The organism is Paraglaciecola sp. L1A13 (assembly GCF_009796745.1).
Classification (GTDB): Bacteria; Pseudomonadota; Gammaproteobacteria; order Enterobacterales; family Alteromonadaceae; genus Paraglaciecola.
Genome location: NZ_CP047024.1, coordinates 518,139 through 575,809, shown reverse-complemented (window position 1 = coordinate 575,809; position 57,671 = coordinate 518,139). Strand labels below are relative to the sequence as shown.

47 protein-coding genes and 1 pseudogene (2 of these 48 cut by a window edge) are annotated in these 57,671 nt (G+C 43.8%); 19 read left to right on the top strand and 29 right to left on the bottom strand.

Annotated elements, in window-relative coordinates; all coding sequences use genetic code 11:
- The 8 genes from GQR89_RS02380 to GQR89_RS02345 form a co-directional block, all read right to left on the bottom strand.
- On the bottom strand, positions 1–1,203 hold the 5' portion of the coding sequence (locus GQR89_RS02380) for an efflux transporter outer membrane subunit (protein WP_158768577.1). It extends 258 nt beyond the left edge of the window; only the first 1,203 of its 1,461 coding nucleotides appear in the window; it begins with the start codon at positions 1,201–1,203; the stop codon falls past the left edge of the window.
- A complete protein-coding gene (locus GQR89_RS02375) occupies positions 1,196–4,357 on the bottom strand; it encodes an efflux RND transporter permease subunit (protein WP_158768576.1) in 3,162 nt (1,053 codons plus the stop codon). Before GQR89_RS02375 ends, GQR89_RS02380 begins: the two co-directional genes overlap by 8 nt.
- Positions 4,358–4,360: 3 nt before the next feature.
- Positions 4,361–5,551, bottom strand: coding sequence for an efflux RND transporter periplasmic adaptor subunit (locus GQR89_RS02370; protein ID WP_158768575.1), 1,191 nt, complete (start codon positions 5,549–5,551; stop codon positions 4,361–4,363).
- A gap of 248 nt (positions 5,552–5,799) precedes the next feature.
- Positions 5,800–6,096 (bottom strand): DUF3325 domain-containing protein, encoded by a 297-nt coding sequence (locus GQR89_RS21685; protein ID WP_370461004.1) that lies wholly within the window; start codon positions 6,094–6,096, stop codon positions 5,800–5,802.
- Positions 6,093–7,631 carry a PepSY domain-containing protein gene (locus GQR89_RS02360; protein ID WP_158768573.1) on the bottom strand — a complete coding sequence of 513 codons (1,539 nt, stop codon included), beginning with the start codon at positions 7,629–7,631 and terminating at the stop codon, positions 6,093–6,095. Before GQR89_RS02360 ends, GQR89_RS21685 begins: the two co-directional genes overlap by 4 nt.
- On the bottom strand, positions 7,628–7,915 hold the full coding sequence (locus GQR89_RS02355) for a hypothetical protein (protein WP_233269057.1): 288 nt from the start codon (positions 7,913–7,915) through the stop codon (positions 7,628–7,630). Before GQR89_RS02355 ends, GQR89_RS02360 begins: the two co-directional genes overlap by 4 nt.
- A gap of 16 nt (positions 7,916–7,931) precedes the next feature.
- Entirely contained in the window at positions 7,932–10,355 is a 2,424-nt protein-coding gene (locus tag GQR89_RS02350; RefSeq protein WP_158768572.1) for a TonB-dependent siderophore receptor, read from the bottom strand.
- A gap of 516 nt (positions 10,356–10,871) precedes the next feature.
- Positions 10,872–12,008, bottom strand: coding sequence for an FAD-dependent oxidoreductase (locus GQR89_RS02345; RefSeq protein ID WP_158768571.1), 1,137 nt, complete (start codon positions 12,006–12,008; stop codon positions 10,872–10,874).
- Positions 12,009–12,295: 287 nt separating this feature from the next.
- Here GQR89_RS02345 and GQR89_RS02340 point away from each other — a divergent pair, with 287 nt between their 5' ends.
- A complete protein-coding gene (locus tag GQR89_RS02340; protein ID WP_158768570.1) occupies positions 12,296–13,360 on the top strand; it encodes an oxidoreductase in 1,065 nt (354 codons plus the stop codon).
- 179 nt (positions 13,361–13,539) lie between these two features.
- Here the strand turns inward: GQR89_RS02340 and GQR89_RS21430 are convergent, their stop codons facing one another.
- Together GQR89_RS21430 and GQR89_RS02330 are read right to left on the bottom strand one after the other, a co-directional pair.
- A complete protein-coding gene (locus tag GQR89_RS21430; protein WP_233269056.1) occupies positions 13,540–13,689 on the bottom strand; it encodes a family 16 glycosylhydrolase in 150 nt (49 codons plus the stop codon).
- 74 nt (positions 13,690–13,763) lie between these two features.
- On the bottom strand, positions 13,764–15,758 hold the full coding sequence (locus GQR89_RS02330; RefSeq protein WP_158768569.1) for a hypothetical protein: 1,995 nt from the start codon (positions 15,756–15,758) through the stop codon (positions 13,764–13,766).
- Positions 15,759–16,122: 364 nt separating this feature from the next.
- Here GQR89_RS02330 and GQR89_RS02325 point away from each other — a divergent pair, with 364 nt between their 5' ends.
- Genes GQR89_RS02325 through GQR89_RS02315 form a run of 3 tightly spaced genes read left to right on the top strand, consistent with a single transcriptional unit; the run spans position 16,123 to position 20,418 of the window.
- The gene (locus GQR89_RS02325) at positions 16,123–16,785 is read left to right on the top strand and encodes an ABC transporter ATP-binding protein (RefSeq protein ID WP_158768568.1); all 663 of its coding nucleotides are present in this window, start codon (positions 16,123–16,125) and stop codon (positions 16,783–16,785) included.
- A gap of 1 nt (position 16,786) precedes the next feature.
- A complete protein-coding gene (locus tag GQR89_RS02320) occupies positions 16,787–19,297 on the top strand; it encodes an FtsX-like permease family protein (RefSeq protein WP_158768567.1) in 2,511 nt (836 codons plus the stop codon).
- On the top strand, positions 19,285–20,418 hold the full coding sequence (locus GQR89_RS02315) for a lipocalin-like domain-containing protein (protein ID WP_158768566.1): 1,134 nt from the start codon (positions 19,285–19,287) through the stop codon (positions 20,416–20,418). Before GQR89_RS02320 ends, GQR89_RS02315 begins: the two co-directional genes overlap by 13 nt.
- 73 nt (positions 20,419–20,491) lie before the next feature.
- Here the strand turns inward: GQR89_RS02315 and GQR89_RS02310 are convergent, their stop codons facing one another.
- From GQR89_RS02310 to GQR89_RS02295, 4 genes are all read right to left on the bottom strand, one after another.
- Positions 20,492–22,135 (bottom strand): AMP-binding protein, encoded by a 1,644-nt coding sequence (locus GQR89_RS02310; protein ID WP_158768565.1) that lies wholly within the window; start codon positions 22,133–22,135, stop codon positions 20,492–20,494.
- A gap of 78 nt (positions 22,136–22,213) precedes the next feature.
- Positions 22,214–22,996, bottom strand: coding sequence for an enoyl-CoA hydratase/isomerase family protein (locus GQR89_RS02305; RefSeq protein ID WP_158768564.1), 783 nt, complete (start codon positions 22,994–22,996; stop codon positions 22,214–22,216).
- A 222-nt stretch (positions 22,997–23,218) separates the two neighbouring features.
- Positions 23,219–23,737 carry a winged helix DNA-binding protein gene (locus GQR89_RS02300; protein ID WP_233269143.1) on the bottom strand — a complete coding sequence of 173 codons (519 nt, stop codon included), beginning with the start codon at positions 23,735–23,737 and terminating at the stop codon, positions 23,219–23,221.
- A gap of 115 nt (positions 23,738–23,852) precedes the next feature.
- Entirely contained in the window at positions 23,853–27,602 is a 3,750-nt protein-coding gene (locus GQR89_RS02295; protein ID WP_158768562.1) for a hydantoinase B/oxoprolinase family protein, read from the bottom strand.
- Positions 27,603–27,805: 203 nt separating this feature from the next.
- Between GQR89_RS02295 and GQR89_RS02290 the strand changes: the two genes are divergently transcribed.
- Complete coding sequence (locus GQR89_RS02290; protein ID WP_158768561.1) at positions 27,806–29,032, top strand: Nramp family divalent metal transporter; 1,227 nt, start codon at positions 27,806–27,808, stop codon at positions 29,030–29,032.
- Between the two features lie 96 nt (positions 29,033–29,128).
- On the opposite strand, the gene GQR89_RS02285 is transcribed toward GQR89_RS02290, so the two are convergent.
- The gene (locus GQR89_RS02285) at positions 29,129–29,575 is read right to left on the bottom strand and encodes a DUF3010 family protein (protein WP_158768560.1); all 447 of its coding nucleotides are present in this window, start codon (positions 29,573–29,575) and stop codon (positions 29,129–29,131) included.
- A gap of 223 nt (positions 29,576–29,798) precedes the next feature.
- Positions 29,799–30,113: pseudogene (locus GQR89_RS02280) on the bottom strand (TonB-dependent receptor); the annotation flags it as partial.
- A 12-nt stretch (positions 30,114–30,125) separates the two neighbouring features.
- Between GQR89_RS02280 and GQR89_RS02275 the strand changes: the two are divergent.
- Positions 30,126–30,710 (top strand): hypothetical protein, encoded by a 585-nt coding sequence (locus GQR89_RS02275; protein WP_233269055.1) that lies wholly within the window; start codon positions 30,126–30,128, stop codon positions 30,708–30,710.
- A gap of 107 nt (positions 30,711–30,817) precedes the next feature.
- On the opposite strand, the gene GQR89_RS02270 is transcribed toward GQR89_RS02275, so the two are convergent.
- Positions 30,818–31,819 (bottom strand): LacI family DNA-binding transcriptional regulator, encoded by a 1,002-nt coding sequence (locus tag GQR89_RS02270; RefSeq protein WP_158768559.1) that lies wholly within the window; start codon positions 31,817–31,819, stop codon positions 30,818–30,820.
- Between the two features lie 217 nt (positions 31,820–32,036).
- Between GQR89_RS02270 and GQR89_RS02265 the strand changes: the two genes are divergently transcribed.
- The 5 genes from GQR89_RS02265 (at position 32,037) to GQR89_RS02245 (ending at position 35,124) form a co-directional block, all read left to right on the top strand.
- The gene (locus GQR89_RS02265) at positions 32,037–32,699 is read left to right on the top strand and encodes a glutathione S-transferase family protein (protein WP_158768558.1); all 663 of its coding nucleotides are present in this window, start codon (positions 32,037–32,039) and stop codon (positions 32,697–32,699) included.
- Between the two features lie 70 nt (positions 32,700–32,769).
- Positions 32,770–32,964, top strand: coding sequence for a CPXCG motif-containing cysteine-rich protein (locus tag GQR89_RS02260; protein ID WP_158772106.1), 195 nt, complete (start codon positions 32,770–32,772; stop codon positions 32,962–32,964).
- A 22-nt stretch (positions 32,965–32,986) separates the two neighbouring features.
- Positions 32,987–33,343, top strand: coding sequence for a hypothetical protein (locus GQR89_RS02255; RefSeq protein ID WP_158768557.1), 357 nt, complete (start codon positions 32,987–32,989; stop codon positions 33,341–33,343).
- Positions 33,312–34,322, top strand: coding sequence for a hypothetical protein (locus tag GQR89_RS02250; protein WP_158768556.1), 1,011 nt, complete (start codon positions 33,312–33,314; stop codon positions 34,320–34,322). Before GQR89_RS02255 ends, GQR89_RS02250 begins: the two co-directional genes overlap by 32 nt.
- 133 nt (positions 34,323–34,455) lie before the next feature.
- Positions 34,456–35,124 carry a hypothetical protein gene (locus GQR89_RS02245; RefSeq protein ID WP_158768555.1) on the top strand — a complete coding sequence of 223 codons (669 nt, stop codon included), beginning with the start codon at positions 34,456–34,458 and terminating at the stop codon, positions 35,122–35,124.
- Positions 35,125–35,182: 58 nt separating this feature from the next.
- Here GQR89_RS02245 and GQR89_RS02240 read toward each other — a convergent pair whose 3' ends face one another.
- Positions 35,183–36,580: a PhoH family protein gene (locus GQR89_RS02240; RefSeq protein WP_158768554.1), complete on the bottom strand. Its 1,398-nt coding sequence runs from the start codon at positions 36,578–36,580 to the stop codon at positions 35,183–35,185.
- Between the two features lie 350 nt (positions 36,581–36,930).
- On the opposite strand from GQR89_RS02240, the gene rapA reads away from it, so the two are divergent.
- The 3 genes from rapA (at position 36,931) to GQR89_RS21425 (ending at position 41,475) form a co-directional block, all read left to right on the top strand.
- Positions 36,931–39,762: an RNA polymerase-associated protein RapA gene (rapA, locus tag GQR89_RS02235; RefSeq protein ID WP_158768553.1), complete on the top strand. Its 2,832-nt coding sequence runs from the start codon at positions 36,931–36,933 to the stop codon at positions 39,760–39,762.
- A gap of 307 nt (positions 39,763–40,069) precedes the next feature.
- On the top strand, positions 40,070–40,987 hold the full coding sequence (locus GQR89_RS02230; RefSeq protein ID WP_158768552.1) for a DUF3530 family protein: 918 nt from the start codon (positions 40,070–40,072) through the stop codon (positions 40,985–40,987).
- 155 nt (positions 40,988–41,142) lie between these two features.
- Positions 41,143–41,475 (top strand): hypothetical protein, encoded by a 333-nt coding sequence (locus GQR89_RS21425; protein ID WP_233269054.1) that lies wholly within the window; start codon positions 41,143–41,145, stop codon positions 41,473–41,475.
- A gap of 29 nt (positions 41,476–41,504) precedes the next feature.
- On the opposite strand, the gene GQR89_RS02220 is transcribed toward GQR89_RS21425, so the two are convergent.
- The 3 genes from GQR89_RS02220 to GQR89_RS02210 are packed head-to-tail and all read right to left on the bottom strand — an operon-like array spanning position 41,505 to position 44,774.
- On the bottom strand, positions 41,505–42,749 hold the full coding sequence (locus GQR89_RS02220; protein ID WP_158768551.1) for an AmpG family muropeptide MFS transporter: 1,245 nt from the start codon (positions 42,747–42,749) through the stop codon (positions 41,505–41,507).
- A gap of 46 nt (positions 42,750–42,795) precedes the next feature.
- Entirely contained in the window at positions 42,796–43,746 is a 951-nt protein-coding gene (locus tag GQR89_RS02215; RefSeq protein ID WP_158768550.1) for a GGDEF domain-containing protein, read from the bottom strand.
- Between the two features lie 11 nt (positions 43,747–43,757).
- Positions 43,758–44,774 carry a response regulator gene (locus tag GQR89_RS02210; protein WP_158768549.1) on the bottom strand — a complete coding sequence of 339 codons (1,017 nt, stop codon included), beginning with the start codon at positions 44,772–44,774 and terminating at the stop codon, positions 43,758–43,760.
- 231 nt (positions 44,775–45,005) lie between these two features.
- Here GQR89_RS02210 and GQR89_RS02205 point away from each other — a divergent pair, with 231 nt between their 5' ends.
- Together GQR89_RS02205 and GQR89_RS02200 are read left to right on the top strand one after the other, a co-directional pair.
- Positions 45,006–45,857 (top strand): thymidylate synthase, encoded by an 852-nt coding sequence (locus GQR89_RS02205; protein WP_158768548.1) that lies wholly within the window; start codon positions 45,006–45,008, stop codon positions 45,855–45,857.
- A gap of 109 nt (positions 45,858–45,966) precedes the next feature.
- The gene (locus tag GQR89_RS02200; protein WP_158768547.1) at positions 45,967–46,845 is read left to right on the top strand and encodes a DMT family transporter; all 879 of its coding nucleotides are present in this window, start codon (positions 45,967–45,969) and stop codon (positions 46,843–46,845) included.
- A gap of 54 nt (positions 46,846–46,899) precedes the next feature.
- Here the strand turns inward: GQR89_RS02200 and GQR89_RS02195 are convergent, their stop codons facing one another.
- A complete protein-coding gene (locus tag GQR89_RS02195) occupies positions 46,900–48,192 on the bottom strand; it encodes an outer membrane protein transport protein (RefSeq protein WP_158768546.1) in 1,293 nt (430 codons plus the stop codon).
- Between the two features lie 264 nt (positions 48,193–48,456).
- Positions 48,457–49,089 (bottom strand): CPBP family intramembrane glutamic endopeptidase, encoded by a 633-nt coding sequence (locus GQR89_RS02190; protein WP_158768545.1) that lies wholly within the window; start codon positions 49,087–49,089, stop codon positions 48,457–48,459.
- A 274-nt stretch (positions 49,090–49,363) separates the two neighbouring features.
- Here GQR89_RS02190 and GQR89_RS02185 point away from each other — a divergent pair, with 274 nt between their 5' ends.
- Positions 49,364–49,834: a Dps family protein gene (locus GQR89_RS02185; RefSeq protein WP_158768544.1), complete on the top strand. Its 471-nt coding sequence runs from the start codon at positions 49,364–49,366 to the stop codon at positions 49,832–49,834.
- A gap of 62 nt (positions 49,835–49,896) precedes the next feature.
- On the opposite strand, the gene GQR89_RS02180 is transcribed toward GQR89_RS02185, so the two are convergent.
- The 5 genes from GQR89_RS02180 to rppH all read right to left on the bottom strand — a co-directional run bounded on the left by GQR89_RS02180 (position 49,897) and on the right by rppH (position 55,330).
- Positions 49,897–50,679: a RhlG family 3-oxoacyl-ACP reductase gene (locus GQR89_RS02180; protein WP_158768543.1), complete on the bottom strand. Its 783-nt coding sequence runs from the start codon at positions 50,677–50,679 to the stop codon at positions 49,897–49,899.
- A 163-nt stretch (positions 50,680–50,842) separates the two neighbouring features.
- Positions 50,843–51,682 carry a prolipoprotein diacylglyceryl transferase gene (gene lgt / locus GQR89_RS02175; protein WP_158768542.1) on the bottom strand — a complete coding sequence of 280 codons (840 nt, stop codon included), beginning with the start codon at positions 51,680–51,682 and terminating at the stop codon, positions 50,843–50,845.
- 9 nt (positions 51,683–51,691) lie between these two features.
- Positions 51,692–52,492, bottom strand: a complete 801-nt coding sequence (locus GQR89_RS02170; protein WP_158768541.1) for a sulfite exporter TauE/SafE family protein — start codon at positions 52,490–52,492, stop codon at positions 51,692–51,694.
- Positions 52,493–52,507: 15 nt separating this feature from the next.
- Positions 52,508–54,796 carry a phosphoenolpyruvate--protein phosphotransferase gene (ptsP, locus tag GQR89_RS02165; protein WP_158768540.1) on the bottom strand — a complete coding sequence of 763 codons (2,289 nt, stop codon included), beginning with the start codon at positions 54,794–54,796 and terminating at the stop codon, positions 52,508–52,510.
- A gap of 9 nt (positions 54,797–54,805) precedes the next feature.
- Positions 54,806–55,330 carry an RNA pyrophosphohydrolase gene (gene rppH, locus GQR89_RS02160; protein ID WP_158768539.1) on the bottom strand — a complete coding sequence of 175 codons (525 nt, stop codon included), beginning with the start codon at positions 55,328–55,330 and terminating at the stop codon, positions 54,806–54,808.
- Positions 55,331–55,389: 59 nt separating this feature from the next.
- Between rppH and GQR89_RS02155 the strand changes: the two genes are divergently transcribed.
- Together GQR89_RS02155 and mutH are read left to right on the top strand one after the other, a co-directional pair.
- Positions 55,390–56,031 (top strand): lysoplasmalogenase, encoded by a 642-nt coding sequence (locus GQR89_RS02155; RefSeq protein ID WP_158768538.1) that lies wholly within the window; start codon positions 55,390–55,392, stop codon positions 56,029–56,031.
- Positions 56,018–56,695: a DNA mismatch repair endonuclease MutH gene (gene mutH / locus GQR89_RS02150; protein ID WP_158768537.1), complete on the top strand. Its 678-nt coding sequence runs from the start codon at positions 56,018–56,020 to the stop codon at positions 56,693–56,695. Before GQR89_RS02155 ends, mutH begins: the two co-directional genes overlap by 14 nt.
- A gap of 100 nt (positions 56,696–56,795) precedes the next feature.
- Here the strand turns inward: mutH and GQR89_RS02145 are convergent, their stop codons facing one another.
- A protein-coding gene (locus tag GQR89_RS02145; RefSeq protein ID WP_158768536.1) for an aldehyde dehydrogenase family protein crosses the window boundary here: on the bottom strand, positions 56,796–57,671 show its 3' portion. It continues 555 nt past the right edge of the window; only the last 876 of its 1,431 coding nucleotides appear in the window; its start codon lies off the right edge, out of view; its stop codon occupies positions 56,796–56,798.

Below are 57,671 nucleotides of genomic sequence, written 5' to 3'. Positions count from 1 at the left end.
ATCTTGAATCGTCGCTCGGCGCGCTAAGGTATCAGCCACTTCTGAAAACGCGCTTTGAATGGCATATTCGTAAGCTGCAAGATACTTTTTTTGCTGCGCTTCGCTGTAGGCTAAATTCGCATCGTTTGCGCCACCATTGAATATGGGCAACGTAATATTAGGAGCTATCGTCCAAATTGAACTTGCACCACCAGTAAATATGTCAGACAAAACAGAGCTGGCTAAACCACCCGTGGCCGTTAATGACAATGTTGGAAAGAACGCGGCCCTAGCAGCGCCGATATTCGCATTAGCTGATTTCAAATTGTGTTCTGCAGACAGTACATCCGGGCGCTCTAGCAACACAGTTGAAGACAAGCCTGCTGGTACATCTGTGACCAGCGTTTCGCTTTTAGGTAATGCTTGGGCAAGCAAGCTATCATCAAATTGCTCACCTACTAATAGGCGCAAAGCGTTTTTGTCTTGGCTTACTTGGGTTGTGTAACTGGCAATATCAGAGCGTGCAGAATAATAAATGGTTTCTGCACTTGCCACATCAATTCTTGAGTCAACACCAAGCTCTAAGCGTTTATTTGTGATGTCCATGGTTTTGTGTGCATTGGCTGTCGTTTCTTCTGCCAAACTCAGTAAGTTACTATCCGCTGCTAACGTAAGCCACGCATTAGCGATTTCACCGATCAGAGTAATTTTTGCTGCTTTTGCGGTTTCTGCGCTAGCTAAATACGCTTCCATTTGCGCGTCGGTCAAACTGCGATTCTTACCAAATAAATCGATTTCATAGCCACTCAAACCCGCTTCGGCTTCGTAAGTTGTGCTGATATCGCCTGTTGATGACTTGGTACGCGTTCCACTTAATCCAGCATCAATTTGCGGGTATAAATCGGCTTTTTGGATGCGGTAAGTGGCTCTCGCCGATTCTACATCTGCTAAGGTTTCACGTAGGCTTCGGTTGCTATTAAGCGCCAACTCAATAATCTGCGCCAACCGCGGATCTTTGATAAAGTCTTTCCAGGGGACCTGCATCGCCTGCTCTGTTGATAGTCCCTGGGTCTGTGCATTTGGCTGGTCTTGCCATTCGTCAGGTACGGGTAAATCAGTGCGCGCATAATCAGGTGCTAAGGTACTACAACCCGCTAAGATTAACGCGCCAGCAATAGGCAGTAACCTAGCGCTGCGCATCATATTCATGCTTAGTTTAATCATGGGCATTCTCCCCCGCATTTGGCTCGTCGTCATATATTGGACGTCGTTTCGGGAAGAATCCGCGGATCAATACAAAAAACATAGGCACTAAGAATATTCCTAAAATCGTTGCGGTTAATGTACCACCAACAATACCTGTACCAATTGAAATACGGCTATTTGCGCCTGCACCAGATGATAATGCGAGCGGTAACGTACCAAACATAAATGCTAAGGACGTCATAATGATCGGACGTAAACGCAGTTTTGCTGCTTCCAGTGCAGAATTTATCAATGACGCGCCTTTCTGATAGGACGCCTCAGCAAACTCCACGATCAAGATCGCATTTTTCGATGCAAGACCAATCGTTGTTAGCAGCGCCACCTGAAAATAAATATCATTTTCTAGTCCGCGCATTGTGCTCGCGATTGCTGCTCCAACTAAGCCTAATGGAATGACCATAATAACTGAAAATGGGACTGACCAACTTTCATATAACGCAGCAAGTGCTAAGAACACCACCAGAATAGAGATCGCATAAAGGGTGCCTGATTGCCCGCTTGAAAGTTTCTCTTGGTAAGACAAGCCACTCCATGCATAACTTAACTTGCCTTGGCCTACTTCTTCGGTCAAGCGCTCCATTTCAGTCATGGCTTGGCCCGAACTAACACCGCTAGCCGAAGCACCTTGTATTGAGTAAGAGGCAATACCGTTAAAACGAGATAAGCTTTGCGGCGCACTCGACCAAGAAGATGAGCTAAACGCTGAGAATGGCGTCATAGTAGTTTCGCCATCTGCGTTTACCCCTCGCACATGCCACTGGCCTAAGTCCTCTGGTTTTGAACGATATTCGGCTTCGCTTTCCACATAAACTTTCTTTACTCGACCATTATCAATAAAATCATTCACATAACTCCCCGCCCAAGCCGACGTTAATGTCGACGATACATCCGACAGTGATAAACCAAGAGCCGTTGCCTTGCCATTATCAATATCAATTTTGAGTTGAGGCGTGTTACTCAGTGAACCTTCGCGAATACTGGTGAGCAATTCACTTTGGCGTGCTTTTGTTAGTAATTCATCTTTCAAACGGGTCAATTCTTCACGACTAGTCCCTGTTGCAGCCTGCAGTTCAAAAGAAAAACCGTTGCTTTGTCCTAACCCTCGGATAACCGGTTGCTGCATAGCAAAAATACTTGCATCACGAATAGTCGACAGATTTTTGTTCATTCGCCCTATTAGTGCGTCAGCGCTCTGGTCATCGTCGGTACGCTCATCCCACGGCTTTAACCCTACAAACCCCATGCCCGCATTTTGTCCGCTACCAGAAAAGTTAAAACCTGAAATAGAAAAGACTCGTACAACGTCTCTTGTTTCTTCGGTTAAAAGGTATGTCTCTACTTGCTCGGCGACGGCCCGAGTTCGTTTAATGGATGCGCCTTCAGGCAAGCTAACTTGGAACATAGTACTGCCCTGATCTTCTTGGGGTAAGAAGCCCGTTGGCATACGTACGATAAGTAAACCTAATATCGCAATAATAACGCCGTACACTATTATCCAGCGCACCTTACGCGTAATAACATGCTCTACATGCCCTGTATATGAGGTAGTGATACGGTCAAACATACGGTTAAATCCAGCAAAGAACCCTTTACCTTCTTTGTTGTGTTTGGTCTTAGTCAGTAAGCTTGCACATAACATCGGGCTAAGCGTTAACGCAACAATAACCGACAGCGTCATTGACGACACAATAGCCACAGAGAATTGTTTGTAGATAACTCCAGTCGATCCACCAAAAAACGCCATAGGTAAAAATACTGCGGATAACACCACCGCAATCCCTACCAGCGCACTGCTGATTTCTGACATGGACTCAATAGTTGCATCCCGGGGTGATAAGTTCTTCTCGCGCATTAAACGCTCGACATTTTCAACCACAACAATGGCATCGTCCACCAGCAAGCCAATGGACAACACAATACCGAACATGGTGAGCGTATTGATGGAAAACCCAAAGGCTGACAACACGCCAAATGTACCGAGCAATACAACGGGTACAGCAATGGCTGGAATTAGTGTCGCTCGCCAGTTTTGTAAAAACAGGAACATCACAATAACAACCAGCACCACCGCTTCGATGAGCGTTTGTACCACTTCGCTGATTGAAATTTTGATAAAATCAGTACTGTCACGAGGAAACGTAACTTTGTAGCCATCGGGTAAGTTTTTAGCAAGCTCGGCCACTTTTTCTTTTACCCGAGTTGCTGTGTCTAAGGCATTCGCCCCTGGCGACAGCATAACGGCAATACCCGATGCAGGATGGCCATTTAAACGCGGGATAGCATCGTAACTCGCACTGCCTATTTCAACTCGCGCAACATCACTCAAGCGCACGTTGGCGCCGCTTGCATCATACTTTACAATAATATTACGAAATTCATCAGGCGTAGACATCATTGACTGCGCTGTCACTGTGGCATTAAGTTCTTGGTCAGCCAAAGACGGCACGGCACCAATTTTACCTGCAGGTATTTGTATATTCTGTGCACTTAACGCGCTGGTAATATCAGACGGCATTAGCTCATAGGCAGCCAGTTTTGTCGGGTCTAGCCAGATACGCATGGCATACTCTGAACCAAACACCCGCGTGTCACCCACCCCATTAATTCGAGCAAGTTCATTTTCTATATTAGATGAAATGTAATCAGCGATATCAAAGGAAGAAACCAGATCCGTAGAATCGTAAATCGCGGTAACCAGTAAAAAGTCACTATTAGACTTTGTTACCGTTACCCCTTGAGTTTGTACGGACTCAGGGAAGCGCGAAGTGACCTGCTGTACTTTATTTTGTACTTGCACTTGAGCGTAATCAGGATCAGTACCTTGCTCGAACGTAATACTGACTGACGCTGAACCATCTGATGTGCTCGAAGAAGAAAAGTATAATAAGCCATCAAGGCCAGTTAACTGCTGTTCGAGTATTTGGGTAACGCTATTCTCAACCGTTTGCGCATCAGCACCTATATAACTGGTGTTAACACTGATAACGGGAGGAGCCACACTTGGGTACTGCGCTATCGGCAACGACATAATCGATGCAATACCGGTCAGCATGATAATGATCGAAATGACCCAAGCAAATACAGGACGATCGATAAAGAAACGGGCAAACATATATTACACCCCTCCTTGCATAGCGGAGGTGTCTTTTGCTTGCTCAGACAGGGTAACCATAGAGCCGTTAGTGTCCATTTGCACTTCAACAGGTTTAACCTCGCTGCCTGGACGTACCTTACCGCTACCTTCAACCAATAACTTATCATTAACCGCTAAGCCGCTCTCGAGTAGCCATTTATTGCCAACAGCATTAATGGTTTTTAAAGAGCGCCTTTCTACTTTGTTATCCTCGTTAATCACGTACGCGAACGCTTCGCCAGTCGCATCATGGTAAACCCCCTGCTGCGGAACAAGGATCGCATGTTCATCTACCGCTTCATTGACTTTGGTTCGTACAAACATGCCCGGCAGCAATATCCCGTCAGGATTTGGAAACTCAGCACGCAAAGTGACGGTACCTGTAGCTGCATCTACGGACACTTCTTGCATTTTTAACTGACCTTTAAGGTCGTATTCACTGCCATCCTCTAATGTAAGCGATACTGCAGTTGTGCCTTGTTTAACACCCTCTTTACTGATGAGCTGGCGCAGTTTCAGTAAATCTTTGCTGCTTTTAGTCATATCCACGTAAATAGGATCCAAGGTGCGAATGGTAGCCAAAGCCGTGGTTTGCTGAGCCGTAACCAGCGCGCCAGGCGTCACTGTGGAAATTCCAATATGACCAGATATCGGCGCAGTGACTTTAGTAAATTCAAGATTAATAGACGCGGTAGCTAGTGCAGCTTGGTACTTCTCAATATCTGCTTTGGCTTCAAGGTAAGTGGCATGAGCATCGTCAGCTTCCTGTTGCGATACCCCATCAAATTTTAGTAAGTTGGCATACCGTTCATTTTTTAATCTAGCCGTCTCAACGGAAGCCTTCGCACTGTTTAAGTTCGCTTTAGCTTCATTGTAAGCAGACTGGTAGGTCGCTGGATCAATTTGATACAACAATTGTCCTTGCTCAACGGTATTACCTTCTACAAACGAACGTTTTTGAATAATCCCGCCCACCTGAGGACGCACTTCCGCGCTAAGAGATGCAACGACGCGCCCCTGCATTTGAGTGTCAATATCGTGAGGAGCAGTGACGACAGTAATATACGAAACGGCTGCTACTGGCTTGGTTCGCGCTGGCGCGCTCTCTTGTTGACAGCCGCTTAGCAAAGTCACTGCCAGCAGCAACCCCCCAATGTAAATTGAAGATTTCATAACTACGTGTTCCTCGATAAGTAAATAGAAAAAAGTGAGTCTTAAACTATCTGTCCATTCACCCTATAGGTCGATGGAGGGGTATAAGCCTACAATTGAGCAAATATTAACAATACATAGGTTAAGAGAGGGTTAACCTACGCAAGATAAGAGGTTATAAATACCTAATAACGCCGGCAAGAACATCGCAAAAATGTAAGCAAATATATTCAACTGCGAAGAACAAAATGGGCAAAAACAGCGTCGTTTTATTTCAGTTTATTCACTCTAGAAAAACGGTGACTCAAATAGCAATGCATTAGCGCCACAAGGAGTATATTGAATGACAAACTAGCCAACCAATCAACAATTCCTATCGATACATTATTGGCTGTTAATAATAACATTACCAAAGAGCATATTAGGCTCCCCCAACCAATCACGGTAAAGAGAATTTTCATTTTTTTTCTAAGGGGTCGCTGACAGAACGGTTTATGGTGTTTATCCATTGCTAGGGACAAACACCATAACGAGATCAATTGGATACTAATACTCGTTATTATCACTTTTTCTGCCTACTGACAGGCGAACTTACCTGATAAGGAAGCAAAGCAAGCGGCTTTTTTTTCAACCAGAGTGCGGTCTGCATAAACACAAACCCACTTATCACAATAAAAATGTTAAAGCCTAAATACGTGACATTCAATTCGCGTAACGCGCCCACTAACCTTTGGCTGTCTTGCAGTAAATCGATCAACGGTATTAACAAGCAACCCACGCTAACAGCAAATAACTGTTCAACCCAAGCCTTTCTAGCGGAGCGCAGAAAGCTATGCGCTAAGCACAAACACCAGACCCACAGGAATACCTGTACTTCAAACGCGGCCCGATGTTCGATTGTTAATGGCAATAATCGATTGCCGATGAAAAAAGCGACGATAGCCAACGGCAACCCTGCTATAACAGCAATGTTAAGTCGCTCAACAATATAGTGGCCTAGGTGACGTTTTTTCACTTTATCTAGGCGTTTATTCAGCCAGATAATCGATCCAGTCGCGATGAGCGCACTGGACATCACACCCAATAAAAAGAGTAACCAACGTAAACCGGTACTAGCAAAATGTGCCTCGTGCAGACCAAAGAAAATTCTTCTTACACTTGCAGAAGTACTAACCGATGAGTAACCCGTCAAAGGCTTACCACTTTGTGCTGAGAAGACCAATCGCTCAGTTTGATATGACAAGGTATGCTCATTAACTCGCTGAACAATGATTCGACCATTTTCGTTATAAGGCTGTTCAAATGTTATGACTTCAATTTGCTTTTGACCCGGCCAAGACTCGTTCACCTGAGTTTGTACAGCTGAAAAGTCCATTAATGGTTGAGTGTCAGGTTTGGTTGTCACGATTTGACTTAGGCCAGGGCTGAGCGATCGACCGAGTTGTCTCTCTCCACCGGCGTAATACTCTGCGCTCCATGGCATATACATGATCACATATATCATAATGCCACTAGTACAAATCATCACACAAAAAGGGATAGTCACGACTCCTGCTAGCGCGTGAAAGTCCGTTAACGTTTTTAATAATTTACCTGTACGCACAGTGAAGAAGTCTCGAAAGAAACGCCTGTGGGTAAATATGCCACTAAATACCGCCACCAACATAAACATAGCAGCTATGCCCGCTATGTAGCGTCCTCCATATCCGCGCAATTGCAGTGTGTAGTGAAAAACTCGAAAGAAGTTACCGCCAGCGGTTTCGCGCGGAGTAATGATGGAGCCAACTTGCACGCCTAAATCAAGGTTATGTCTGTCACGCCCTTCACTCCACTGAACCGTCCATTTTTGCGTTCTACTATTGGGTAAATAGATGCGCCATCTATCTGCATTTGTACCCTTTTCGTGCAACACAGCCAATGACCGATTTATGGTATTTTTGCTTGAGGTAACCCTTTGAAGCTCCGGTTGCATCCACTGGGTCATTTCAGGATTAAAATAACTTAAGGTACCGGTTAAAAATATTGTAAACAACAACCAGCCTAGCACCAAACCAGAATAAGTATGTAGCCAAACCATCGATTTTCTAAAGTCAGGTTTCATCCCTCACCTAATCCGTAAATGATCACGCCACACACACTTAAAATGAAAAATAAATCACGCCATAGCAAGGCACTACTGCGTCGACAAAAGCTGATAATAATAATAGCAAAGTAGAGTACATAGCTAAGCATCGTACTCACCATTACTGCTTCATGCTTATCGCATGCATGACTTAGCACTAACAGTGGTACGCAAGCAAAACTAAATGCAATAGAAACAAGATAGCCACCACCAATGGCAGCTATCAAGCGAAGTGACACATCAATGCGATGTTTTATATACACAATAATAGCAAGTGCGCTAGAAGCTGTAAGATGCGGTTAATTTGGCATTCCGACTTTCGCCAGGCAAGCCACCTAAATATAAGGCCTTACTGTAGTAAGTTTCATCCGTAAGATTACGAAGATTAAGCTGGATATTCCAGTCCTCCCCCACATAACTTATTGCACCACCCAAGACGGCATAGGCGTCAACAATGGCATAGTTAATACCAAATGCGGAAGCCGCAATTGACCGTTCATCTTCATAGTTAACACCTATACTGAACTTAATTGGGTAAGAAAGGCCATTGAATTGATGACTATAACTCGTCCATAGACTGGCAAATTTCTGTGCTATACCTTTGGTTTGCTCTTCCACTTGGCTAAGCGCATGACTACCAGGGTTTGTCACCGCATCTTGATAGGTCGCATTGAAATTCATCGACCATTGCTCATTCAGCATAAGGTTTAGATCGAGCTCAACACCTTGGGTTTCATCACGCTCATCGTAATAATATTCAGCAACATCGATATTATAAAACGCGTCTTCTGGATCATCTTCGTAAAGTGGGTTTGAATAACGCAGATTAGTTCTGCTCGTTTTGAACCATACTAATGATGCAAGTAGCTCCTCATCAAAGGCGGTGAATCTTGCTCCTAAATCAAACGATTCAGATTCTGAATCGGGTCGTTCATCATCCCCAGTTAAACTACCCAACACGCTGTAAGCCATGCGGCCTTTGGACTGGTTCACAAAAGTGGCAAATTGATCTGAAACTTTATAGTTCAACCCCAAATTGTAAGTAAAGCCATTGTCATCTGCATCATACTCAGGATTACCATCACTGAATTGATTTTGATAGGTTTGCTTAATTCCACTGTAAGCACCACCGACGCGTGCCGTTAATGCATCTGTAACGTAAACAACCTCTTGCAGACTCAATCCCCACGCTTTGGCCGTCTTGTCATATTTACTTCGAAGCGACGGGTTATAATCATCAAACTCACCTGTAGGCCAGTTTGGTTGCCGAATATCTAGAATATATGGAACAGGATCACTGCGGGTATCATCAGCATCCCATATTGAATATTGGGTATAGGTCATATCGCGATATTCGTAATTTGCACTGATTAAATGCTCACCACGTAAACTTGCAACACGCCAAGTTTTAGATATATCTGCAAAATACTGCCATGTAGATTCCTCAGCAGAAATATTACGATACTCTTGGCGCCGAGCTGCGAAAGGGTAAAGCACATCATCGATAATTAAGGGCGCTCGAGGGTCTAGATTAATCACCCCATTGCGGTCGTGATAAATATAGTTATAGGCTGAAGTTTGACGAATATAGTCTGTAGTGTAATTACGATACTGAAATTGATGGGTTAAACGCCAATCGTTAGCAAAGTCCAGTTCTTGGCGGACTTTCAACCTAAGCTCTTCTCCTTCATTTGGTGTAGACAATGGTGAAATTAAACCAGTATCACCTAAGTCGATAGGTTGCCAACCGTCGGTAGCACTGAGTGAATCAGCGAGTGTTTGGCGCTGCTCATCAGTAAGCTGCAAACCACCATCAGCAACATCACCATTTATCAAATCGTCAGCCGTTATATTGCCGGGTGCCGTATCAATTAAACTCAAATCAATTAAGCGTACCGGATCACCAATCGAGTCAATCTGCACAGCATCATCAATGTAAGCGGCAGTAAAAAGGACTGAATTATCGGCAGAAAACTCATGACTCAATGATGCATACAATTCGCTACGCTCTGAACTTAAACCACGATAGCCATCGGATGTTTCGTAATTAGCGACCAAACGGTATGCAGTATCGTCATCCAAGCCACCGGTCGCATCAAACATAACGCCGTAGTTATCCCATTGCCCAACGATAAATCGCATTTCATAGGCTTCTTTTTGTTGAGGCTTTTTTTCAATTAAGTTAATCACACCACCAGCAGCGCCCATACCGTAAAGTCCAGTCGCCGGGCCTTTAAGCACCTCTATGCTTTCGATATTAGTCATAGTACGTGTTGGGTTATAACTATTCTCTAGATCTGCCCCCCCGTACATCCCATCGTAGGCATAATTTACGCCTAACCCGCGAATGGCTAGATTGTCGCCTACCCCGTAATTATTGCCATCTTGAGATAAGCCGCTGACATTTCGCAGCGCTTCTTGCAAAGTTGTACCCGCTTGCTCATTAATCAAAAGTTTATCGACCACCACGACTGCGGCAGGCGTCTGCATCAAACTCATATTAGATTTCGTTGCGGTACCAGAATCCATGATCAACTGATTATGCTTACCATAAACAGTAATTTTTTCTACATCGGCAACTGTCGTTGCGACTACCTCAGAAGAAGCACTATTATCATTCGCTAGGGTGGGTATAGAAGCGGTGGTCAAAATGGTGGCAAAAGCCGTTGATATTGGCCAATTGTGTGTGCTTTTGGGATGCATGGAGTGCCCTAATAAATTATTACAAATTCGAAGGGCGCGAATGATAATTAATATCATTTACATTATCAATACTTAGTTTCTAAAAACTGGCTTTTTAGTACAACTAGAGTATCAATGAAGGAATTTAAACATATCTGCACCTGCAACCTACGTCGAATATTCACCGAGTAGTTGCTGAGATCAAAGAGATGAACTTACGCTAAATGATCTTCTTCTACCAAAGCTTGGTAATACAGTGACGCTAGGTAAACCAGAGAAGATAAAGCTAGAAAAAATCCTAGCTTAGATTCGCAATAACCACAAAAATTGGTTGCGATAAGAGCAAAATAACCGTTGATGAAAAGTGCGTTAGGCCATTGATTATCAGCATGTTATCGCCTTTTACTGCACATACTTGTAGAGACAATGAGCTAGTCAGGAACCCCCATGCACGTATAATATAGCGAGCATACATAATGGGGGCATTACGCATCATAAGTCCTTCACATGCATTGCTCTGGACTTAACAATACCGTACTAAGGTAAATTCGAGAAAAATTGCTGACTCTCATCAATAATCCGTTCAGTTTGTATAGGATCCGGTTCTGTTGACCAATCCCCAGGTTTGAATGTTCCACCCAAAATCATGTAATCATTACGAGAGAACATGTACAGCGAATCACTTCCCCCGCCTACCGTCAGGTAATCAATGGCGGGATCCGGTGGTAACAAAATCAACTGCCCTTTGGCGGGCATTATGCCTTCGTCACCAAATAGTGCTCTTGACCCTAATCCTGTGCAGTTAAAAATAACTGGCTGGGTAAGTTTTAGAAGCTCGTCTTGATCGTTGAAATTACGAATAACAAACTCACCACCTGCTAATTGCACATCTTGGATTAAGCGACGCAAGAATGTGGACGTTTCAACCAACATGGTCGCTGATACCGTGCAATAAGTTGTGGGAAAAGGATGTTCGTTCGCCCCATACATCTGACTAAACGGGTAATACTGACGAAATGGATTATCAGCTTTAGGTAGCTCGTTACTCGCGGTGTATAGCTCTATCCATTGAATACCGTAATCAGCCCCTACCATACGAGCAAATGTTTCATGGGCAATTTTCGCCGCTAACTGCAATTGCAGTTTAAACGTATCGCTTGATACGAGTGGGTCGTGCACACTATACGGCCCCCACTCACCACCAGCCACTTGTGATGTGGTGTGCCGCGCCATCTCTTTGGTATAAATAGTCACTTTCCAGCCAGCTTCTTGTAACAGCCGAGCGGTGGTTAACCCCATCACTCCACTACCAATAATCGCAGCCTCTTTATGTTCAGCAGACTTTACTTCACTCACAGCTAACGCCGATGAGCCCCAAGATAGGGAAATTCCCCCACCGCCATGTCCATAATTGTGCACCAAGGTCTTGTCGCCAAATGCTTCACTACGCACCACAAATCCTTCGGGACGATAGGGGCGATGCCCTACGACTTCTGTAATAATATTATTCATAGAGATTTTTGGTGCCAATAATGGCTTGCGTGAAAAAGGACGCTTAAAAGCCGTATTAGCAGGGGCTGAAGCTGTATTAGCGCAACCACCTAACGATGCAGCTAACGCGCCGACACCAAGTCCTTGTATAAAATTTCTGCGCTTAAATTTACCCTCGAACATGCTGATATCCTTAGTTTTATTTTATTATTGATGGCACTATCTAGGCTTAGTCGATGTTCGTATCTCGACCTAATTGGATGAAAGCAAGGCACTTGCCAGTATGTGAGCAATACTCAGTGCAGCGACTTTTATAGGGGGAATGATTCCCAAAGCGCTATTATTGTTATGCGCAATGGCGCTGATATTGACATAATTATCTAGCCGCCTTCGATAGCCCATTGCATCCATATTCGGAGGCAGAGTATTTCAATCAATATGACTATGAACCCAACCAAAGGTGATACTACATGTCGTTAATTTCTAACGCTGCAAATACAAAGCCTGCCATTAAAACCGCCGTTATCGGTTATGGGTTTTCAGCAAAAACCTTCCATATTCCTTTTATCAGTAATATGGCTGAATTTGCCCTTGTGGCAATCAGCAGTCGTCAACAAGAAAGAGTCAACAAAGATTGGCCAAACGCACAATACTTCGCTTTACCTGAGGCCTTAATAGCGCATAGTGATGCAGAACTAATAATCATTACCGCCCCTAACGATGTGCACTTTTCGTTAGCTAAACTGGCATTAGAAAATGATAAACATGTCATTTTAGAGAAGCCGTTTGTCACCAACAGCCACGACGGTGAACGTCTTATCGCACTGGCAGATAAAAATCACAAATTACTCAGCGTTTTTCAAAACCGTCGTTATGACGGGGATTTTTTAACGGTGCAGAAGTTAATCCGTGAGCAGCAATTAGGAGAGATAAAAGTATTCGAAGCACATTTTGACCGTTTTCGCCCAGAGGTACGTCAACGCTGGCGAGAACAAGCCAGCGACGGAGGCGGTATACTATTTGATCTTGGGCCTCACCTGATCGATCAAACGTTACAGCTATTTGGTATGCCCCAAGCAGTAACGGCGCAATGCCGCATCATACGTGAAGGCGGTACGACGGTAGATTACTTCAATCTGGTATTGCATTATCCAGACAAAATCGCAGTCTTGCATGCAGATATGTTGAGCGCCACGCCCAATCGACGTTTTACGATTCAAGGTAGCAAAGGGACTTTTCAAAAATACGGATTGGATCCACAAGAATCACGATTAATAGCAGGGCTTGCCCCTATTAATGCCAATTGGGCTGATGAAGATGCCAGTCAATATGGTCATATATATCACGCAGGTGACGCGCAGGTGGTCGTAACTGAACGAGGTGGTTATCAACATTATTTTCAGGCCACCGCCGAGGCAATTCGTAATAACCGACCTCATCCTGTTTCTGCTGAGCAGGCCCTCCACACAATCAAACTCATCGAGTTAGCGTTAAAAAGTAGCGAGTTGGGGTTGACGCTACAGGTAGTCAGTTAGCACTGTGTGAGTTTCTGCCAAACACGCAAATATTCGATTTCATAATCGACCACACCGTCGTCTTTTTCTCCCTCAGGGCTATTAAGCTTTAGGTCTTCTTTGCTATCTGGTATGCCGTGCTATGGGAATGTTTCTTGGTCTAACCATATACTCAATGGCTTATCTGCAAAATAGCCTTGCTAATCGGTTAGTCCATCACGGTTGGCTCTAGCCCATTGCGTAACTTGATCCGGTGTTACGGTTGAAAGCAACTTGCCGTCAACATAATATTTTCCCCCTGTTTTGTCCCATTCAACGCCATAAACGTGGTATGAAATTGTAGTTTGCAACTAAACCGAATCCTGTGGAATTTAACGAGCAGATAACCGTATTTTTTAAAAACACGAATAGGCGCCATAGGCCCTTAAGTTTCAATGCCAGAGACAGCGTACGGAAATATTGTATCTATTTGTTCGATATCCACTGACTTACCATGTCGATTAACCGAACGGTATTTGGCTAATTCGGCGGGTTGAAGATAACCGGAAAGTTGTTCCAAATCATTTAAACGCACACCTTGGCTAACAAGATAGGTTAAATAGGTGTGTCGTAAAACCTCGGTAGACAATTGCTCTGGATAAGGCAATTCCGCATCATGTCCTGTGTTGATGATTATTTGGCAGAAATCCTCAGTTGACAGAGGACTTGCCCATAATAAATCATCCGCCTGCAAACCCTCACAAAGCTGTTCAATAACACTCGTCAACGGCCTAGTCAGCTTTACTTGTCGAGCATATGCGCCTGTTATCTGCAGCTGAGTATATGCCTGCACAAAATCGCCTTTGGTAATTTTACCAAGCTCCGTGACATTTACCCCGCTTAACAATAAGCTGATAACCACTTTAGCTTGCTTATTAGCCACACTGTACAAGCCTTGGCACTCGGCAGTGGTTAGTAAACGGATATTGGTCTGCTGTGTGTGTTGTTCGCCTAACTGCAAAGGTTGAGCCCTAGACCCTAACTTAGTCTGTTCAGCCCCCTGTAATTCTGCGTATGGATTCCCGTGTTGTTGGCCCGGTAAAACCACGAAATTAGTGCCCCCAGCCGATAACGACTTTTGGCGCACAATAAAACTGAAAAGTAGCAATGCCATCACTGCCAACAAAATAGCAGCAACAACACTGATAAGCGTGTCCTGCCAATAGTTGGGGCCGATAGGAAACTCTGGCGTAAAAGGTTGTTCGAGTATGCTTATTTTGGCGTCAAAGGGCTTCGACACTTCTTGGGCAACAAGCTGATTTTTCAGGGTTTGAGCCTGGGATTGCAATTCTTTTAAGCTCTCATCTAAACGTCGATATTGCTCTAACTTTTGATTGAAATCCTGAGCCTGATTCTGAAAATCCGCTAATTGCTCTCGCAAGGCATTAACTTTACTCACAGATACAGCGAGATTGCGTCGTGAGTCTTGCAAATATAATAACTGACTGTCAGCTATTTGTTGCTCTAAATCTTTGCTTAAACTGATAAATTTTTGTTGTTTGGCAACCACTTCAGGATCCCGTTGTAAATATTCCTGAGTATATTTTTCTGACAATGCTGATAACTCTGCGGCTAATTCTTGCACCGCCGCACGGTTTACATCAATACTCGCCTTATCAACAGGACGTTCAATCAGTTGGCCATTAGCAAGGGATTCATTAAGACTATCTAGTTCTGCTAATGCTTGCGTTTTCTGCGCTTCAGCTTCATCTAACGAAATACCTAATCCTTTGATTTTGTTTGGAATTCGATTGTCGTTACGCTCTAAAGATATAATATTATTGGCTTGCGAAAACTCATCTATAACCTGTTTTTGCTGAGCAATTTTTTGTTCCAGTGCAGTCAATTGCTGCTGATATTGCAGTATTTCATCGGAGCCGTTGCTAACGCGCTCCCGCTCCAGTAACGACATATATAATGACAACCACTGTTGCAGTACAGATTTAAGCAGTTCAGGGGTGGGCCCCGCAGTTTGCAAGGTTATTATTTTTCCTGTTTCACTTGCTGTTGCACTAAGCATGTCTCTCAATTGTTGTACATTAAGATCAATCAAATGTTCTTCACGCAACTTAACTGACAAGGTCTGCAACAGGCTGTTGCTGGTCAAACGCTGTTGGTTAAGGCTAAGTTGTTGCTGAGCAATATAATCAAGCTCTTGGGCGTTTTGCGTAGTATAGGAAAAATGCATAATCGCCTGACTTTGAAACTCAGGCGCTCTGCTCCAAATAAAAATGTTTGCTATCGTCAAAACAAAAAGGAACACACCTACCAGAACCTGCCAACGCTTTTTTTGCACTCTTTTTTGTTCTTGTGCCGCAAGAGGATCGTATCCACCGCTAGGCATATTGGGAATATAATCAACTTTGTTAGAAAAGGGCATTGTACGGTTCCATTTGACATTAATATGATGAGATAACGTGTGAATATTAAGATAAAACGAAGCAATTTACTGCCTATCATTTTTAGTTTATCTAGGCTTTTTGCTATTCTATTCAAACGTGATGCGCGATTAAACAACGATTCAAAGTATGACCAACTAAATCAAAGACCGTTCTATTGTTTTTCGGCTAACTGAAAAGGCTATAGCTGTAATTGTTTATGCCGATTAAAAAGTCTTTTTTCTCACTATTAACAGTCTTTTTAATTATCAATATGCTCAAGCCTGCCTAGCAAGCACATAGCGGTCATTAAAACCCATGCTAATATACTGTTCCCTAGCATTAATCAGTCAGTAGCCAAGCGCCATGATCCATGCCCATAAAATTTGTAAAACCTATCAAGATGGCGACCGGCGTCAGGTGGTATTAAGTGAGCTGGATGTAAATTTGCCTCCCGGTGGACAAATGAGTATTCAAGGGGAGTCTGGTTCGGGTAAATCGACCTTATTACACATGCTTGCAGGCTTAGACAAACCTGACAGTGGTCAGCTAACAGTCAACCAACTGGATTTAACCACGATAGGCGAGCGTCAGGCTGACCATTACCGCCGCTCCACAGTGGGCCTGATATTTCAGCGCTTTAATCTGATCGATTGTCTGTCGGTATATGACAATTTATGTTTACCGGCCCGGTTGAACAACAATCTCGATTCCGGCTATATTGCACAATTACTTGATGCGCTGGGAATCGCCCAGCACAGTAAAAAACGGCCTAATCAGCTATCTGGTGGTGAACAACAACGAGTTGCCATTGCTCGAGCCTTGTCCCATAAACCCGCGTTATTGCTGGCAGATGAACCCACAGGCAACTTAGATAATAAAAACAGCAGCAAAGTCGCCAAACTGCTCTATGAGCAATGTCTCAAATTGCAAACTAGTTTAGTTGTTGTGACCCATAGCAGTGCGGTCGCCGCTTTGGCCGAGCAGCATTACCTGATGAAAGATGGCAAGCTGGTGCGGGCGAATTAATATGCGCCTATTGTTCTGGTATTTACGCACCGTGGTGCAAAGTTATCCCAGTGCGTGGCTCCGGCTAGCCCTGTTGTATATAGCTTTGGTAATAGGTTGCGTAGGCGTAAGTGCGGTACTGGTTATCAATCAGGGCGCCAAGCAAAGCTATGCTCAGCAAGGTCAGGGGTTACTACCTTTGATTGAGTACAAGCTGGTCGCCGCGTCTGCCCAGCAACTGAGTAAACTCGATTATGCACAAGTGCGCCGCTTAGGTATTACAGAAGCGGTGGCTGTATCCCAAATTTCAACTCTATTGCTTAACGCACAACATCAACCGTTAACGATTAAACCCATTGATATTATGGGCTTTGATAGTCTAGCTTTGCTTAATTATCTGACGAGCCAACAGCATAAGGAAATTCGTCCTCAGGAGCAGTCGCAACAATCACGACTAACGCGTAAGCTCACTAACCTACCCCGGAATTCAGCTTTTATTTCTACAGAGCTTTATACTAAATTACGCGACCAAGCGCCGAGCCATTTAGAAATAGATAACAGCATTGTTATCACAACCGCACAGGGCCAGCGTTTACCATTATTACAACAGGTAAATCTATCCAACATGGATAATGAAATCATGATGGACATAAGCCTTTTTGCTCAGCAATTTGGCGAAACGTCTATCAGCGATATATTGCTCGTGGGGGAAATTAGCCCCCAACGTTTAAACAATATTCGTCGTTTGCTACCAGCGCATCTAACTCTACTAAGCCTGCCAAGTGCCGAACAAAACACCGGCATGAGCGACAGTTTTCAACTAAACCTACTTGCCATGGCTCTACTGATGTTTGTGGTATGTCTATTTATTGTAATGAACGCTTGTCAGTTATTGATAATGCAGCGCCTACCTATGCTCAAAATATTCCGTCAGTTAGGAATTTCACGCCTAAGCATATTAACCGGCCAACTGATCGAATTATGGATATTAACCTTGCTCGGGGCCGCCTTAGGCGTCTATTTGGGGGTAGCATTAGCGCTTTATTTAGCGCCAAGTATTCAAGCTACCCTAGAAAGTCTATTTCGAGTCAGTGTGGGTTTTGCAGAGGTGTCTTATTTAAGTTTGTTGGTGCAGGTCTTATTACTCAGCGCAGTGGGCGTTACCCTTGCTGCTTTGTTGCCAGTCAAACAACTTAATCAAACGTTATATCGCGCCGATGCGGCATCCCCTGCTAAGTCTTTTTGGGTTACACCCGTTGCCTGGCTGCTTTTAGTGTCAGCTGCCGTCACGTTATGGTTAAGCCAAACGATACTGGTCAGTTTAATAGGTATTGCCTTGTTGATTTTGGCAGGCTGTTTCGTTTTGATTGCCTGTTACCCCTACGTACTAAACACGGCGAGTGCATTAGTGCCTAAGGACTGGCCGCTATTGCACTGGAGCCTGCAACATAGTCTATGGCTGTCTGGGCGCAGTAAAATAGCCTGTTGTGCATTTTTTATTGCCCTGATGAGTAATATTGGTATGAACTTGATGGTCGATAGTTTTCGCCAAGCCACTGATGATTGGCTCAACCAGAAGTTAATTGCCGACTATTATCTGTATCAGACGGACAAAATAGATGCGGTCACCAGCATTCAACAATTAGGACTGAATATCCAAGCAGTACAACGCTTTGAGCTTAAGGCCCAGTATGCAGGCTTGCCAATTCAAGTGCATTCTCACCCCAGTACTGCGGGTTTTATTGCGGCGTTGAAAACCCAAAGCCAAATACCTGATGCCGGCGTGGTATATGCCGCCGGTCAAGGTGCATATGTAAATCAGCAATTTGCCCTGCGCAATAAAATTAAGCTAGGACAGTCTTTATTGGTGCCGCTCAATTCAGGGGTAAGTGCCTTTGAAGTGGTAGGCATCGTCTATGACTATGGCAATCCTTTTGGACAGATATTATTGCCACCAAAACTATTTAACGATAATAGTAAACGCTCAAATGTGCTGGCCTTATATGGTAGCGCGGCGCCAATTAAAATCTTAAGCGAGTACCTTGAACAACATGGTTTTAATCGCGCTCAACAATTGTATAGCGCCAATCAATTAATCGATTTGTCTATGGCAACATTCGAGCGTACTTTTGTTATCACCGACAGTCTTAACATAGTGACATTATTGGTTGCCGCCATTTCTTTGGCTTGTGGGATTATTGTATTAATGCAAGACACCAAACCTCAGCTGACGTTACTGCGTACCTTGGGCGTTAGCCGTTGGGTGATACAAGGATTGTCGCTGATGCAATATCTCTTTTTATGTTTATTGGCACTGATATTTGCCATTCCTTTTGGCATATTGCTTAGTTGGCTATTGATCAACTTTATCAACAAACAAGCGTTCTATTGGACGTATTCTTTGAATATTTCCATTAGTCAAATTGGGGCCGTATCAGCTATGGGTTTATTACTGGTCAGTATGATAATTCTGTTGCCATTATTGTGGGCGAATAACAAACCGCTAATTAAGGATATTAGATGGCTAAATTAATCTTTTTAAGGCTAGCGACTATGCTCACGTTATGCCCCTTATTGGCATTACTACTGAGCGCATGTAGCGATCAGTCGGTCAGCACTGACCCAAAAAGCGTTTTATTTTCCGAATCAACACCCTCAGTTACCGGCAAACCTGCTAACCCAAATTATGTGATAAATTTGCCAGCAGATCACCTAGCCCATCCAGATTTCAGTGTAGAGTGGTGGTACATAACAGCCAATCTAAACGATGAGAATGGCGACGATTACGCCTTTCAGTGGACCTTATTTCGTTTTAGAACTGGTGAACAAATTAGCAGTTGGGATAATGGCCAAAGTTATATGGCCCATGTGTCTTTGCACAGCGAAAATCAACACTGGTTTGCAGAGCGTTTCGCCCGAGGAGGTGTAGGCAATGCGGGTCTGACCGAACAACCTCTGACCCTATTTTTAGATGACTGGCAATGGCAAGCAAACGACGGACAAAGGTCTCTATTCCCTTCCACGATAACCGCCAGTAATATTGCTGATACCCAGACGCAACAATCAACACAAGATGCCCAGCTTAGTTTGCATCTATCTACTAATGGACCCTTTGTGCTACATGGGCAAAAAGGTTATAGCGTAAAATCAGTGACACCGCCTTTGGCTTCTCATTATTACAGTCAGCCATTTATTCAAGTCACCGGGAATTTGCAGGTCAACGGCAAAGAACACCAACTAACAGGACAAGGTTGGTTTGATCATGAGTGGAGCTCCCAGTTAATGGACGCTAGCACTGCAGGCTGGGATTGGTTTTCTTTACACTTAGACAGCGGCGCGAAGATCATGGCTTTTCGCATGCGTTTGTCAGGCCAAACAGACTACATCTCAGGCAGTTATATCGAGCCCAACGGCACTTCTACTGCCTTGTCATCGAGTGAATTGGTTCTGGAGCCCCAAGGCCAAACCGAGATGTCAGGACGATTATACCCGTTGGCTTGGCGCCTGAATCTACCAGGTAAAAATATCAACCTTAAACTGCAAGCCAGTAAAAACGACCAGGTTAATTCGGGTCGTTTTACATATTACGAGGGAGCATTAGACATTAGTGGTACTCATAGCGGCAGAGGTTTTATGGAGCTGACAGGTTACTAACCTGACTTTGCTCTAAGAAAATCTAAAGCTGCGCAGCCCACAGTAGTTAAAGAAAGATGCAGAGGAGCGAGGATTAATGTAAATCCTCTTCCCATAATATTCCGTCTGGCCGCGTCTCATCAAACAACCAACTATAGTGACGTTCCACATCACTGCGTTTCACTTTAGTAGTAGCAGTTAATAAATCGTTTTCTACCGTCCAACCGTTACTGCATACCATAATGAAATCAAGTCTCTGATGACTCTCTAACTGGCTATTTACGTGTGCTAGTGTGTCTTGCAGAGACTGTTCTATATCTTTTGCTTTACGCTTGCATGACTGATTCAAGACCACCATGGCCACTGGTTGTTTTTGCCCTGAACCCAATACGCAGGCTTGTTCGACATTTAAGTTAGCGAACAATAAACTTTCAATCGGAACAGGCATCACGTATTTGCCTTTGGCTGTTTTAAATTGTTCTTTAATACGTCCGGTTATTTTATAGGCCCCGGTCGGCGTCATAGTCGCGACGTCACCCGTTCTAAACCAACCATCGACAAAGTTCTCTGCTGTGGCTTTCTCATCGTCGTAATATTCGGAAAACACCAAGTCACCGCGAATGAGAATTTCACTATCTGGTGATAACTTCATTTCAATATTGGGCATAGGTTTACCGATGGTGCCCAAATCTTCATGGCTATAGGGCATATTGCCGCTAGCAAGTCCGGTGGTTTCTGTCATTCCCCAGCCTTCATTAATAGGGATACCTAAACGGTGATACCAGGATAAAACAGACTCTGACATAGGGGCGGCCCCAGAACCGAACGTACGAGCTTTATGTAAGCCAAGTTTTTTACGTATTTTACCCGCTACTAGTTTACCAACAATGGGTATTTTGAGCATTTTTTCCAGTTTTTCGGCACCCACTTGACTTATAACCTGTGCTTGAAAAACTGACCAAAGACGGGGTACAGATGAAAAGCCAGTAGGGCTAGCGTACTGAATATCTTCCACGAACGTTTTTAAATTTTCAGTGAAGTACACTTCAACTTTACAGCGCACAAAAACCGGTACTAAGCTGCGCTCAGTAATATGGGCCAACGGCAAATAACTGATAGAACGATCATCAGATTTAATTTCGAATAGACTAATAATATTGTCAGCTGCAGAGGCAAAGTTCTTGTGTGATAACACCACACCTTTAGGCAAAGATGTAGTGCCTGAGGTATACGAAATAGTCGCCATATCGGCACTTTCAGGCATATGCGGGTCTTCAATCGGATCAAATGCTTTTAGCCAGTCGTCCCACTTTTCATGACATTCAACAGTGGGGTAAGGAAACGATATGCTCAACAATGATTTAGGAATCGCCTTTGTAGCGGCATCTAGGTTATCAAGCTTGCCAACAAAGATAGCTTTTGCACCACTGTGCTTAATGACATGCTCAATGATATTAACACCTGCGGTCGCGTAGATTGGCACACTGACCATACCTGCCATAGCTATCGCAAAGTCAGCAATAATCCACTCGGCACAATTTTTTGACATAATGACAATACGGTCGCCTTTTTCAAAACCTTGGGCGCGCAAACCTTGGGCAATGCTCTGCGCTTGATGGGTTACATCAGCCCAAGTAAATGTGCGCCATTGGCGATCGATAGGCTGATGAAAAAACGGTTTGTCTGGGTGCTCGGCATGGCCCTCAAGTAAACTATGTATAACCGTTGCATTGTTCATTACATTCTCCTAATTAAGTATCACTTCGAGGCAAAACCTAAAGTGCAAAAATAAGTTATTAGCGGTCGGAACAAGCCATTAACTGCCGGTGAATTTTGCGGGGCGCTTAGCTAAAAATGCACGGCTGCCTTCTTTCGCATCGTTGCTATGGGCACATATGTTTTGTAATTTCGCTTCATGGTTAATCGTTTGGCTTAAATCACTGTGCATCGCCTGATTAAGCGCCTCTTTGGCGTAGCGCAAAGACAATGGCGCTTTCTGGCAGAGTTGTTGCGCCAATAACATGCTTTGCTCAAGCAACTCATCATCATTAACGACCTTGTTACATAGCCCTAAACTAAGGCAATCTTGTGCACCTAATTTAGTCCCTAGGGCAATGAGTTCATATGCACGTTTGCGGCCGACTGTGTGGGCTAAATGCCAAGTTGCACCACCATCGGGTATTAAACCAATGGCACTAAAAGCTTGATAAATATAGGCACCTTTACCCATTACGGTTAAATCACAGGCCATGGCAAATGCACTGCCAATACCCGCCGCTGCGCCATTAATTGCGCTAATCCAAGGTTTTGGCGATTCAGTGATAGCCATAAGGGCGGGTTTGTATGACTGTATTAGTCCTTCCTCTACGTCGAGATCGTCAGGCATAGGCTCAGTTAAATCTGCACCAGCGCTAAACGCGCGTCCTTCTCCGGTTAAAATAACCACGCGTATATCGTCGTTGCTATTCACTCGCTCGGCTGCATAGCGAAAGGCAGTGCGTTGATTTTCGTCGAAGGCATTAAGTTTATCGGGTCGATTAAAACGAATAACGGCCACGGCGCCGTTTATAGAAGTGGTAACGGATGATGATTCTGGCACGGTTCTATCTCAGCTAGGCATCGCTGAAATACCAGCAAGACGCCAATCAAATGAAATTAAGGAGTAGACAATGCCACTGAGTAGCCGAATTTGTAAAATTGAATCTAACTATGAGTGACCATATTCAGATGTTATAGAAGTGTTAATGCACTGTTTGACGCGGGTTAAAGAGTGAAACCAAGCCGCGAGTATTGAAAAATGCGGCTCAATTTGCACATAATGTTACAAAGACGCCGCAGCTCGCGAAGCCTGATCGTATAATCCAGACATCGAACGAAGTGTAGCGGCCAACTTCACTAGCTCGTCGGCGTCAACGTCTAACAATTTCAATCCGTCAAGTAAGCATTGCTCGCGCACCCGCCCATATTCTTCACATGCTGCGCGACCTTTATCTGTTGTGGCATAAAAAATTTCTTTTCCGCGCTTACTACCGACGACTAATTCGAGCTTAAGCAATTTTTTAATGGCGTAATTGACCGTGTGGGTATCAATGATATTGAGCATAAACGCAATATCATTTAGACGTTTTTCTCGGCCACGATGATTAATGTTATGCAGAATCAGAATGTCTAACACCGCAAGCTCGCCAATGCCCGATGCGCTTGCACAGCGCACCATCCATTGTGAAAATGCGTTGTAGACGATAGTCATGCCGTACTCGACTTCTGACAAAGGCCAATTTTCAGGGGACGCTAAATGCTCGGAGGACACAATTTTTTGTTCGTGCCCATGTACGGGTATATCGTTCGCGTTACTCTGTGATCTATCGCCAGACTGTTTTTCTTTTTCACTCACGGTATGACTCTCTTTTGCTTTATCTATCGACTAACGGGGAACTATCAATAACGACGAAACATTATTCGTCTTCACCAACTGCACCAAAACCACCGCCTGTGGGCGTTTGGATCACCACAACATCACCACATTGTACAGCTGTCTCACCACTGCCTCCAAGGTCGAACCATTTTTGTCCTTCTCGTTCAATCCAGTTATGCCCGAGCTCTCCGGCTTGGCCACCCTTTACCCCAGCTAGGGGTACCTCACGATGACCGGATAAAATAGCGCACTGCATATTAGCCAAGAAGCGAATACGTCGTTCTATGCCATCCCCCGCATGCCAGTGACCTTTACCACCAGAACCCCGGCGCACGATAAATTTCTCTAATAACACGGGATAACGCGATTCTAGTATTTCAGGATCCGTTAAGCGTGAATTAGTCATATGGGTATGTACTGCCGCAGCGCCGTTAAAACCCGGTCCAGCAGGTGCCCCAGAACATATGGTTTCGTAATATTGATATTCATCATTACCAAATGTTAAGTTATTCATAGTGCCCTGACTCATACCCAAGGTACCCAGCGCGCCAAACAAGGCATTGGTCGCTGCCTGACTCACTTCCACGTTACCAGCCACTACCGCGGCGGGATAAACAGGATTGAGCATGGAGCCTTCTGGCACAATGATTGTCAGCGGGCGCATACAGCCTGCATTGAGTGGAATATCACTATCGACCAAGCAACGAAACACATACAGCACAACAGCTTGGGTGATCGCTCCAGGCGCGTTAAAATTGCTCGGTTGCTGTGCACTGGTCCCCGTAAAGTCAATGCGGGCGCTGCGAGTAACTCGGTCAACATCAACCTTAACGCATATACGCAAGCCGCCATCCATTTCATAGGTGTATTGGCCACCCTGTAGAGAGTCTATCGTGCGACGCACACTCTGTTCGGCGTTATCCATAATATGTTGGGTGTAAGTGTTCACCACAGGTAAGGTGTGTTCGTCCACCAGCTTAAGCAGCTCTTGATAGCCTCGACGATTCGCGCCAATTTGCGCGTGTAAGTCAGCCACATTTTGGCTGAAATTGCGCACAGGGTATTTTGCGCCTAGCAGCAAGCGTTCTAATTCATTATGTAAAAACTGTCCTTTTGAAACCAATTTCATACAAGGAATAATCACCCCTTCTTCGATAATTGTTTTCGCGTTTGGCGACATGGAACCCGGCGCGATCCCGCCTATATCGGCGTGATGAGCTCGGCTGGCCACATAGAAAATGACCTGCTCATTTTGCTTATCGAATATCGGCGTGATCACGGTCACATCAGGTAGATGCGAACCGCCATTAAAGGGATCGTTGTGAATAAATACATCACCTGATTCTATGCTCAAACCGCTCTTGATTAATACTTTAACCGTTGCGTCCATTGAACCTAAATGCACCGGAATATGCGGTGCATTAGCGATTAAGCGACCACTTAAATCAAACACAGCACAAGAAAAATCTAACCGCTCTTTAATGTTCACCGAGGATGACGTATTACGTAGCACTATGCCCATTTGCTCTGCGATAGACATAAACTGATTATTAAAAATCTCCACCATCACCGGATCGCTTTGAGCCTGTTCTACCGTGCTTTGTTGGCTTTTATTATGGGTTACTTGCTCACTATCCTGTGCCTTTGACGTGTCGCTAATCTGCTCTTTTTGCAGCACTAAGTGCTTGTGTGTCGTCATCATTGCTGACCAATGCGGCTCAACAATGACAGTGCCGTTGTCTTCTATAATAATCGCCGGGCCCTGAACACTATGACCGGGAAGTAACTGGTTCAACGAATAAATGGGGGTATGATGCCACTGCCCCCCAGAAAAAATTTGCGTGTTTTCTTGCGCATCAGGCAAGGTACTATCGGTAAGAGGATAAACAGGCTCGTCAATATGCTGGCCTCCCCCCGCAGATTCCATAGAGATAGACTCAATAACGATGTCTTTCTCAGGGGAAATAAACCCATACTGCGCCAGATGCACTGCCTCAAAGTCAGTCTTCATCTGCGCGATCGAGCCCAGATCTATAGGCAAAGTGGTATCGGTGCCATGATAACGTAGAAACACCTTGGCACTATGGCTTTGCGCATCACTGGTTATGCCTTGTTCAGATAACTCGTTAGCAGTGTGGGCTTGCAAGCGAGCAAATGCGCGCTGCAATTCAGCCAAACTGCTGGCTGCCATAACATGTTGAAATGTCTCGGTGCGCTGGCTGCGAATATCAGCCAGTCCCATGCCATAGGCCGATAAAATACTAGCAAAAGGATGAATAAAAATAGTTTGCATGCCTAAACGGTCCGCCACTAAACAAGCATGCTGACCGCCCGCACCACCAAAACAAGTCAAAGCGTATTGTTGTACATCGTAACCACGCTCAATAGAGATTTTTTTAATAGCTTGCGCCATATGCTCAATGGCGATGGTTAAAAAGCCTTCGGCCACTTGCTCACCACTGGCATCCATTCCCTGTTTTTGCGCTATGGTATTAAAGGCAGTTTTAACCACTTTATCGTCAATGGATTGGTTGTGCTCAGGGCCAAATAATTTAGGGAAAAAACGTGGGTCGACTTTCCCCAAACACACATTCGCATCGGTAACGGTAAGTGGCCCACCATTGCGATAAGACATGGGCCCTGGGAATGCGCCAGCCGATTCAGGCCCAACCCGAAATCGCTGCTGGTCAAAGTGCAACACTGAGCCACCGCCTGCAGCCACAGTATGCACACTCATCATAGGGACGCTCATGCGTACCCCTGCGACTTGGGTTTCAAATGCCCGCTCATAGTCACCGGCATAATGAGAAACGTCGGTAGATGTTCCTCCCATATCAAATCCAATGATTTTATTAAAACCGGCTAGCTCACTGGTGCGCACCGCACCAATAATGCCACCTGCGGGGCCTGACAAAATCGCATCGCGCCCTTGGAATTTGCTGGCCGCTGTTAAGCCGCCGGATGAACGCATAAACTGTAAACGTCTGTTGCTACTCTGCTGCCCTTCTTTGGGCTGCTCATCTGTGTTTGCACCGATAGCGGCGCCAACCCGCTGTACGTAGCGACGCAAAATGGGCGACAAGTAAGCATCAACTACTGTGGTATCACCTCTGGGTACGATGCGCACCATAGGGCTAACATCATGGCTTGTGCTGATTTGACTAAAGCCGATTTCTTTGGCTATTTGCGCGACACGCAATTCATGCTCTGGATATTTGTAAGCATGCATAAGTACTATGGCCACTGAGCGATACCCGGCATCATATTGCTGCTGAAGATTAACGCCCACAGCTTGATCATCTAAGGGCACAAGTACGTTGCCGTCATTATCAACACGCTCACAGATTTCAATAACGTCTTGATACAAGACTTCTGGCTTTTCAATATTCAGGGCAAACGTTTTGGGACGCACTTGATAGCCGATTTCTAGCACATCACGCAGACCATGGGTGATAGCCAGCACAGTGGGCTCACCTTTTCGCTCAAGCAAAGCATTGGTAGCAACCGTGGTACCCATTTTGACACTGCCAATTAAATGCGTTGGAATAGGCGCATTGGCCTCAATACTTAGAAAATCTCGAATACCTTGTAAGGCTGCATCTTCATAAGCCGTAGGGTTTTCAGAGAGCAACTTTCTGGTCAGTAAGCGGTTTTGCGGATCTTTGGCTACGATATCCGTAAACGTACCGCCGCGGTCAACCCAAAAATCCCAACACGGGCTATCAGCATTGCTGATCGCCTGATTCGATTTTTGAATGGGCTTACTCGTTTTGTTTGCTGCGCTGCTCATGTGTCTTCATCCCCAGATTGAATGCTTTGTATGCATTCAATCTAACCATACAATGACAATTTATCAATATTTTATAAATATAATGTTGATATGCATTTTTTATGTTGCTAAGTTGGATCATCGTCAAAAAAAGCTAATATGCTTACCTGATATTGCCTAACGAGATTAGATACGCCCAAGCGTGCACATAGGAATTAAGAATAATGCCCTCACTGAATATTTTTAAAAATGTCGGACCCGGTGCACTGGTCGCCGCAGCGTTTATTGGTCCAGGTACAGTGACGGTTTGCACACTGGCAGGGGCTAATTATGGCTACGTGCTGTTGTGGGCTTTGCTGTTTGCCACCATCGCCACCATTATTTTTCAAGAAATGTCAGGTCGTTTGGGCACCATAGCGCAAAAAGGCTTAGGTGAAGCGTTGCGTGAAAGCCTGCAATTCTCTATTTGGAAATGGCCGTTGTTTATCCTCATAACCGTTGCCTTATACGGTGGCAACGCTGCCTACGAAGCCGGTAATTTGTCTGGGGCAGCATTGGGGGTTAGTGCAATTCTAAGTGAGCCAAACGAAGCGGCTTTTACCTGGACCATACTGAGCATTGCAACCCTCGCAGGATTAGCTCTATGGCGGGGTAGCTATCGTCAGGTTGAACGCTTACTAATGGTTCTGGTGCTCTTTATGGGCGTGGCTTTTATCGGCACATTTATCGTCAGCCAACCTGATTTATCAGCGTTTACCCATGGATTGTTTACCCCAACGCTACCCGACGACAGTTTGATTACTGTGGTTGCGTTAATCGGCACAACCGTAGTGCCATATAATCTATTTTTACATGCTTCAGCAGCCAAAGCGCGTTGGCAAGGTGAGGCTGACTTACCTGCCGCCCGAGCTGACTCAGTAATTTCCATTGGCTTAGGAGGCTTAGTCGCCATGTTTATTGTATCCACAGCCGCAGCCAGTTTATTTTCAAGAGGGTTAGGGGCAAGCAGTGCGGCTGATATGGCGATTCAACTGGAGCCTCTTTTTGGTTCTTTTTCCAAGTACTTATTAGGGGCAGGACTTCTCGCAGCAGGATTAAGCAGCTCACTGACCGCGCCACTTGCAACGGCTTATGCCATAACAGAAATTATTAACCCCAGTGAAAAAACACGGGAAAAACTGTTTCGCTCTGTGAGCTTAAGTGTCTTGATAGTCGGGGTGGTATTTGCCTTGAGTGGAGCAAAGCCCATTAATATCATTATCGGCGCTCAATTCGCCAACGGGTTACTGCTACCCATTATCGCCGCTTTCTTACTTTACACCATGAACAACAAAGCATTGCTAGGCAAGCACACCAATGGCTTGTTAGCCAATGGATTGGGGGCTCTAGTATTTTTAGTGTCTGTTGGCTTAGGCATTCGCTTAGTGCTTAAATCATTCTCGATAATGTAACCACTATTCTTATAACGCATAACAGTTGGTAAAATACGGGCATTAAAAAAGGCGCTAAACGCCTTTTTTATTAGTAAATAGCAAAATCCAATATAACTAGTCTTCTTTCGGGGCGTACTTATCTTTCATCAAATAAGCGAACGCCGTACTAAACGCCACTTCTTGATAAATTTTAAGACCTGTATCGCCGTAAGGAATATGCACAGGGTTGCGCTTGAGTGATTCTTTAATATCAGTGGGTGACATTATCGTCACATCTAAATCAGCAATCAGCTCGATAGCGGCTTCCAGTTTAAAACCCACGGCACCACCGGCAAATTTTCCTTTCATTGGACGCTGGCGAATCACCACTTTATCCACTGAGTAGTCAGCCATTAACTTGGCAAAAGTTTGCTGAAAATAACGTAAGTCTTTCGTGCTATTTATATCGGTCAAGGTCAAGCGACGACTGCGAAAATCTGGTAACTGAAACACCTCTTCAGCCAACGATAACAAACACACATTCACATCATTACTATTTATTTCAACACCACAAACTTTCATATATCACCCAACTTATTAAGACCCGCGCAGTATAACGCAAAATCAGCAGACGTTAACCTTGTTTGGTAAAACGCGTTAAAAATTCATTATGGTGCAGCACATTAGTAAGAGGCGCCAGTGTTGCCGCTAATATTTAGTCATTCTGGTAACTGGCAACGCTCAATCAATTAAACAAAAAAAGCCCCTGCAGCGAAGACGCTGAGGGGCCATTACTTTGTACTATTTAATAGAAGGCATAATTAACGTTAACCATATAAGACGGACCGAACTGACGACGCGTGGTCACAATACCATTGTCATCTACCGTTTCTTCGTCCACATCAGTCAAATTAGTGCCCTGTAGCGAAACGCGTAATCCTTGTAAATAATCGATGTCAGAATCTTCAAAGTCGTAACTGATCTGCGCGTCCAGTAGAGTTTCCGCATTACGGGTGGATGTTTCAATTTTGTTTGAACCACCACGTTGATAGGTACTGAACTCAGAACGGTCAGTCCCTGCTAAACGCACTTCAAAACCACCCATGGCATAATAAGCGGTTCCCTTGCGTCTTTGGCTGGTTTAGAGCAAGGCCTAAATAGCCACAATGACACATTAATTGACCATGCGATTGCCCGTATTTTAATGGTGCATAGCATTATTTTGAGTATCGGTTGTATACCGCTAATCTATTCGGGAGACGAATTAGCCCTATTGAACGACTATCGCTACGAGCGAGATGACAGTAAAAAACACGACGGGCGCTGGGTACACCGTATACCGGTAACAGACGAAGTAATTGAGCAAAGTAAAACCCTCCACACACCGCAACATAAAGTAACAACAGGTTTACAGCAACGCATTGCCATACGTAAACAACACCGTGTATTTGGACAAGCCGAAACGCGTATTTTGAACAGTGATAATGCGGCTATTTTTGCTTATGAACGTTATACGGATGACGGTAAAAAGTTAGTCGCCATATGCAATTTCAGCGAACACAAACAAAATATTAGCAGCACATATTTGGGACTGGATAACGGTGATATTTGGCAGGATTTTTTATCTGACTTGGTTAAAACCCCAAAACCAAAAATACTAATACTAATACTAATACTGAAACCCTACCAAGTCATGTGGCTGACGCCGCAAGCATAAGTCAATGTATCTGTATGCTTTATTAAAACACTATAGGCTAACACGTCAGCCAAATAATAAATGTTGCCAGCCATCAATTCAGGCTGACAGCACCTCACCCTCTTTGACTACGGGCAACTTTGACGCACCACTAGGTGAGTATCTAACAACACTACTTGCTTAGTATCGTGACTAAATAACAATCCTGCGGCTACTCGGCCTTTTTCCAGACTTCGCTGACACACAGTGGTAAGACTGGGGACACTGCGTTGTGCTTCAGGTATGTCATCAAACCCGGTAACGTGCAAATCCTTTGGAATGTCGATGTTCAATTCCCCCGCTATGCGAATAACCGCCAATGCGATCACGTCACTCATGCATAAAACCATTTTAGGTAATGGACTTAACGTGAGGGCTTCTCTCGCAGCTATTTCTGCCATATCAGGTGTATTAAGTGGGATATGCCAGATTTGACTAGGGGAAAACATAATCTGGTTATCGGTTAACGCTCGCACATAGCCTTTTAAACGATTGCGCGATATTTCTTTTGACTCAAGATCAATATCTACCGCCGTTAATCGACAAATACGGTTAGAGTCTACCAAACGCAAACCCAAAATAGCCACGCTGTCCGGCTTAGTGGCTAACCCGTGATTTGCCACTGTATAAGCGCCGTCCTCGTTATTGATATTGACTGATGCGCTATCGTTGGTTTCAAAGTCCACAGCTATTAGTGGTTTTCCACCTCGCTGAACCCGTTCAAAAATATCCCCTGCGGGCGCGCCATAAAACACAAACCCATCAGGTAACGATTCAGAACTACTTTGGGTCTGCTGATCAGACGCACTGGATAACAAAAGTAATTGTTTGTTCTCGTTAACCAATACCTCTGCTACACCTTGCAAAAACTGACTCGCAACCGGATCTGACAAGCTATAACTAATTGAATCGGCAAGAACTACGGCAATAACACCAGACTCCCCTTTACGCAACGTGCGGGCGGCAAAGTTTGGCCCGTGATAACCCAACTCCGCAGATTCACGCAAAATACGTTCACGTAACTTTGCTGACAACTGAACCGGGCGATTAAACGCATTCGATACAGTTGCAGTGGATACACCAAGCTGCACTGATACTTGTTTAAGGTTGAGTTTTTTATTGATAACCGCGACGTTCCACTAACATTATTAAGGGCTTAATTTAGCAAGATTGACAGTATTGTCGCCAGCTCAACAGGGCTCAATAACAAGGTGAAAATCACTTATAGATATCTATCAATACTTCGATGTTGAGTAGCCTAGCAACTTGACTGATTATTGAACTTCATATAAAAACCCGAGAATCACCATGCTTAAATTGTACGGATTTGACGTCAGTAATTACTTTAATATGATCAAATTAGCCTTGTATCGTAAAGGCTTAGATTACGAAGTTGAAATTGTTTACCCTAATCAAGAACCTGAGTTTTTAGCCAAAAGCCCCATGGGTAAAGTTCCCGCTCTTGAAACCGAAGATGGCATTATCGTTGAAACCAACATTATTATGGAATATCTAGACGCTAAATATCCTGATAAGCCGTTGTATCCATCCGACCCGTTCGCACAAGCAAGAGTAAAAGAGCTCGTCAAATTCATCGAATTATATCTTGAATTGCCTGCCCGTCGCTGCCACCAAGAAGCCTTTTTTGGCAGCAAGGTTAGTGATGAAACGCGCAAGGATGTAAAACGCGCACTTTTCCGAGGCATCACAGGATTAAATAGATTAGCGTCTTTCTCACCTTACGTGGCTGGTGAGGAATTTAGCGCCGCTGACATTATGTTTTTATACAGCGTTGATTTAGCTAGCTCAGTGGCTAAAAAATTGTACGATATAGACCTGCTCGAAGGCTCTAATGGCGCTAAAGCATTGATGGCTAAGTTAAATGAACTACCTGAAGTGCAGAAAATTGCAGAGGATCGCAAAGTAGCAAATAAAGCATTTGTAGAGTATGTAACAAGTTTTAAAAAATAAACCGTGATAAAACGGTAGGCTCAGAGGGGGATCTTCCTTTACCATATAGGGCTCTTATAGGAGAACCATGATGAGCCTTACTTCAAATGCTAAATTCAGCTGCCCATATTGTATGGAAATCAATGATATTGAAATTGATCAAGATAACGATCTGGGCCAACAACTGATTGCTGATTGTCAGGTCTGTTGTAGCCCTATAGAAATCCTTATTACCCAAGACGATGATAACGACTTTATTATTCACGCTCGTACCGACAGCGAATAGTCTATTTTTACGGAGTTCTACTTTGATTGACATTTTCCATGCGTCCGACTCTTTGCGACGCAAATTACACACCATTGAAAACGAGCGCGATTTAATGCAACTAGTGCTTAAAAATTTAAGTCAGTACCGGTTTGCTACGCGTGTTGAACACACTGAATTGGATATTGCTTTTGCTGCATCAGGCGGCCCCAGTCATTTCGCTAATACTGATGCCATAGAGATTGCATGCACCCCAGTGGTTAACCGCCCAACGCAATTTAACGACATATTACTAGAGCGCCAAACTGGCTATATTAATCTGTCCACCCCGGCGGGTTTTATTCCTTTGGTTGACGCAGTAGAGCGCAATGGCTTTTTGCATAAAAAACTACTTAGTTAAGTTTACTGCTTTAATTTCGAGTAATGGTCCACTTGGTTCTGGGCCATTACTCGCGGTTGCACTTCTATCATTGTCGCTACCGAAAACGGCCTTTAGTGAGCAAATTAGCTTTACCAAAAACACGCTAAAAAATGATATTCAGCTGAGTTACCAATGGAACGATAAAGACCAGGAACGTCATCAGTTTTCTTTCACCTTACCTCTTAATGATATAAAAACCAGTCACCACAAACGGTTTGTGCCTCAGCAAGTTAGTCGATATCAATACATTGCCATGCAAAAAGAACGCAATAAAATCGATGCAAAAGATGCTCGAATTGAAATAAAGCGTATTGGTGGTGACCTACAGCTCAGTGTAAGTAGCCGTTTACCCCAAGCCGCTGCCAAGTACCAGCGTCAATTACTCGATGCCAAAGACGAAGCCTTCGAGCAATATTTGAGTGATAATTATTACGCTCATTTTAGTGATTATTTGGGTCAGCAAGGTATTAAGCCAGATCATTTACGCTATATCAGTGAGAACCAAACGGTTCTGAAGCCGTTTGCCGAAGCCATGTATTTAGAGGCATCAGAAGAGGGGGATATGCGCGCTTTTTTAAACTTACTATTGAGTTGGTTGCAAAGTATTCCGTATGATGACTTAGAGAATCGGTTATCTTCAAATGGCTCTGGATTTTCGCCACCTTTAGCTCTGCTTAGCAACAACCGTGGTGATTGCGACAGCAAATCCGTGTTGATGGCCAGTATAATACGGGCGCTGTTTCCACGAATTGAATTAGCTATGCTGTATTTACCAAATCACGCATTGTTGGCCATATCACTCCCCTTGTCTAAGGATGAAAAAGGCCGACAAATAGAAGGAGAAACATACTTGTTAATGGAACCGACGGGCCCTGCTTTAATGACATTAAACGAAACCGCTGCCACGAGCCAACGATCACTCGATATGGGAATGTATAGCTACGAAATTATACCTTAAGCGTCATATGCCAATTTTTATAATGCTTTTTAATGAAAAATACGCGCCCTTTGATAATTGCCATGTAATTATAAAAGGCGGTCGATTATACCTAGCCTGAAATAGTTTATATTCAGTAAAATTGTGAGTCCCTATGAATCCATATGACATCGTGCTGTTAATCCATATTTTACTCTTCTGTTATTGGTTGGGTGGTGACATTGGCGTTTTCTACTCAAGTCAATTTGTAGTAGATAGCCAACTCAGCAGAGAAACCAGAATGACAGCCGCTAAAATTATGCTTGGCTGCGATCTTATCCCCAAAATATGTATGAGCTTAATGCTCACAGTCGGAGGGATTTTGGCTCACTATTTAGGGGTACAACATGATCCATGGCAGTTTGTAGGCATTATATTACTGGGCCCAATATGGCTTACCATGGTGCTAGTATTGCACTATTACCATAACGCTCGTTATATACCCACATTGACTAAAATTGATTATATCTTCCGCTGGATAATGATCGCAGTAATCGCCACCTCGTGTGTGTACGCGTACAATTCTGGTAGCTTAGATCAAGCGCCGTGGTTAACGTTAAAACTATTGGGTTTCGGATTTTTAATATTTTGCGGTCTTATGATCCGAATAAACCTAAAAGAATTTTCTGTCACTTATGCCAAAATGCTCCAGGACTCGCACGATGATAGCGATAACCAGAAAATGGTTCGTAGCCTTAAAAAGGTAAAACCTTGGGTAGTAATTATTTGGTTGGTATTGATACTTGAGGCTTATGTGGGTATCGCAAAACCACTTTTTATTTAAGAAAATAACCGCCATTGATAATGGCGGTTTTAATGACCAATTTACTCATTGAGTAGTGTTATAACTGCTCTTCGGCAAATTCCGCTAAACGGCTGCGCACCACACCGTCTAGATTGACGGTAGCACTACCTGAGAAGTTTTTAAATTTCTCTACTATGTAAGTTAGTCCTGAGGTAACCGCAGACAAATAATTACTGTCTATTTGCGCCAAGTTACCACTGCAAATTAACTTAGTGCCTTCACCACAACGCGTAATGATAGTTTTAAGCTGAGACGCGGTTAGGTTTTGTGATTCATCCAAAATTACAATAGCGTTTTGAATACTGCGGCCACGCATAAAGTTTACGGATTTAAACTGAATATTGGCCTTTTCCATAATGTAGCTCATGGACCCCTTAACGTTTTCATCGTTTTTGTGCAGCACTTCTAGAGAGTCGGTAATCGCCGCTAGCCAAGGTGCCATTTTTTCTTCTTCTGTACCGGGTAAAAAGCCAATAGATTCGGCAATTTCAGGGGTGCTACGTGTCACAATAATCTTATCGTACATGTTTTTTTCGACCACCATTTCAAGGGCTGCCGCTAATGCCAATAAGGTTTTACCACTGCCTGCTGGACCCGTTAAGATAACTAAGTCGATGTGTGGGTCGAGTAACGAATGTAGCGCCATTGCCTGACCTATATTCTTGGGCGTGATCCCCCATGCTCGGCGACCCATCAAGCGTTCGTAGCCTAAATCTAACACGTCTATTTCGGTCTCGGTTACCGATTCAACCAACCCAGCGAAATGTTCAGTGTCATCAAGTAAATATTCATTAACGTATGCTTCAGGTAAAACATCTTTGGTCAGGGTATGAATAGTGTCTCGGCCCTCAGAGCGACTATTTACCGCGGTAACTTCGCTCCAAAAATCTCCCTTAAAACGATGAAAACCTTTGGACAAATATTTGATATCACTAATTAATTGATCGGTTCGGTAGTCTTCAACGTGCGCTAGCCCGGCTCCTTTTGCTTTGAGTCGCATATTGATGTCTTTAGTCACGAGTGTGACTTGACCAAGTTTATTCTGCTCCTGTAAGTACAACGCAGTATTAATGATGCGGTTGTCGTTTTCGTCGCTAGTAAACACATGTTGATCGGCAGGCAGAGCATGGTCCACGAAAATAGATAATGACCCTGTAGGCGCAGTATCGCCAGAACCAATCCCCTTCATACTGACGCCTTCCATAAGCTGCTCTGGGGTAGCGTCATGGAGCAAATCTTCCATGGCACGAATGGATACCCGTGCGTCACGAGCAACGTCTTTTTTACTGTCTTTGATGTAATCGAGTTCTTCAAGAACAGTCATCGGGACGACAACGTCGTTTTCTTTAAAGGATAAAAAGGCAAGGGGTTCGTGAAGCAGTATATTGGTATCTAGTACATAAATTCTGGTGTCTAACGCTTTTTTTTCTGGCATTCGTCACTCCGTTTTTATAAAAGGCACTGCATTACAAATCACCAATAAACAGCCAACCGTATTCAATATTGAACTGCTATTGGTTACCTGTTAGTTAAACAATAAACCACTTTTCGTGCTTAATCATCTACTTTTATTAAGTAAATGTTATGTGTATATACGCGCCTATTCATGTCTTTTCACCTATGGTTAGACCTGCATAAGCTTGGGTTATGTGTATTTATGCACAATATGTTTAGAAGAAGGTGGATTCACCTCCATCCCTAAGCACTATTGGTATACAATGCGCGCCGAAATTATTCCGCCCGCATCAAAAAATCAGTTATGCATACACTGTTGGGAGACACTCTATGGCGCAAAAACATTCATTCGCACTTGGTCAACGTTGGCTAAGCGATACCCAAACAGAACTCGGCTTGGGGACTGTGGTATCGGTTGATAATCGCGCAGTGAGCCTATTGTTCCCGGCCACTGGCGATAGCCGTGCCTATGCCAAGCAGAGTGCTCCTCTGACCCGAATTTCATTTGGCGAAGGAGACGACGTAACCAGTTATGAAGGCTGGGATATGCAGGTTATTAGTGTGAGCGAAGAAAACGGCATGCTCACTTATACAGGTATTCGCCAAGACACCCAAGAAAAGGCAATTCTTAAAGAAACCTTTATCGATCATCATTTTCAGTTGAATCAGCCAGAGCAGCGCTTGTTTGCCGGCCAGTTTGACCATCCCAAGTGGTTTGATTTACGAGAGCAGTGTTTAAATCATCAATATGCCCATAGCACGTCGTCATTACTGGGTTTTGTAGGCGCACGGGTTGATTTAATTCCGCACCAATTACATATCGCTGCTGAAGTAGGTCGCCGCTTTGCGCCCCGCGTACTGTTAGCCGATGAAGTGGGTTTAGGTAAAACCATTGAAGCCGCGCTTATCATCCACCAGCAGTTATTAACCGCTAGGGCTGAGCGTGTATTAATAATCGTCCCCTCAAGCTTGGTACATCAGTGGTTAGTGGAAATGCTACGCAGAGTGAACTTGGCATTTTCTATCTTCGATGAGGAACGTTGCAGCGCAATGGCCGGAGAAAGCGGTAATCCGTTTGAATCTGAGCAATTAGTGATTTGTAGTTTAGATTTTTTAACGCACAACAGCAGCTATTATGAACTAGCCATGCAAGCCAAATGGGATTTAATGGTTGTAGATGAAGCTCATCATCTTATTTGGAGTGAAGGACAAGCTTCACAAGAATATCAAGTGATACAAGGTTTGGCTCAAGTGACCAAGGGTGTATTACTGTTAACCGCAACACCAGATCAACTTGGCCATGAAAGCCACTTTGCTCGTTTGCGCTTGCTCGATCCAGCGCGCTTTCATGATTACCACAGCTTTGTGAAAGAAGAGCAGCAATACAGCCAGCTAGCCCAAGCCATCTCTCCCTTAATATCCGGTGAGGTGCTAAGCAAAGAAGATATCGAGGCTATCGAAGCCTTCGCTAAAGATGAAGAGCTTGGCGATATCAATGCCATGACCGCTAGAAAAAAGACGCAGTTACTGCATAATCTGTTAGATAGACATGGGACCGGACGTTTATTGTTCCGTAATAGCCGAGCAGGCGTAAGTGGCTTCCCGGATCGTAAATTATTCAGCTACAGCTTAGAGCAACCGGAAGAATACCTGAATGCCCAAGCGGAAGACCCGTCTAATTTATCGTTACATCTTACCCCTGAACGCAATCCAGACTTGGTCAACAGTTGGTTTAATGTCGATCCCCGCGTTGATTGGTTTATCGATAAACTGCAAGCTCTTAAAGGCGAAAAAGTACTGACCATCTGCGCGAACGCGAGTACCGCATTACAACTAGCAGAAGTATTACGCGTTAAAGCCGGTACCCGAGCAACGGTATTCCACGAAGGTATGGGCATAGTAGAGCGTGACAAAGCAGCAAACTATTTCGCTCAAGACGAAGAGGGCGCCCAGGTGCTTATTTGTAGTGAGATTGGCAGTGAAGGTAGGAACTTCCAATTTGCACATCATTTGGTCTTGTTTGATTTACCCCAAGTACCCGATTTACTTGAGCAGCGCATAGGCCGTTTGGATCGTATCGGTCAGACCCAAGATGTATGCATTCATGTGCCGTACTTTGATATGAGCGCCCAGCAGGTATTACTCGACTGGTACCATCAGGGACTCAACGCATTTGAGCAAACTTGCCCTACTGGCATGACGGTATTCGAAGAGACTCAAGAACTATTGCAAAGCTGCTTGATGTTTCCCACAGACTTTGCAGCCAGTGAAAAACTAATCAATCAAACCGCTAGTTTGCACAGGCAACTCAAAGCGCGTCTAGAGCAAGGTCGCGATAAACTACTTGAATTAAATTCATCAGGTAAAGGCCGAGTAGAAAAACTGCAAAAAGAAATTTTACAAGCAGAAGACTCTCCTACCCTTGAGCTTTTTATGACACGCTTGTTCGATACCCTAGGCCTTGCGCAAGAGGACAAAGACGAGAGCTGTTATATTCTTCGTCCTACGGAAACCATGGTAGCAACGTTGCCCGGGCTCGATGAAGAAGGTATGACTATAACCTATGAGCGTACTACTGCTACTCGTTTAGAGCATGTTAGCTTCTTTAGTTGGGACCACCCTATGGTGCAACACGCCATGGAAACCGTCACCACAGAAATTACCGGAAAGAGCTCAGTCGCACTAGGAGAGGATAAATCACTACCTGCTGGCGCATATTGGCTTGAGTGTCTATTTGTGCTGTCAGGCAAAGCTGATAAGTCATTGCAGCTTGATCGCTTCTTACCGCCAACGCCAATAAAGATATGCGTTGATACGACTAATAATGTTGTGGACAAACAATTTATCAAACTCGATAAAGTGCGCGGAAAAATGGGCAATCAGCTTATTAAAGCTCTTACACCTCAGTTAACTAAAGCCCTTGCTGTGGCGCAAAGCCAAGGTGAAAAAGACGCAGATAAAGTGCGTAAGCAATGTCAAAAGCAAATGCGATCTCTATTAGGCGGCGAATTAAAACGCTTGCAAAGCTTACAGAAAGTTAACCCTTCTATTCGAGATGAAGAAATCGCGTATTTACAGGGTCAAATTGATGATTTGAAAAAGGTGATTAGCGAAGCACGCGTCAACTTGGAAGCTATTCGCCTGGTCGTGAATAATCCGTAAAGACACAGGTTAATAATATGCTGCCAAGACAGCTATAACTGAACATGGGGTTCAAGGATGAACCTGCTTTTTAAAAATTGGCCTAGCCACTTCGCTCTACTATTTGTTTACCGTCAAATACGCAAGCCATCACCAACCCAGTGCTATTGTGGGCAGTGACAAGGTTATAATTTAGTGCTTACATATTCGGTTTTATACGTCCCACTAAAGATACTTAATCCGCCTTTATCTTTTTAATCAGCGTTTATTAAAGTAACTTCATTACATATCCGATAACAGGTAATGATTAGGTGAATAACGGCTTTTTATGAATATCCGCACGACTACATTTTACTGCTTAATTGCGTATTGCATTACGCTTGCCCAATATGCAGCCAGTGCGAGTACGTTAAGCGATGTTCAGCGACAACTGTTTCCCGACAAAGCTAAAGTTTTACAGGTTAATCAGGATGCAGTCCCGTTAATTGAATCACAAAATACAACGTCTAACCTCAATGGCGTGGTGATTCTAATTGGTGAATCAGGGCGTCCTCCAGTAAGCCAGCAGAATCTCGCTATGTTGACGCAATATTTAAATGATTTAGGTTGGGTCACCATGCAAGTTTCGCCACCGACGATTGGTTTTGAACCTGATCTAGCTATAGAAGATAATGGTCAATCTGGGACGCAATCTAATGCAACACCAACAGATGAAACCCCAACTGAGACAAGGGAACAAAACCCGCAATCTCAACAGAGTAAACCCGCAACACCCAGCTCCCCGCAATACCAAATTCATCGCATCAGTAATGCGCATTTTTTAGAGCACGAAGCAGAGCTCAAGGAATTGATAAAAGCGACGATGCTACGGGCACAAGAATATTCAGGATTTCGCTTAGTCATAGCCCAAGGAAGTAGTGCCGCTTGGTTGATAAAAATATATGCTGAAAAGCAAATTCCTAACCCAGATGCAATGGTCGCTATTAGTCCATTTTGGCCCCAGCGGAATCTAAACTCACTTATTGCCAAGTACACAGCTATCACTGAAATGCCGATACTAGATATTTACAGCGCCCAAGATAATAGCTGGAGTTTACTAAGCGCAGCTCAACGAACAACCACCGCCACTAAAAGCTTGAAGTTAGATTATCGCCAGAGAGAACTTACCAGCGCTTTTAATACTAAACCTGATAGCGCTTTTGTGAGTAAAGAAATATACGGGTGGCTACATAATTTAGGCTGGTAACACATTTCATTACATTGTAGTAGCCATATAAAACATTTTAATTATCAACTAGATAGTTAAATTGTCGACTATTTCCTGCATAAAAATCCAACAAAATTTATTCGAAACACTATACTTTTGTCTAATTCGACTTTCAAATACGAGGGTATTAGGCTGTGATCCATGTACAAAAATTCTTAAATGTTAAGTCTCAACAACTCGCGTATTTTGTGCGAGCTTTTTGGAACAACCGTATAGTATACAACGAATTAGACCTATACTTTTGGGACACCATGGAAGAATGGTCTCAGGTGAGTCATCTCGCTAATCAGCCAATATCACAACGAGAACGGGTATTTTGGTATGTGCTGCATCAATTACATTTTTGGCCTGAACAGAAATTGCGTGAAGACATTAATGTACGCAGAGACTTAGATTTGTGTGTGCATTTTCTCGAGAGTCAAGAAGACTACCCTTTCCCCTTTGAGTACTCTGGCGCTAGACCTTAACATCTCGTTAAGGTCTCGTTTTTCATGCATTATGATTCGCTGGCTTTAGTATTCCAAGGGGCTATTTTCAACAGCATAGCCATGCCAGGCAAAGCGCACACAAAGCACAGCATAAAGAATTGTGTGTAGCCAATTGATTCAATAATATAGCCTGTCCCCGCACTCACAAATGTTCGAGGGACAGATGCGATACTGGAAAATAATGCAAATTGGGTAGCGGTAAAATGTCGGTTGGTTGATTTAGCCATAAATGCAATTAAAGCAACTGAACCTAAGCCCACTCCAAAGTACTCAAAGCCGCTGGCTACTGCTAAAACGAGATGGTTATAACCCACCATAGATAGCATCACGTAACCCAAAATGGAGATCAGTTGAAAAACGCCAAAAATCCATAAGCTGCGATTAATCCCCAACTTAACCATTATGATCCCACCTAATATCGTGCCAGCAGTCGCTCCTATGGTTTTGGCAATTTTGGCTATTGACCCAATTTCAACAGTGGAAAACCCCATATCTAAAAAGAACGGCGTTTCCAGCGCAGTCGCCATACTATCGCCTAACTTATAAAACATGATGAACAATAGAATAAGTACGGCTTGTTGCCAGCCTTGACGCTGGAAAAACTCTACAAACGGCTCAACCACAGCTGAGCGTAATGTTTTGGGTTCATCCCCAGCTTTAGAGGTTTCATCTATCATCAAAGTTGTGACCAAGCCAACCAGCATAAAGACTGCGATGCTCAAATGAGCCACTGACCAAGGATAAAAACCGGCCAAAATCATCGCCAATGAACCGGGTACAAAAGACGATATGCGATAGGCTTGAGCGTAAAACCCGTTACCTGCCCCCAGTTCATCATCGGGTAATAATTCCCGTCGATAGGCATCAATGACGATATCTTGGCTTGCACTGAAAAATGCAATAGCCGCAACAATAACGATAATGTGACTGATTTCCGTGGCAGGGTCGTAGAAAGACAATAGGCTCATCAATAGGATAAGTGCAATTTGGGTGATAAACATCCATCCCCGTCGCCGACCTAAAAATGGGACCACGAAACGGTCCATCACCGGAGACCATATAAACTTCCACGTGTAAGGAAAAAGTACTAGGTTAATTAACCCAATCGTAGACAGATCGATGTCTGCAGAGCGCAGCCAAGCAGGTACAAATTGGATCAGTAAATACAAGGGGAGACCGGAGGAAAAGCCAGTGCAAATACAAATGAGCATGCGTTTATTTAATAACGCCTGGCGTAACGTTTTATTATTCATAGCAACTGCGTTTTCTTATAATTATAGTGTGACGATATTGGCTAAACTAGGCAATAACCACTTGATTGCGGCCGCCCGTTTTTGCTTGGTATAGGGCCTTATCTACTCGCTCTAACCACTGCGTATGTTGTTCAAATGCAGGATCAAATTGGGCTATCCCTACACTGACTGTAAAGGAAATACTTTGTTGTTCATACTCTATTGTTAGCTTTTCAACCGACTGACGTATACGTTGGGCAAGTACCATGACATTTTCCGCAGCAGTATCGGGCAGCAAGATTGTGAACTCCTCTCCTCCATATCGACCGCAGATGTCCGTCTCCCTAGAGACATGGCTGATTAATTTTGCCAATTGGCGAATAACTTCATCGCCCGCAGGGTGACCATAGGTATCATTAATTTTTTTAAAATGATCGATATCCAACATGATGACCGATGAATTTCCTGGACTGCGCATGTTTCGCTTAAATTCTCTACTGAGTTGCTCTTCCCAATAACGGCGATTAAAAATTTCAGTTAAACCGTCTACTCGACTTAACTGCTCCAATTTAATGTTTAGCGCATCAACTGCTTTCTTGCTTACTGCTTGATCAGTCACGTCATATACAATTATACACATCTGATCAACATGACCAGATAACGAAGCAAGAGGAAAAATAGTGATATTTTGATACATGAATTTGGAAGGTGAAGTAATCGGTCTATTGGCACCAAAGTGAAATAAATAAGGGCGTTGTTCCCAAATGACAAAAACCGGACTTTTCAGTGAGAATACAGGCTCAGCTTTAGCTCGCAACCAGTTCTCATCTATTTCAGAAAAACTATCGAACAGCGATTTCCCACGGATCATACTCGGAACGATACTACTGTGATTTTCCATAAATTGATTCCAAACCACTACACGGTAATCACGGTCTACCACCACAATACCAACCTCAATAGAGCCTAGTAAATCATGCTTCCAATGCATTTCTGCTATGTCGTTTGTGTCCCGCACAGACCAGACTCCTAAAGTGAGGTTTTGAGCAATTTATCGTAAACCAATTCCATGGCATGACCTGGAAATAACAGCAACAGATCAAATTGGATATCTTGTGAGTTAATTGCGTAGGCAATTTCAATTGCTAAAATTTTATCCCATCGCTGGCTGTTATTTTCAAGTACTTGATCGATATCGCAATGGCGTCCCAAAATAATGGGATGATTATGACTAAAGCTGACATTCAGCTGCTCTGATAAGGCATTCAAACATGCCGCAACCAAAATATTAGAAATATCCATCAACACTTCTAATTCAAATTCTGATATTGAGCTTTTTTGGCTGTATTTGAGCAGCTTACCCATGTTGACAAAATTTGCATCATCAAACAGCACTAATGCTTCACCATTAATGCCTGCACCAATAAAACCATGGGATACAGCAGATATACTATCACTATTCTTCACATCAGAAATCGCCATATGCAATTCGTTATGGGTAATAAGATTTACGTTTGGAATAGGTAACCGAATAAACTCCCCGAGTAACTTAGCCAATTGTTCACCAGCTCGCCCCATGGCGACATTGGCCATTTCTCGATAAGCATCGAGTTCAGCCCCTTGACTGTGGGATTCAATGACCGCGAAATTATCCTTGCGCGCTTGGGCACTTGGCTTTCCCGCGTAAATGCCATATTGACGCAGAATGTCACACAGCTTTTGGTTATCGACGGGTTTGCCGATAAACGCAATCGCCCCCAACGCTAACATTTTTTTGTGCGCTTCTGGCTGAACATCACCTGAGACAACAATCACCATGGTGGGTAAGTCTTGATCCTTAACAACTTGCATTGTTTGGTAACCATCCATCACCGGCATATTCAAGTCTAAAAACATAACATCGCCTTTACCTTGCTCTATAAACTCTATTGCTTCTTTGCCGTTTTCAGCAAAGTGCATTTCCACATCCCATCCGTCAGGGATAGAACGAGCCATCTGCCGACGAGCAAAAGCGGAGTCATCACAAATAAGAACTGACGTTGTCATATAAAGTACCGATTCCGTAGTTAAAGCCTGAACATTTAAGCCAGATAAGGAAAATTTTTTGCGCAGTGATGTATAAAACGAATCCATTAATCTTAAGGTTAATCGGCTTTTTCCACAAGCAGACCTTAGTTCAAAGTATTCATGATTAAGACTCATAATTTCGAGCCAACAAATGCTTATAATCTGCTAAAATATCGCCAGTAATTTCTAAATGAGTGGTCGCCAAACGTTATGAAACAATATCTGGATTTATGCCGACGCATAGTCGACGATGGCATATGGGTAAATAATGAAAGAACCGGTAAAAAATGTCTGACGGTCATCAACGCCGATCTCAGTTATGATGTTGCAAATGGTGAGTTCCCGCTGGTTACGACCCGTAAAAGCTTTTATAAGTCAGCGATAGCTGAAATGATTGGCTACATTCGCGGCTACGATAACGCTGCAGATTTTCGAAAAATAGGCACGTCAACATGGGATGCAAATGCCAATGAAAACGAAGCTTGGTTGAATAATCCCTATCGTAAAGGTGACGACGACTGCGGATTAATTTATGGCAAAATAGGACGAAACTTTCCCAAACCCGATGGTGGGAGTATCGATTTGTTGGCCAAAATTGTGCACGACCTGAAAAACGGCATTGATGATCGTGGTGAAATTCTCACCTTTTATCACCCTGGGGCTTTTCATATGGGCTGCCTTCGTCCGTGCATGTACAGCCATCACTTTTCCTTACTGGGCGATACTTTATATTTAAATAGTACACAGCGTAGTTGCGACGTGCCTCTAGGTCTGAATTTCAATATGGTACAAGTCTATTTCCTTCTGGCCATCGTAGCTCAGATTACGGGCAAGAAAGCTGGTATGGCATACCATAAGATAGTTAATGCACATATTTATGAAGATCAACTTGAACTGATGCGCGATGTCCAGTTGGCACGTGAACCACTGGCCATACCAAAGCTCATTATTAATCCAGAGATTAAGTCACTAAAAGACTTGGAAACCTGGGTCACTATGGATGACTTTAGTATAGAGGGCTATGAGCACCATCCGGCTATCAAGTACCCTTTCTCAGTATAAAAATTACTAATCACTTTAGATAAAAAGGCGTTTTCTTAGCAGCACCTCCTGAAAACTGCATATTTTTACCCGCTAAAGTTGACCACGCACAAAATTTTAGGCATCGAATATGAGTTTGTGGATCCCGTTTACGTTAATGGCTGCATTTATGCAGTCTTGGCGAAATGCATTTCAAAAACGTTTGAGTGCTGACGTTGACACATTAGGCGTTACTCTTGCGCGCTTTATACTCGCCGTTCCTATGGCGGCTATCTACGTATCTCTTCTGTTCTATTATGGTGATACTGAGATCCCCCTAATGGAATGGCATTTTTATCTAATTATCATTCTCGGGGCAATATCACAGATATTTGCCACAGCTTTAATGGTTACGTTATTTCGTCTACGTAATTTTGCCATGGGCGTTGGCTTAGCTAAAAGTGAAGCCGTTATTGCAGCCGTTTTAGGGGCGTTATTCTTTGCGGCGCCGCTATCTTATATAGCTTGGATTGGCGTACTTATCGGTGGGATTGCCGTATGGCTAATGAGTGTGCCAAAAGGCATGAGAAATATATCATGGCCAACGCTGATAATAGGCCTAGCTAGCGGGCTATGTTTCGCATTTACAACGCTTTTGGTACGTGAAGCTAGCTTAATGACGAAGCTGCCGTTTTTACTAGGTGCGGGTTATGTGTTGTTTTGGGTTTTACTCGTACAAACCATTATCATGCTGGTGTGGCTACTAATCCGCAGACCCATTACTCTGCGCGCACTATGGGCAAGGCCCAAACTGGTATTTGTCATTAGCTTTTGTAGTTTTGTAGGTTCGATTGGTTGGTTCACCGCGATGAGTTTGGAAACAGTGGCTTTAGTGAAAACCTTGGGGCAAGTAGAGATTTTCTTTACTCTACTGATTTCAGCAAAATGGTTCAGAGAAAAATTACAACGTTCAGATAAGTTGGGTTTAGGAATGATACTTGTCGGTGCGATATTTGTTATTTTGGCATAAAAAAACCAGCTTTAAGTAACGACTCGAAGCTGGTTTTTGTAGTAGCTGATAAGCTTAGAATGCGTAGTTATACTGGGCTGCTAAAATAAAAGCGTTGCCTTCACTACTAAACTCCCACTCACCACCCGCATCATCTGCTTCAGTAAACGTGCGATCTTGACCACGAACAATGCTTAATCCTAAGTCAATCGATGAACTGTCATCAAGTAAGTAGTTTGCGCCGGCGCTTAACCACAAACGATTGGTATCAGGGATTGAAATTGACAACAACTGAGAGTCAGTAGGTGTTTCGTCGTAAGCAATACCAGCACGCAATTTCACTTTTGCATTTAACTGGTAATCGGTACCAATGGCGTAACGGAAGCTATCAGAAAAGTTTTCTTCTTTTTCAAAAATAGGATCTTCTTGGCTAGGAACGTACGCTTCTAAACGCTCAAAACTGCTCCAGTGGGTCCACATTACGCTGTAATGAAGACCCCATTTTTCGTCTAACTTATGACTACCTGAAAATTCAGCTATCGCAGGTAATTCTATATTTACTGTACCTGGTTGTGATTCACCGGCCTGACCATTGGGAAATACGCTAGGGATAAGCGGTAATTCATTGGTATACGTACCGTCAAAGGTGATATCAACTTTACTGCGGTAATGGAATCCGAAGCGAGAGTTTTCATCAATATCGTAAGCTACGCCTAAGTTATATCCGTAACCGTAGTCATCGCCTTCTAAGTCAACAGCCAACGTACTAGCAGGCACAGTTATACCATTAGCAGCTAAGGCGTTACTGAAATCCCCTAAGTGACGGGTAATCGTTGCATCGGCATAAATAACATTTAATCCACCAGCAACCGTTAAGCGATCATTTAGCTTATAGGAAACACTGCTGTTAAAATTGATGGTCACAATTTCAGTTTTACCCGCTAACTGTCCCGCCGCATAATCTTCATCAAACTCTGTAGCAAGTCCGAAATTTGAGAATAGACCAAATCCCACGGCGAATTTGTCATCAATAGGCATAACAAAGTAAGTAGCAGGTACAAAGGCTTCGGGGGCAATACTGTCATCGTCTAACCCAGCGGCACTAGAATATTCTGGTGCGCTCTCGCCCGTCAGGCTCACATCAGGAACAATATATGTACCAACAACAGACAATTGATTCTCGCTAAACTGTGACATCAAAGCTGGGTTACGGGCAACAACAGAGGCATTTTCAGCGATTGCGGCGTCACCAGCAAAGGCCCGCCCTAAACCAGAAGCACTGTGCTCTGATAGTTGAAAGGCAGCAGCGAAGGAGTTCAATGATAAGGTGCTTAAACCTGCCGCTAAAAGGATTTTATTTAATTTCATATGTTCTCTCTATGACTCGAATAACCGCAAAGGATAAGCGTAGAGTCTGTCCAAAAATTAGGAAGCGGATAATATAGCTTTTGTTAAGAAAATGTCAGTATTAGTCGATAAAATGCAGCTACTTTGCGGTAAAATCGTACAACTAACCAATATTAAAGTTTCACCAATAGCGAATTTAACTATTAATTCACGTAATACTAACCAGGCATTAACAATGGAGATGCTTTGAATATATTTTTTGTAGAGCGATATTGTTTAGCACGGTTAAATATTTTGCGTCAGCAAAAACACGCCAACTCCTAGGGTAAATAAATATGAACCCCACAGAGAGTGCTCAATAACAACAACTAATGTTGAACGTGATTGCATATAGCGATATCCAAAAAGCACCCCACCAATACCTGATAAGCCGACTGCTATCCAGTTTCCGTAAACCACATGAGCAAGAGAGAAACTCAACGTACTCAGAGCCCAGCGTATATTTTTCGAGGGGATAATGCCTTTATACCGATGAAAAAAGAACGTTCTAAAGATTAGCTCTTGTGGAATAACCGAAATAATTGGATAAATAGCCAAAGTTATCAACCAAAACTGGAGATCTTCTCTGGGCAATTTAAATAGAATTTGTGGTGCAAAATAATACACTAGCAACCCGAGCGCGATAGCCGCTGGCACGAAGAGTTTTAAGGACGCGCGAATATGCATCCAAAAATCATGGGTATTAAACAGGCGAAAACGTTTGAAGTCGACGTCTCTCCACAGTAACCACAGACAATAACCCCCCATCAAAATCAATAATGGCATCAACCAAGTGTCGTAGTCTGAGACGAGGAACAATATTAACAGCGGGGTACATAAAAATAGAACGGTCAGCTCAGACCAACGTAGCAAATGCATATAAAAACTCCTAGATGGAATATTATACAATTACCGCGCAGTTTTTGTTCATAAAATTGTCATGTATTTATGTTAGCAATCAAAAAATATAATATCATTCTAGAATTTATCTAAACGATAAGTAATTAATGCGCTTTATGAAAAAGACATTTCACAGGTATTATTTTTCACATTCCCCCTTGTAAAGCCCCTGCAAACGACACATATATCACCTATATAAAGACAACAATTTTAATTTCTGTGCATTTTAATAACTGACCTTAGGGAGATAAATATGACGACCATCAATATCGGTATCAATGAAGCAGACAGATTGAAGATTGCTGACGGACTAAAAGCTTTGTTGGCAGATACTTATACTTTGTATCTACAAACCCATAATTTCCATTGGAATGTGACTGGCCCACAATTTCGTGAATTGCATTTAATGTTTGAAGAGCAATACACTGAGCTTGCCACAGCAGTAGACGACATTGCTGAACGTATTCGTACCTTAGACATAGCGGCCCCAGGCACGTATAAAGAATTCGCAAAACTAAGCTCTATCAAAGAAGTTGACGGTGTGCCAGAAGCCTCAGAAATGGTTGACCTGCTAACAAAAGGTCATGAACAAGTCGTGAAAACCTCACGAGAAGTATTGAAATTAGCTCAGGCGGGTGATGATGAATCTACTGCGGCGTTAGTATCTGACCGCATGCGTATCCATGAAAAGACCTCTTGGATGTTACGCGCAACAAGAAAGTAAATACCAATCAGTTTAAAAAAGGGCTAGTTTACTAGCCCTTCTTTTGCATATAACCGAGAAAATTAGTTAACGAGTGTGGTGCCGCCATCAATCGGTAATATCTGCCCAGTCATAAACGCGCTAGCCCGGCTTGCTAACATAACAGCTACGCCAGCAATATCAGACGCTTCTCCCCAGCGACGCATAGGAATAGACTGTAACTCTTCTTCGAATGCTTCTTTATCTTCGCTTAAAAACTCGGTCATCTTTGAATAAAAACGTCCTGGAGCAATCGCATTGACGCGAATGTGCTTACCCACCAGTTCATTAGCCAATACACGCGTCATTTGATGAATTGCTGTCTTAGAAACGGCATAGCTGAAGTTATCCAGTCCATTACCAACAATACCCGCAATAGAGCCAATATTAATGACCGCTGATGTATTCTCACTCGTCGCATTTTTTTCCAGCAGTGGCATCAGTGCTTGAGTCAAAAAGAACGGGCTCTTCACGTTGAGATCCATTACTTTGTCCCACCCCTTCTCAGGGAACTGACCAAAAGGTGCGCCCCAAGCGGTCCCTGCGTTATTCACTAATACATCAATATGTTGCTCACGCTCATTGATTTGCTTCACTAGGTCCATCACGCCTTCACTTGTGGCGACATCGCCCACCAGCGCGACACAGTCGCCAAACTTACTCAATTCTTTGGCCGTGTCCAAACATGCCTGCGCCTTGCGAGCAGTAATATAAACGCGTTTGGCACCGGCTTCTAAAAAGCCCTGCGCCATAAAAGCACCTAAACCGCGCGATCCACCAGTAACCACGCATACTTTGCCCTGCATTGAAAACAAATTTTCCAGCATCAAATACTCCTGAATATAAATCAACCATCGTTGATTTAGACTAACAAGAACAACTAAAGCAGATTATTTTTTAGGGTGATAATTAAGTATAGGTATCGTGGGTAGAATAGACCGGTTTGAACAAGACTGACTCACGAAAGACGTGAGCCAGACAAATAAGCAATTAAGCTTTCACACCCTTGTGCTGCATTGCTGGGGTCTCTACCATCTTATTGCGACGTAACGACCAAATCATGAGTACAAGCCCACCAATAATCATGGGAGCAGACAATATTTGCCCTTGAGAAATTCCCATTGAAAATGCTCCTTCATAAAGTCCAATATGTTGATCCGGTTCACGGAAGAACTCCACAAAGAAACGGAAGCAACCATAACAGACCAAGAACAGTCCGCTAACCGCCCCTACAGGACGTGGCTTGCGTGAATAAAGCCAAAGAATGATAAACAAAGCAACGCCTTCAAGGGCAAATTCATACAATTGTGATGGATGGCGCGGTAAGGAACCAGCACCTGGAAATATAACGCCCCAAGATACATCCGTGGTGCGTCCCCACAGTTCGGCATTAATAAAATTACCAATACGCCCTGCCCCTAAGCCAATGGGCACCAACGGCACAATAAAATCTCCCACTTGCAGAAAACTACATTTGGCTTTACGAGAGAACCACCACAATGCAACGATAACCCCTAATAACCCACCATGGAAGGACATACCGCCAGTCCATATTTTAAACAGATACATGGGATCAGATAGAAAGAGATCAAATTGATAGAAAAATACGTAGCCGATCCGTCCCCCTAAAATCACCCCTAAGAAGCCCCAAAATAACAAATCGCTCAGTTGGTCTTTTGTCCAGTTAGTACGTGATAAACGGACGCCGGCAAGCCAAAATGCGGCAGCAAAGCCGATAAGGTACATCAAGCCATACCAACGCAAACTAAGAGGCCCAACACTAAAAATGATGGGGTCTATCTGCGGAAATGTAAAATAACTACTTACCATGTTGAATTTTTATCCTAGTAACATTCGAAGGCTAACAATAATTAAAAAGCCGGCAAAAATTTTCTTTAAAAGTTGTGTATTCAAGGTGCGACTTAGCTTCGCACCAAAACCTGCTGTAAAGACCGATGTGCAAACAATACCTAAAGTAGCAGGCAAATAAATAAAACCGACTGCCCATTGAGGTAAATGTTCGTTGTTCCAGCCAGCGACAATAAAGCTGGCGGATCCAAATAGCGCAATAACTAATCCACTAAAGGCGGCACAACCGATTGCGATACGAATATCCACTCGGCACCATAATAAAGCGGGCACCATAATAGCACCTCCGCCTATCCCCATCACCGAAGATATACACCCAGTGATCACACCAATAAGCAGCAATATCTCCTTAGAGACATCGCGTTTAGCGCTCTTGTTCCCCAGCAAGATCATTTGTGCTGCAATCACTAACACCAAAATCGCAAACAAAGTCTTTAACGACTCGGCGGGGATCATCGTGGCAAATTGCGGACCGATGATCGCGCCAACCGAAATGCCTAACCCAGTCCAAAGTAAATAAAATTGCCTTAAGTTCCCAAGTTTATAATGGGCTCGAGATGAAGAAATAGCAGTCAGCACAATCGTTGAAAGTGAGGTGGCGATAGCCATAGGCATGGCTACCTTAAGTGGTAAGTGTACGTATTCAGTTAATAGATAGAGTAAAGATGGCACAATGATTAAGCCACCACCGATGCCTAATAAACCTGCGAATAAGCCCACAACGGCCCCGAGGCCTATGCACACCAATAATATAAATAATGCAGGATCCACTTTATTTCACTCCTGCTAAATACCTGCGCGGATAAGAGCGCCCAGACCAATCGATTCAAGATATTGATTAACCCGCTCGCGCACGTTTTTCGGATCACTCATTGCTAACACTTCATCAAGCAATATTTTGGCGTCGTCGAGTCTAGCACTGCGTGCGACCCACTTGATTTTCATCACACTGTGACTATTCATACTCAGTTTTCGATATCCCATGGCCATCAGCAAAATAGTACCACCAGGTTCACCTGCTAACTCACCACATAAAGTAATAGGCACATCTAATTTATTCGCCTGTTGAGCAATATCGTATAATGCAGCAAGCACAGCAGGATGATAACTATCATATAATTCAGAGACCCGAGCATTGTTTCTATCAACTGCCAGCAAATATTGGGTTAAATCGTTACTACCAACAGAGAAAAAGTCGACTATTTTTGCCAACTGTGGCATTTGATATATAACTGCTGGGACTTCCAACATCACCCCAATTTTGGGTTTATGTAGCTGCCCGCTATTTTCTTTTGTCTCTTCTTTAACTTCAAAGAATGCTTGGCTGATTAAGCGTTTTGCTTCTAGTACTTCACTAACAGAAGTAATCATAGGCAGCATAATTTGCAAATTTTTCAAGCCGATACTGGCTCGTAACATGGCGCGGATCTGTACCAAGAACACTTCAGGATGATCAAGTGTCAGCCTGATACCTCGCCAGCCTAGGAACGGATTTTCCTCAGACATGGGAAAATACGGTAGTGGTTTATCTCCACCAACATCCAAGGTACGCATCGTAAACGGTTTATCAGGCTCAGCCATAAGCATGGCTCGGTATAGCTCAACCTGCTCAGTCTCCGTGGGGAAACGTTGGCGCATCATAAACGGAATTTCGGTGCGGAATAAGCCAACGCCGTCTGCATATTTTGAATAGGTGTTTTCAATTTCAGCAGATAGTCCAGCATTAACCATTAAGCTCAGCTGACAGTTATCTTTGGTCAGTGCAGGCAAGTCATCTTGCGCAAGAATTTTATCACTTAGTAATTGTTCTTCATGGATAAGCTGCTGAAACTCACGTTCAATTGTCTGATTTGGCGAGACAATAATTGCACCAGTATAACCATCGAGCAAAATATCTTTGTCATTCAATAACGACAGTGGCAGACCAGTAACACCCATGACCGCAGGCACACCCAAGGCTCGAGCCATAATTGCTGCGTGGGAGTTGCTCGAACCTCGAATGGAAATCAAGCCACACAATCGACCCTTTGGAAATTCGGCCAACATGGTTGCTGTTAATTCTTCGGCCACCAAAATACATTTTTCGGGTAATTCTTCACGCGTTAACCGGGTCGTATCCAGATTGAGTAAATTCGCTAAAATACGGTTGGATAGATCTTCCACATCTACCGCTCGTTCACGCATATAAGCATCGCTCATCGCCTGAAACTGAGCAATGTAGGTTTCAATCACTAATTTGAGTGAGGTGGGAGCATCCCAACCCAAGACAATCTTCTGCTCTACTTCTCGCCCCAAACTATTGGCATCTAGTAAATGTTGATAGAGCGTGAAAATGGCTTGTACGTCATCCGGAACCTCCCCTTGAATACGCTGAGATAAAAGCTCAACTTGCTCACGGGTTTGCTTAACAGCAGCACGGTAATGCTTTATCTGAATATCATGGTCGTTGCTGCGTTTTGGAACGTGGTTACGCAAGTTAACCAGTAAGTTTTGTACTACCCCCACTCCTGCCGCTAGCCCTGATGAACCGGGAACTCCATTTAGACTTTTAATCTCATTCTGTTCGGAGTTTTCGTCACTTAAGCTAAATCGACCGCGGGCTTCCGCATTAACTATTTCTACTGCCAATTGCATGGCGAGAGTGACTAAAAAAGCTTCTTCATCTTGGCTAAAAAGGCGTTTACGTTGCTGTTGTAACGTTAGTACACCTAACACTTTTCGCTGATGGATAATCGGGGCGCCTAAAAAGGCGTGATATTGCTCTTCTTGCACTTCGGGGTAGTGCTTAAACCGCGGATGAGTTTGGGCATTACTAATATTTATTGGCTCTTCGCGTTGACCAATCAAACCTATAAGGCCTTCAGAAAAACCTATCGAAACCTTACCTATCGCACTTTTAGCCAACCCTTCAGTAGCGCGCAAGGTAAAGCACTGCTTTTCGTAATTCGCGAGGTAGATACTGACTGAGTCAACTTTAATCGCCTCTTTGAGACTCTTTACCACACCGCTAAGCGCATCATCTAGGACGGGATTTTGATTCACCTCTTTAACGATGCGTTTTAGCTTGGTTAACATATTAACCCTTTAGTTTTTGCGTCTACGTTTACTTCTTTGGCCTTGGGCCGGCTTTGAGCTTAAAGACATGGTAGTAGGCGCGAACTCTTTCATTGCTCGGCGATACACTTCACGTTTAAACGACACCACATTGCGAACCGGATACCAAAAGCTTACCCAGCGCCAGTCGTCAAACTCAGGATGGCCCGATTGTAGCAAATCAACATCTTGTTCTTTGCACGTCAGTTGTAACAAAAACCACTTTTGTTTTTGTCCAATACAAACAGGCGCACTGCCTTGACGAATCAAGCGCTTAGGCAATTTGTATCTCAACCAATTTTTGGTTACCGCTAAAATTTTAACTTGCTCTGGCTTTAGTCCAACTTCCTCGTAAAGTTCGCGATACATGGTTTGTTCAGCAGTTTCACCTTCATCGATTCCGCCCTGCGGAAACTGCCAAGAATGTTGACCATAGCGTCTTGCCCAAAAGACTTGACCTAGGCTATTGCAAATCACTATGCCAACGTTGGCGCGGAATCCTTCGGCATCAATCACTTAGACTCCCGAGAATTCAATTCTTTTATTGATTGGCATTCTTCCATAAACTACTGACTATGCATAGAATAATCACAATAATTTACGGGCTCTTGGCCCTGAGCTATATCGCGACAACACTTACTACGGCGTATTCGTGGAGTTTTGTACATAAAGCCCTGCCCATAATACTTCTGGCCTTAGTCGTATGGCAGCGCTGTTGTTTACCGAAAAAATGGCTTTTGCTAGCAGGCATATTATCCAGTGCCGGTGGCGATATGTTGCTTGCTTTGCCAATTCAAAATAGTTTTATTTTGGGTTTAGCAGCGTTTGCATTGGCACATATCTTATACGCCCTGTTTTTACTGCAATGGCTAAATTTGAAACGTATCACTGCGTTATTTACCTGCTTATTTGTGGTGTATCTGATTGGAATGATGTTTTTGTTGATCCCCGCAGTAGGTAATCTACAAGTACCCGTTAAAGGTTATTTTGTTGTTATCAGCGCGATGGTCATCACAGCCATGGGGGCGCAAACGCAAAGTATATCAATACGTTTCGGCGCACTATTGTTTGTCGCATCGGATAGCTTATTGGCCATTAACGCCTTTATCACTCCATTACCTATCCAGTCTGTCTTAGTCATGGGCACCTATTACGCCGCCCAATACTTTATCGCTTTGGGCTGCATTCAACTGGCAAAAGAACATGAGATTACCTAGCTCACCTCCCAGTAGTATCGACGAGTTACTCCAACGGGCTGAGCAATTAGCAGGCCTAACCTTAGGGGAATTGGGCCACATGGCTAATATTCGTGTGCCCAAAGACTTCAAGCGCGAAAAAGGTTGGAGCGGTCAATTACTCGAATTAGCCCTTGGCGCACAAGCTGGTTCCAAAGCTCAGCAAGACTTTGCCAACATTGGCGTTGAGCTGAAAACTATTCCCATCGATTTAACCGGTAAACCATTGGAAACCACCTACGTGTGTTACGCCCATTTAACCGATGTAGCCGGAATTCATTGGGCTACCAGCAGCGTGCGCAATAAGCTAAACAAAGTGTTGTGGGTGCCAATTGATGGAAGGCGCGATATTTCGCCAAGTGAGCGCTGCATTGCCACGCCATTTCTGTGGTCTTTACAAGCAGAGGAAGAGGCGGCTTTGCGTCAGGACTGGGAAGAGATAATGGACATGATAGCCATGGGAGATATCGAGAACATTACCGCGAGGCATGGTGAATATTTACAACTGCGCCCTAAAGCCGCTAATGGCAGTGCACTAACGGACGCCATTGGTCGTAATGGCCAAATAGTGCAAACTCGGCCAAGAGGATTTTATTTGCGCAAAGAATTTACCAGCAAAATATTAGCTGATTATTTTGGCGAATAAATTGGGTTCGTAACAAAGCGCCTAATTGCTCACCATGAATAATGTAGTGCTACAAAAAAGGCGCCTTTGGGCGCCTTAATAAACTGACAATTTTAACAATCTACTGCGGTGTGCGCAGTACCATTAATTTAATTTCTGTCATATCTTCCATAGCATATGTGATCCCTTCACGGCCTAGGCCCGATTCTTTCACACCACCGTAAGGCATATTATCAACACGCCAACTTGGCACATCGCCAATTACCACGCCACCCACATCTAATTCGTCCCATGCTTTATGGGCTTTATAAATGTCACGAGTGAATATGCCGGCTTGCAAACCGAATTGGCTGTTATTCACTTCTTTCAACGCTTCATCAAAGTCACTGAATGAGCTGATAATAGACACAGGCCCAAACGCTTCCTCGGCATTCACGGTCGCATCGTGAGCAACCCCTTCTAACAAGGTAGCTTGCAACATAGCGCCATCGCGTTTACCGCCAGCTAGCAGAGTCGCACCACCTTTCACCGCTTCTTGGATCCAAGTATCTAGACGCTCGGCTTCCGATTCTGAAATCATCGGTCCGATAAAGGTACTTTCATCAAGCGGGTCACCATGTACTAGATTGGCCACTTTCTCGGTATAACGCTGTTTGAATTCGCTATACAGTTTTTCGTGAACCAAAATACGCTGCACGCTAATGCAGCTTTGTCCCGACTGATAATAAGCACCAAAAACAATGCGCTCTATTGCATCGTCTAAATCGGTGTCTTCATCCACCACACAAGCTGCGTTGCCACCTAACTCTAGGATCACTGGCTTCTTGCCAGCTTTAGCTTTTAATTCCCAACCGACTTGCGGTGAACCGGTAAAACTCAGTAATTTGAAGCGCTCGTCAGTAGTAAATAAATCTGCACCATCACGACTACAAGGTAAAATGGAGAATGCACCTTCAGGCAAGTCTGTTTCTGCTAACACTTCGCCAATAATTATCGC

Bases quoted from the DNA above. Each gene is read 5' to 3' on its own strand.
- lgt (WP_158768542.1), bottom strand. From the start codon at position 51,682: ATGGTAAGTAGTTATTTTACATTTCCGCAGATAGACCCCATCATTTTT.
- GQR89_RS02330 (WP_158768569.1), bottom strand. From the start codon at position 15,758: ATGCCCTTTTCTAACAAAGTTGATTATATTCCCAATATGCCTAGCGGT.
- GQR89_RS02220 (WP_158768551.1), bottom strand. From the start codon at position 42,749: ATGAATAATAAAACGTTACGCCAGGCGTTATTAAATAAACGCATGCTC.
- GQR89_RS02180 (WP_158768543.1), bottom strand. From the start codon at position 50,679: ATGCTGGAAAATTTGTTTTCAATGCAGGGCAAAGTATGCGTGGTTACT.
- rapA (WP_158768553.1), top strand. From the start codon at position 36,931: ATGGCGCAAAAACATTCATTCGCACTTGGTCAACGTTGGCTAAGCGAT.
- GQR89_RS02260 (WP_158772106.1), top strand. From the start codon at position 32,770: ATGAGCCTTACTTCAAATGCTAAATTCAGCTGCCCATATTGTATGGAA.
- GQR89_RS02155 (WP_158768538.1), top strand. From the start codon at position 55,390: ATGCATAGAATAATCACAATAATTTACGGGCTCTTGGCCCTGAGCTAT.
- GQR89_RS02200 (WP_158768547.1), top strand. From the start codon at position 45,967: ATGAGTTTGTGGATCCCGTTTACGTTAATGGCTGCATTTATGCAGTCT.
- GQR89_RS02240 (WP_158768554.1), bottom strand. From the start codon at position 36,580: ATGCCAGAAAAAAAAGCGTTAGACACCAGAATTTATGTACTAGATACC.
- ptsP (WP_158768540.1), bottom strand. From the start codon at position 54,796: ATGTTAACCAAGCTAAAACGCATCGTTAAAGAGGTGAATCAAAATCCC.
- GQR89_RS02360 (WP_158768573.1), bottom strand. From the start codon at position 7,631: ATGAAACCTGACTTTAGAAAATCGATGGTTTGGCTACATACTTATTCT.
- GQR89_RS02345 (WP_158768571.1), bottom strand. From the start codon at position 12,008: ATGTTCGAGGGTAAATTTAAGCGCAGAAATTTTATACAAGGACTTGGT.
- GQR89_RS02290 (WP_158768561.1), top strand. From the start codon at position 27,806: ATGCCCTCACTGAATATTTTTAAAAATGTCGGACCCGGTGCACTGGTC.
- GQR89_RS02370 (WP_158768575.1), bottom strand. From the start codon at position 5,551: ATGAAATCTTCAATTTACATTGGGGGGTTGCTGCTGGCAGTGACTTTG.
- mutH (WP_158768537.1), top strand. From the start codon at position 56,018: ATGAGATTACCTAGCTCACCTCCCAGTAGTATCGACGAGTTACTCCAA.
- GQR89_RS02195 (WP_158768546.1), bottom strand. From the start codon at position 48,192: ATGAAATTAAATAAAATCCTTTTAGCGGCAGGTTTAAGCACCTTATCA.
- GQR89_RS02320 (WP_158768567.1), top strand. From the start codon at position 16,787: ATGCGCCTATTGTTCTGGTATTTACGCACCGTGGTGCAAAGTTATCCC.
- GQR89_RS02205 (WP_158768548.1), top strand. From the start codon at position 45,006: ATGAAACAATATCTGGATTTATGCCGACGCATAGTCGACGATGGCATA.
- GQR89_RS02350 (WP_158768572.1), bottom strand. From the start codon at position 10,355: ATGCATCCCAAAAGCACACACAATTGGCCAATATCAACGGCTTTTGCC.
- GQR89_RS02285 (WP_158768560.1), bottom strand. From the start codon at position 29,575: ATGAAAGTTTGTGGTGTTGAAATAAATAGTAATGATGTGAATGTGTGT.
- GQR89_RS02295 (WP_158768562.1), bottom strand. From the start codon at position 27,602: ATGAGCAGCGCAGCAAACAAAACGAGTAAGCCCATTCAAAAATCGAAT.
- GQR89_RS02315 (WP_158768566.1), top strand. From the start codon at position 19,285: ATGGCTAAATTAATCTTTTTAAGGCTAGCGACTATGCTCACGTTATGC.
- GQR89_RS02185 (WP_158768544.1), top strand. From the start codon at position 49,364: ATGACGACCATCAATATCGGTATCAATGAAGCAGACAGATTGAAGATT.
- GQR89_RS02325 (WP_158768568.1), top strand. From the start codon at position 16,123: ATGATCCATGCCCATAAAATTTGTAAAACCTATCAAGATGGCGACCGG.
- GQR89_RS02310 (WP_158768565.1), bottom strand. From the start codon at position 22,135: ATGAACAATGCAACGGTTATACATAGTTTACTTGAGGGCCATGCCGAG.
- GQR89_RS02210 (WP_158768549.1), bottom strand. From the start codon at position 44,774: ATGACAACGTCAGTTCTTATTTGTGATGACTCCGCTTTTGCTCGTCGG.
- GQR89_RS02265 (WP_158768558.1), top strand. From the start codon at position 32,037: ATGCTTAAATTGTACGGATTTGACGTCAGTAATTACTTTAATATGATC.
- GQR89_RS02250 (WP_158768556.1), top strand. From the start codon at position 33,312: ATGGCTTTTTGCATAAAAAACTACTTAGTTAAGTTTACTGCTTTAATT.
- GQR89_RS02245 (WP_158768555.1), top strand. From the start codon at position 34,456: ATGAATCCATATGACATCGTGCTGTTAATCCATATTTTACTCTTCTGT.
- GQR89_RS02190 (WP_158768545.1), bottom strand. From the start codon at position 49,089: ATGCATTTGCTACGTTGGTCTGAGCTGACCGTTCTATTTTTATGTACC.
- GQR89_RS02375 (WP_158768576.1), bottom strand. From the start codon at position 4,357: ATGTTTGCCCGTTTCTTTATCGATCGTCCTGTATTTGCTTGGGTCATT.
- GQR89_RS02230 (WP_158768552.1), top strand. From the start codon at position 40,070: ATGAATATCCGCACGACTACATTTTACTGCTTAATTGCGTATTGCATT.
- GQR89_RS02340 (WP_158768570.1), top strand. From the start codon at position 12,296: ATGTCGTTAATTTCTAACGCTGCAAATACAAAGCCTGCCATTAAAACC.